Annotated in this window: 48 protein-coding genes and 3 pseudogenes (2 of these 51 only partly in view); 24 read left to right on the forward strand and 27 right to left on the reverse strand. The window is 64.0% G+C overall.

What is annotated here, in order from left to right; all coding sequences use genetic code 11:
- Window positions 1–243, forward strand: the 3' portion of a protein-coding gene (locus tag ARTSIC4J27_RS19690; protein ID WP_050056860.1) for a GYD domain-containing protein. It extends 84 nt beyond the left edge of the window; 243 of the gene's 327 nt are visible here — the last part of the coding sequence; its start codon lies beyond the left edge, outside the window; the stop codon is at window positions 241–243.
- A 204-nt stretch (window positions 244–447) separates the two neighbouring features.
- A complete protein-coding gene (locus ARTSIC4J27_RS19695; protein ID WP_050056861.1) occupies window positions 448–1,665 on the forward strand; it encodes an MFS transporter in 1,218 nt (405 codons plus the stop codon).
- A 64-nt stretch (window positions 1,666–1,729) separates the two neighbouring features.
- Here ARTSIC4J27_RS19695 and ARTSIC4J27_RS19700 read toward each other — a convergent pair whose 3' ends face one another.
- The 5 genes from ARTSIC4J27_RS19700 to ARTSIC4J27_RS19720 form a co-directional block, all read right to left on the reverse strand.
- Window positions 1,730–2,719, reverse strand: a complete 990-nt coding sequence (locus ARTSIC4J27_RS19700) for a ribokinase (protein ID WP_050056862.1) — start codon at window positions 2,717–2,719, stop codon at window positions 1,730–1,732.
- Window positions 2,716–4,143 carry a uridine transporter UriT gene (uriT, locus tag ARTSIC4J27_RS19705; protein ID WP_050056863.1) on the reverse strand — a complete coding sequence of 476 codons (1,428 nt, stop codon included), beginning with the start codon at window positions 4,141–4,143 and terminating at the stop codon, window positions 2,716–2,718. Before uriT ends, ARTSIC4J27_RS19700 begins: the two co-directional genes overlap by 4 nt.
- Complete coding sequence (gene uriH, locus ARTSIC4J27_RS19710) at window positions 4,144–5,235, reverse strand: uridine-preferring nucleoside hydrolase UriH (protein ID WP_050056864.1); 1,092 nt, start codon at window positions 5,233–5,235, stop codon at window positions 4,144–4,146.
- Between the two features lie 206 nt (window positions 5,236–5,441).
- On the reverse strand, window positions 5,442–7,940 hold the full coding sequence (locus ARTSIC4J27_RS19715; protein ID WP_050056865.1) for a beta-glucosidase family protein: 2,499 nt from the start codon (window positions 7,938–7,940) through the stop codon (window positions 5,442–5,444).
- On the reverse strand, window positions 7,941–9,251 hold the full coding sequence (locus ARTSIC4J27_RS19720) for an MFS transporter (protein WP_235436773.1): 1,311 nt from the start codon (window positions 9,249–9,251) through the stop codon (window positions 7,941–7,943).
- A 109-nt stretch (window positions 9,252–9,360) separates the two neighbouring features.
- Here ARTSIC4J27_RS19720 and ARTSIC4J27_RS19725 point away from each other — a divergent pair, with 109 nt between their 5' ends.
- Entirely contained in the window at window positions 9,361–9,978 is a 618-nt protein-coding gene (locus ARTSIC4J27_RS19725) for a TetR/AcrR family transcriptional regulator (protein WP_050056866.1), read from the forward strand.
- On the opposite strand, the gene ARTSIC4J27_RS19730 is transcribed toward ARTSIC4J27_RS19725, so the two are convergent.
- Entirely contained in the window at window positions 9,975–10,190 is a 216-nt protein-coding gene (locus tag ARTSIC4J27_RS19730; RefSeq protein ID WP_050056867.1) for a hypothetical protein, read from the reverse strand. The genes ARTSIC4J27_RS19725 and ARTSIC4J27_RS19730 overlap by 4 nt on opposite strands.
- 108 nt (window positions 10,191–10,298) lie before the next feature.
- Between ARTSIC4J27_RS19730 and ARTSIC4J27_RS19735 the strand changes: the two genes are divergently transcribed.
- The 5 genes from ARTSIC4J27_RS19735 to ARTSIC4J27_RS19755 are packed head-to-tail and all read left to right on the forward strand — an operon-like array spanning window position 10,299 to window position 14,775.
- Window positions 10,299–10,904 carry a helix-turn-helix domain-containing protein gene (locus ARTSIC4J27_RS19735; RefSeq protein WP_050056968.1) on the forward strand — a complete coding sequence of 202 codons (606 nt, stop codon included), beginning with the start codon at window positions 10,299–10,301 and terminating at the stop codon, window positions 10,902–10,904.
- Window positions 10,897–11,637: a B3/B4 domain-containing protein gene (locus ARTSIC4J27_RS19740; RefSeq protein WP_050056868.1), complete on the forward strand. Its 741-nt coding sequence runs from the start codon at window positions 10,897–10,899 to the stop codon at window positions 11,635–11,637. Before ARTSIC4J27_RS19735 ends, ARTSIC4J27_RS19740 begins: the two co-directional genes overlap by 8 nt.
- 1 nt (window position 11,638) lies before the next feature.
- Window positions 11,639–12,541 carry an EamA family transporter gene (locus ARTSIC4J27_RS19745; RefSeq protein WP_050056869.1) on the forward strand — a complete coding sequence of 301 codons (903 nt, stop codon included), beginning with the start codon at window positions 11,639–11,641 and terminating at the stop codon, window positions 12,539–12,541.
- 31 nt (window positions 12,542–12,572) lie between these two features.
- Entirely contained in the window at window positions 12,573–13,619 is a 1,047-nt protein-coding gene (locus ARTSIC4J27_RS19750) for a LacI family DNA-binding transcriptional regulator (RefSeq protein ID WP_050056870.1), read from the forward strand.
- A gap of 49 nt (window positions 13,620–13,668) precedes the next feature.
- Window positions 13,669–14,775: a GTP pyrophosphokinase gene (locus ARTSIC4J27_RS19755; RefSeq protein ID WP_050056871.1), complete on the forward strand. Its 1,107-nt coding sequence runs from the start codon at window positions 13,669–13,671 to the stop codon at window positions 14,773–14,775.
- 12 nt (window positions 14,776–14,787) lie between these two features.
- On the opposite strand, the gene ARTSIC4J27_RS19760 is transcribed toward ARTSIC4J27_RS19755, so the two are convergent.
- Window positions 14,788–14,991 (reverse strand): hypothetical protein, encoded by a 204-nt coding sequence (locus ARTSIC4J27_RS19760; RefSeq protein WP_050056872.1) that lies wholly within the window; start codon window positions 14,989–14,991, stop codon window positions 14,788–14,790.
- A 35-nt stretch (window positions 14,992–15,026) separates the two neighbouring features.
- Window positions 15,027–16,574, reverse strand: coding sequence for a carboxylesterase/lipase family protein (locus ARTSIC4J27_RS19765; protein WP_050056873.1), 1,548 nt, complete (start codon window positions 16,572–16,574; stop codon window positions 15,027–15,029).
- A 167-nt stretch (window positions 16,575–16,741) separates the two neighbouring features.
- Here ARTSIC4J27_RS19765 and ARTSIC4J27_RS19770 point away from each other — a divergent pair, with 167 nt between their 5' ends.
- Window positions 16,742–17,812, forward strand: a complete 1,071-nt coding sequence (locus tag ARTSIC4J27_RS19770) for a quercetin 2,3-dioxygenase (protein WP_050056874.1) — start codon at window positions 16,742–16,744, stop codon at window positions 17,810–17,812.
- A gap of 82 nt (window positions 17,813–17,894) precedes the next feature.
- Here ARTSIC4J27_RS19770 and ARTSIC4J27_RS19775 read toward each other — a convergent pair whose 3' ends face one another.
- The 7 genes from ARTSIC4J27_RS19775 to ARTSIC4J27_RS19805 form a co-directional block, all read right to left on the reverse strand.
- Window positions 17,895–19,136: a DUF3500 domain-containing protein gene (locus ARTSIC4J27_RS19775; RefSeq protein WP_050056875.1), complete on the reverse strand. Its 1,242-nt coding sequence runs from the start codon at window positions 19,134–19,136 to the stop codon at window positions 17,895–17,897.
- Window positions 19,114–20,862, reverse strand: a complete 1,749-nt coding sequence (locus ARTSIC4J27_RS19780; protein WP_050056876.1) for an FAD-dependent monooxygenase — start codon at window positions 20,860–20,862, stop codon at window positions 19,114–19,116. Before ARTSIC4J27_RS19780 ends, ARTSIC4J27_RS19775 begins: the two co-directional genes overlap by 23 nt.
- Complete coding sequence (locus ARTSIC4J27_RS19785) at window positions 20,862–21,719, reverse strand: fumarylacetoacetate hydrolase family protein (RefSeq protein ID WP_050056877.1); 858 nt, start codon at window positions 21,717–21,719, stop codon at window positions 20,862–20,864. Before ARTSIC4J27_RS19785 ends, ARTSIC4J27_RS19780 begins: the two co-directional genes overlap by 1 nt.
- Before the next feature lie 51 nt (window positions 21,720–21,770).
- Window positions 21,771–22,640, reverse strand: a complete 870-nt coding sequence (locus ARTSIC4J27_RS19790) for an alpha/beta hydrolase (protein ID WP_050056878.1) — start codon at window positions 22,638–22,640, stop codon at window positions 21,771–21,773.
- Between the two features lie 264 nt (window positions 22,641–22,904).
- The gene (locus ARTSIC4J27_RS19795) at window positions 22,905–23,849 is read right to left on the reverse strand and encodes an alpha/beta hydrolase (RefSeq protein ID WP_050056879.1); all 945 of its coding nucleotides are present in this window, start codon (window positions 23,847–23,849) and stop codon (window positions 22,905–22,907) included.
- Window positions 23,846–24,829 (reverse strand): alpha/beta hydrolase, encoded by a 984-nt coding sequence (locus ARTSIC4J27_RS19800; RefSeq protein ID WP_050056880.1) that lies wholly within the window; start codon window positions 24,827–24,829, stop codon window positions 23,846–23,848. The genes ARTSIC4J27_RS19795 and ARTSIC4J27_RS19800 overlap by 4 nt, the downstream gene beginning before the upstream one ends.
- Window positions 24,826–27,579, reverse strand: a complete 2,754-nt coding sequence (locus ARTSIC4J27_RS19805) for an alpha-L-rhamnosidase (protein ID WP_050056881.1) — start codon at window positions 27,577–27,579, stop codon at window positions 24,826–24,828. Before ARTSIC4J27_RS19805 ends, ARTSIC4J27_RS19800 begins: the two co-directional genes overlap by 4 nt.
- 144 nt (window positions 27,580–27,723) lie before the next feature.
- On the opposite strand from ARTSIC4J27_RS19805, the gene ARTSIC4J27_RS19810 reads away from it, so the two are divergent.
- From ARTSIC4J27_RS19810 to ARTSIC4J27_RS19820, 3 genes and pseudogenes are all read left to right on the forward strand, one after another.
- Window positions 27,724–28,554 (forward strand): IclR family transcriptional regulator, encoded by an 831-nt coding sequence (locus tag ARTSIC4J27_RS19810; RefSeq protein ID WP_050056882.1) that lies wholly within the window; start codon window positions 27,724–27,726, stop codon window positions 28,552–28,554.
- Window positions 28,551–29,291, forward strand: a pseudogene (locus ARTSIC4J27_RS19815) (aldehyde dehydrogenase family protein). The gene ARTSIC4J27_RS19810 and the pseudogene ARTSIC4J27_RS19815 overlap by 4 nt, the downstream one beginning before the upstream one ends.
- Before the next feature lie 221 nt (window positions 29,292–29,512).
- Window positions 29,513–30,724, forward strand: a complete 1,212-nt coding sequence (locus ARTSIC4J27_RS19820) for an NAD-dependent epimerase/dehydratase family protein (protein ID WP_152683920.1) — start codon at window positions 29,513–29,515, stop codon at window positions 30,722–30,724.
- Window positions 30,725–30,789: 65 nt separating this feature from the next.
- Here ARTSIC4J27_RS19820 and ARTSIC4J27_RS19825 read toward each other — a convergent pair whose 3' ends face one another.
- Entirely contained in the window at window positions 30,790–31,965 is a 1,176-nt protein-coding gene (locus ARTSIC4J27_RS19825) for an aminotransferase class V-fold PLP-dependent enzyme (RefSeq protein ID WP_050056884.1), read from the reverse strand.
- Between the two features lie 420 nt (window positions 31,966–32,385).
- Between ARTSIC4J27_RS19825 and ARTSIC4J27_RS19830 the strand changes: the two genes are divergently transcribed.
- A complete protein-coding gene (locus ARTSIC4J27_RS19830) occupies window positions 32,386–33,744 on the forward strand; it encodes an MmgE/PrpD family protein (RefSeq protein ID WP_083435539.1) in 1,359 nt (452 codons plus the stop codon).
- 1,377 nt (window positions 33,745–35,121) lie between these two features.
- On the opposite strand, the gene ARTSIC4J27_RS19835 is transcribed toward ARTSIC4J27_RS19830, so the two are convergent.
- Entirely contained in the window at window positions 35,122–36,060 is a 939-nt protein-coding gene (locus ARTSIC4J27_RS19835; protein ID WP_050056886.1) for an aspartate/glutamate racemase family protein, read from the reverse strand.
- A 299-nt stretch (window positions 36,061–36,359) separates the two neighbouring features.
- On the opposite strand from ARTSIC4J27_RS19835, the gene ARTSIC4J27_RS22610 reads away from it, so the two are divergent.
- Window positions 36,360–36,548 (forward strand): hypothetical protein, encoded by a 189-nt coding sequence (locus tag ARTSIC4J27_RS22610; protein ID WP_152683921.1) that lies wholly within the window; start codon window positions 36,360–36,362, stop codon window positions 36,546–36,548.
- A 1,565-nt stretch (window positions 36,549–38,113) separates the two neighbouring features.
- On the opposite strand, the gene ARTSIC4J27_RS19840 is transcribed toward ARTSIC4J27_RS22610, so the two are convergent.
- Window positions 38,114–39,295, reverse strand: coding sequence for an LLM class flavin-dependent oxidoreductase (locus ARTSIC4J27_RS19840; protein WP_083435540.1), 1,182 nt, complete (start codon window positions 39,293–39,295; stop codon window positions 38,114–38,116).
- Window positions 39,295–41,163, reverse strand: coding sequence for a flavin-containing monooxygenase (locus tag ARTSIC4J27_RS19845; RefSeq protein WP_050056888.1), 1,869 nt, complete (start codon window positions 41,161–41,163; stop codon window positions 39,295–39,297). Before ARTSIC4J27_RS19845 ends, ARTSIC4J27_RS19840 begins: the two co-directional genes overlap by 1 nt.
- Window positions 41,164–41,421: 258 nt before the next feature.
- Between ARTSIC4J27_RS19845 and ARTSIC4J27_RS19850 the strand changes: the two genes are divergently transcribed.
- From ARTSIC4J27_RS19850 to ARTSIC4J27_RS19860, 3 genes are all read left to right on the forward strand, one after another.
- Entirely contained in the window at window positions 41,422–42,009 is a 588-nt protein-coding gene (locus ARTSIC4J27_RS19850) for a QsdR family transcriptional regulator (protein WP_050056889.1), read from the forward strand.
- Between the two features lie 232 nt (window positions 42,010–42,241).
- On the forward strand, window positions 42,242–43,444 hold the full coding sequence (locus tag ARTSIC4J27_RS19855; RefSeq protein ID WP_050056890.1) for an acetyl-CoA C-acyltransferase: 1,203 nt from the start codon (window positions 42,242–42,244) through the stop codon (window positions 43,442–43,444).
- Window positions 43,441–43,908, forward strand: a complete 468-nt coding sequence (locus ARTSIC4J27_RS19860) for a MaoC family dehydratase (RefSeq protein WP_050056891.1) — start codon at window positions 43,441–43,443, stop codon at window positions 43,906–43,908. The genes ARTSIC4J27_RS19855 and ARTSIC4J27_RS19860 overlap by 4 nt, the downstream gene beginning before the upstream one ends.
- 52 nt (window positions 43,909–43,960) lie before the next feature.
- Here ARTSIC4J27_RS19860 and ARTSIC4J27_RS19865 read toward each other — a convergent pair whose 3' ends face one another.
- Complete coding sequence (locus ARTSIC4J27_RS19865) at window positions 43,961–44,155, reverse strand: hypothetical protein (RefSeq protein WP_050056892.1); 195 nt, start codon at window positions 44,153–44,155, stop codon at window positions 43,961–43,963.
- A 157-nt stretch (window positions 44,156–44,312) separates the two neighbouring features.
- On the opposite strand from ARTSIC4J27_RS19865, the gene ARTSIC4J27_RS19870 reads away from it, so the two are divergent.
- Complete coding sequence (locus tag ARTSIC4J27_RS19870; RefSeq protein ID WP_050056893.1) at window positions 44,313–45,044, forward strand: SDR family oxidoreductase; 732 nt, start codon at window positions 44,313–44,315, stop codon at window positions 45,042–45,044.
- Window positions 45,045–45,241: 197 nt separating this feature from the next.
- Here ARTSIC4J27_RS19870 and ARTSIC4J27_RS22615 read toward each other — a convergent pair whose 3' ends face one another.
- Window positions 45,242–45,430 (reverse strand): hypothetical protein, encoded by a 189-nt coding sequence (locus ARTSIC4J27_RS22615; RefSeq protein WP_152683922.1) that lies wholly within the window; start codon window positions 45,428–45,430, stop codon window positions 45,242–45,244.
- Between the two features lie 911 nt (window positions 45,431–46,341).
- On the opposite strand from ARTSIC4J27_RS22615, the gene ARTSIC4J27_RS19880 reads away from it, so the two are divergent.
- The 3 genes and pseudogenes from ARTSIC4J27_RS19880 to ARTSIC4J27_RS22300 all read left to right on the forward strand — a co-directional run.
- Window positions 46,342–47,898, forward strand: coding sequence for a Re/Si-specific NAD(P)(+) transhydrogenase subunit alpha (locus ARTSIC4J27_RS19880; RefSeq protein ID WP_050056895.1), 1,557 nt, complete (start codon window positions 46,342–46,344; stop codon window positions 47,896–47,898).
- Between the two features lie 44 nt (window positions 47,899–47,942).
- The gene (gene pntB, locus ARTSIC4J27_RS19885) at window positions 47,943–49,370 is read left to right on the forward strand and encodes a Re/Si-specific NAD(P)(+) transhydrogenase subunit beta (protein WP_050056896.1); all 1,428 of its coding nucleotides are present in this window, start codon (window positions 47,943–47,945) and stop codon (window positions 49,368–49,370) included.
- A gap of 42 nt (window positions 49,371–49,412) precedes the next feature.
- A pseudogene (locus ARTSIC4J27_RS22300) lies at window positions 49,413–50,075 on the forward strand (IS3 family transposase); the annotation flags it as partial.
- 116 nt (window positions 50,076–50,191) lie between these two features.
- Here the strand turns inward: ARTSIC4J27_RS22300 and ARTSIC4J27_RS19895 are convergent.
- Entirely contained in the window at window positions 50,192–50,404 is a 213-nt protein-coding gene (locus tag ARTSIC4J27_RS19895; protein ID WP_050056897.1) for a dodecin, read from the reverse strand.
- Between the two features lie 340 nt (window positions 50,405–50,744).
- On the opposite strand from ARTSIC4J27_RS19895, the gene ARTSIC4J27_RS19900 reads away from it, so the two are divergent.
- The 3 genes and pseudogenes from ARTSIC4J27_RS19900 (at window position 50,745) to ARTSIC4J27_RS19910 (ending at window position 52,071) form a co-directional block, all read left to right on the forward strand.
- Window positions 50,745–51,149 (forward strand): YidH family protein, encoded by a 405-nt coding sequence (locus ARTSIC4J27_RS19900; RefSeq protein WP_050056898.1) that lies wholly within the window; start codon window positions 50,745–50,747, stop codon window positions 51,147–51,149.
- A 3-nt stretch (window positions 51,150–51,152) separates the two neighbouring features.
- Window positions 51,153–51,483 (forward strand): annotated as a pseudogene (locus ARTSIC4J27_RS22305) (DUF202 domain-containing protein); the annotation flags it as partial.
- 408 nt (window positions 51,484–51,891) lie between these two features.
- Window positions 51,892–52,071, forward strand: a complete 180-nt coding sequence (locus ARTSIC4J27_RS19910; RefSeq protein WP_083435541.1) for a hypothetical protein — start codon at window positions 51,892–51,894, stop codon at window positions 52,069–52,071.
- On the opposite strand, the gene ARTSIC4J27_RS23290 is transcribed toward ARTSIC4J27_RS19910, so the two are convergent.
- The 5 genes from ARTSIC4J27_RS23290 to ARTSIC4J27_RS19930 form a co-directional block, all read right to left on the reverse strand.
- Window positions 52,061–52,258, reverse strand: a complete 198-nt coding sequence (locus ARTSIC4J27_RS23290; protein ID WP_235436775.1) for a hypothetical protein — start codon at window positions 52,256–52,258, stop codon at window positions 52,061–52,063. The two genes, ARTSIC4J27_RS19910 and ARTSIC4J27_RS23290, sit on opposite strands and share 11 nt — an antisense overlap.
- 103 nt (window positions 52,259–52,361) lie before the next feature.
- On the reverse strand, window positions 52,362–52,862 hold the full coding sequence (locus tag ARTSIC4J27_RS19920; RefSeq protein WP_161799588.1) for a riboflavin kinase: 501 nt from the start codon (window positions 52,860–52,862) through the stop codon (window positions 52,362–52,364).
- A gap of 53 nt (window positions 52,863–52,915) precedes the next feature.
- A complete protein-coding gene (locus ARTSIC4J27_RS19925) occupies window positions 52,916–53,410 on the reverse strand; it encodes an NUDIX domain-containing protein (RefSeq protein WP_050056903.1) in 495 nt (164 codons plus the stop codon).
- A gap of 1,347 nt (window positions 53,411–54,757) precedes the next feature.
- Window positions 54,758–55,255: a MarR family winged helix-turn-helix transcriptional regulator gene (locus ARTSIC4J27_RS23610; RefSeq protein ID WP_083435543.1), complete on the reverse strand. Its 498-nt coding sequence runs from the start codon at window positions 55,253–55,255 to the stop codon at window positions 54,758–54,760.
- Window positions 55,256–55,976: 721 nt separating this feature from the next.
- A protein-coding gene (locus ARTSIC4J27_RS19930; RefSeq protein ID WP_050056904.1) for a cytochrome b/b6 domain-containing protein crosses the window boundary here: on the reverse strand, window positions 55,977–56,761 show its 3' portion. Its footprint extends 148 nt past the window's final position; the window shows 785 of its 933 coding nt (coding positions 149–933); its start codon lies off the right edge, out of view; it ends in the stop codon at window positions 55,977–55,979.

Raw genomic sequence — 56,761 nt, forward strand, 5'->3', positions numbered from 1 at the left:
GCGCAGGCGTACATCGAATCAGTGGGCGGAAAGCTCCACGGGTTCTGGTATGCCTTCGGCAACCACGACGGCTACAACCTCTGGGAAGCGCCGGACAACGTGTCCATGGCTGCCGTGGCATTAGCCATCAGCGGGGGCGGCGCACTGAGCTCGTTCGAAACCACTGTGCTGCTGAGCGTCGAAGAGACCATCGAAGCGCTCCAGAAGGCCGCCGAGATCAAATACCAGCCGCCAGGCAGCTGACCGTACCCGTTCGTCCAGAGAACCACCGGCATTGGAGGGTGGGCGCAAGCTGCTGCCCTGTTCGACTAGCGAACTTTTGTGCACTGAACGAACCAGCCTGTACCCTTGACGACGGAAGAAAAGCATGCCGTGGGTCACGTATGGATGTGGCGGCGCTCTCGATCGGCTGCGCTTCCCTCCTTTTACTAAATCAATGAGGATTCCATGACAATTTCCCCCTCCGCCCGCCCGTCGCGCTGGCCAGTCTGGCTCTGCTGGCTGGCCATGGTCCTGGACGGTTTTGACCTCGTAGTGCTCGGCACCGTCATCCCCACGTTGATCAAGACCGGCGAGCTTGGCTTTGATGCTGTCGGCGCCACTTTCGTGGCCACCATCTCGCTCGTGGGCGTGGGCCTGGGAGCGCTCTTTATCGCCCCGCTCTCGGACCGCTTCGGACGCCGGAACCTGCTGGTAGCGTGTGTGCTCTGGTTCTCGCTGCTCACCCTCGCGGTGGTGTGGGCCCCGAATGTCGCCGTCTTCGGCGCGCTCCGGCTGTTGGCCGGGGCCGGGCTGGGGGCATGCCTGCCGGCCGCCCTTGCCTACATGAACGACTATGCCCCGGCCAGTTCCGCCGGCAAGTCAACCACCCGCACCATGACGGGCTACCACGTCGGGGCGGTGGCCACCGCCTTCCTGGCGATGACCGTCATCCCCGATTGGCGCATCATGTTTGTGGTGGGAGGCGTTGCCGGCCTGATCCTTGCGCCGTTCCTCTGGTTCAAGCTGCCGGAGACCCTGCCGGCGGCGCGGGCTGCCGGGACCGAGGAACAGACCGGGTTCCGGAGCCTGGCGAAGAAGCCTTATCCCCTGCTCGCCGCGGCCATCGGCGCCGCATCGTTCATGGGCCTGCTGCTGGTGTACGGCCTGAATACCTGGCTTCCGCAGCTGATGGCGTCCGCCGGATACCCTGTCAGCGCCGGGCTTTCCCTGCTCCTGGTCCTGAATATGGGCGCAGTGGCCGGCCTGATTATCGCCGGGATCCTGGCCGACAAGCACGGGACCAAGCCCATCGTGCTGCTGTGGTTCGGACTTTCGGCAGTATGCCTCGCCCTCCTGAGCGTCAAGGTCGACAACGCGGTCCTGCTGAACGTGATCGTCTTCGTCACGGGCGTGTTTGTTTTCAGTTCCCAGGTACTTGTTTACGCCTGGGTCAGCCAGTTGTTCCCGGCCCGCCTGCGCGCCACCGCTCTCGGCTTCGCTGCCGGCGTGGGCCGCGTCGGCGCCATTGTGGGGCCTGCCGTGACGGGCGGCCTGGTTGCCGCCGGCATCGCCTATCCCTGGGGTTTCTACGTCTTCGCGGCCGCGGGCGCCCTGGCCGTGGCAGCCCTGCTGGCGGTCCCCCGCGCTGTTGCGCCGGACCGCACCGAAGCCCCGGTCAGCTAGGGGTTTCCCAGGCGCTTGGTTTGTCCGGGCGGGACCTCATCCGAGGCCCCGCCCGGATAGCTGTTTAGCTCCGCAGTGTGCGCTGCACGTCGGCCATCTCCGGGTACGCCGCCTGCGTCCCCTTCCGGGTGGTGGCCAGGGCAGCAGCCACGGAAGCAAAAGCGGCGGCATCGGCGAGCGCATCGCCGGCGGCGAGGCGCTCGGCGACGGCCCCGGTGAAGGCGTCACCCGCGCCGGTGGTGTCCACGGCAGCCACTTTGGTCGGCTCCACAAACGTGACAAGGCGGCCTGGCGAGGCCAGCGAGTCCAGCACTACCGAGCCGTTCGACCCCAGGGTCACCAGCACCTGCCGGATCCCGCGTTCGGCGAATCTTTCCCGGACGGCATCCCACTGGGCGGCACGGGCATCGGCACCCGGGACAGATGCCCCCGGGCCGAGGAACAGCGAGGCTTCATGGGCATTCACCAGCAGGACGTCCGTCAACCCGGCCAGGGCGGCCGGGATGTGCGCATACGGCGAGAGGTTCAGCAGGACTGTTGCGCCGGCGTCGTGCCCGGCCTGGGCAGCAGCCAGCACCGTTTCGATGCCCACCTCCAGGCAAAGGCACACCACGGCGGCCTCCGCCAGGACGTCCGAGGCTTCCGCCACGTCCGCCGGCGACAGGGTGCCGTTGGCCCCGGCGGAGATGATGATGTTGTTCTCGCCGTTGGAATCCACGGCGATTACCGCGACGCCCGTTGGCTCGTACGACGTCCGGACGTGCCCCACGTCCACCCCGGCACGCGCCGCGGAGGAGAGCAGCATGGCGCCGTTGGGGTCATCCCCCACCGCGCCCACCAGGCTGACGTTTCCGCCCAGCAGGCTGGCGGCCACTGCCTGGTTGGCGCTCTTGCCGCCCGGGTTCACGGCGAACCCGTTGCCGTGCACCGTCTCGCCGGGCAGCGGGAGGCGGTCGCAGTAGATGGTCAGGTCCGCGTTCAGGGAGCCGACGACGACGATCCGGCCCGGCTGCCGGGCGTCACCTTCAGCGGGGGCCGGCTCAGCGGGACTCATTCGGCCACCTCAGCTTCGACCGGCTTGGGGATCAGCAGTGAGGCGGCGAACGCCGCCACCGTCAGCACCAGGCCCACCACAATCACGGTGAGGTAGGACGCCTTCGCATCACCGAGGGCGGACGTTGCCACCAGCACGGCGGGCAGCACCAGGAAGCTGAGGCCCGCGCCGAGGTTGAAGGCACCGGCGTTCATGCCGGGCAGGAAGCCGGGATTGCCGGCGGGCGAGAGGACAACACCGAGTCCGTTGAGCATGATGTTGACCGTACCGGCGTACATGATGCCCAGCAAGACCGTGCCGGCAATCATCAGGGGCAGGCTGCTGAGGCCGAAGAACGCCATGACAGCCAGCGCGGCGATACTGCCGAGGAGCCCGATGCGCAGCACCTTGGTGTAGCCCAGCACGGGAGCGAGCTTGCCGCTGAGCGGCCCCACGATCCAGCCCAACAGCGCGTACGGGGTGAGGATGATCAGCGACATCTCGGTGGGCCCGATGCCAAAACCGGGATTGGCGGCCTGGACGTAGGCGGGGACGATGCCGTTGATGACAGCGAAGATGCCGGTCATGGTCAGGGTGGTGGTCAGCAGCGGCGCCCAGGTGGAGCGCTGGCGCAGGTGCACGGTTTCCACCATGGGCTGGCCGGCCCGCTTCTCCACGGTCCAGAAGGCGTAGAACGCCGCGGCGGACACCAGGACCAGCCCAATGCTGAGTATCAGGGTGCCGGAGGAGAAGGCGCCCACGAGCTTCGATCCCTCGTTCAGGGCAGTCAGCAGGGCGCCCACGGCCACCACGATGAAGAACACGCCCAGCCAGTCCATCCGGGTGCCGGCGGCGGGCTTGCTTTCGCCGGCCAGGAAGGCGATCAGTGCGGTGGCAACCAGCGCCAGCACCACCATGAGCCAGAAAATGCTGCGGAACCCGAAGTGCTCGGCGAAGTAGCCGCCCACAAAGGAGTCAACGCCGGCAACGCCGCCGTTGACAGCCGTGATCAGGCCCATGAGGGTCCCGTACTTGCGCGGGTTGGTGACGGCGGAGCGCAGCATGATCAGGCACAGCGGCACGGTGGGCCCGCTGATGCCCTGGATGATGCGGCCCACGAAGAGCCAGGTCACGTCCGGGGCGAGGGCGGCAATGACCGAACCCACGGCCATCAGCAGCATCATGCCCACCAGGACCTTCTTGCGGCCGATGATGTCGCTCAGGCGGGGCAGGAACAGGGAGAACAGGGCGGCCGCGGTGAAGAACCACGTCTGCGAGAGACCGATCACGGCCTGGTCCGTGTTGAGCTCCTCGCCCATGGTCACCAGGGCCGGGCTGAGCATCGAGGCGTTGAGCTGGAAGGCCACGCAGGCTGCCAGCAGGGCCACCATCAGGGCCGTGACGTTGCCCCGGCCGGTCTTCGCTTCAGTAAGGGTGGCAGTCATTTACTTGACCCCTCCCACGGTGACGTGGGCGCTGTCCTGGTGTTCGACGTCGGCCGCGCGGCCTTCGCTGTTGCTGTCGCCGCTGACTGGCTCGCCGCTGCCGGGTTCGCCGATGCGTTCCAGCGCGTCGGTGACCAGGTTCCAGAACCGTTCGTGGTCCAGGTCCACGGCGACGCTGGTGTGGCAGTCGGCGGGTGCGGGGGCACGGAAGTCGGCAACCGTCATGCCAAGGGTCAGGGTGCCCTGCAGTTCAATGTTGACCGGAACCTGCCGGGTGCTGACGATGCTGGGATCGATCACGTAGGCCACGGCGCAGGGATCGTGGACGGGCGGGAAGTCGAAGCCCTGGGCGTCCTTGTAAGTGTGGGCGAAGAAGTCCATGAGTTCGGTGACGAACTTGGCCGGTTTGGTGCCGATGGCCGCGATCTTTTCCACCACGTCCGGGGTGGCGAGCGCCTGGTGGGTCAGATCCAGGCCCACCATCACCACGGGCCACTTCTCGTTGAAGACGATGTGGGCGGCCTCGGGGTCGATGATGATGTTGAACTCGGCCACGGCGCTCCAGTTGCCCACGTGGTAGCCGCCGCCCATCAGGACCACTTCCTTCACGCGTTCCACGATGCGGGGTTCCTTGCGGGCGGCCAAGGCGATGTTGGTCAGGCCTGCGGTGGGGACCAGGGTGACAGTGCCTGATTCGTGGGCCATCACGGTGTCGATGATGAGGTCGACGGCGTGCCGCGGGTCCAGTCCGATGGTGGACTCCGGGAGGGCGGGGCCGTCCATGCCGGATTCGCCGTGGATGTCCGGGGCGGTTTCGATGCTGCGGACCAGGGGACGGCCGCAGCCGGCGGCGAAGGGAACACCGGTGATGCCGGCGATGGTTCCGACGGCCAGGGCATTGCGGGTGACCTTCTCCAGGGTTTGGTTGCCCACCACGGTGGTGACGGCCAGCAGGTCAATGTCCGGGTTGCCGTGGGCGAGCAGCAACGCTACAGCGTCGTCATGCCCGGGGTCGCAGTCAAGAATGATCTTCTTGCGTTCCACGGATGGCCGTATAAGGGACTGGGTGTTCGGGTCCACGATGTTCTCCACGTCTTTGGGGCCCGCACGAGGTGCATCAACAGCTGTGCGGGGAGCTGAAGCGTTCAGAAGTGATCATGGCACCGTTAGCAACGTCACGTCAAACGCTTGACGTTGGTGCAGGTCAAGCGCTTGATGCCAAGGGGCAAAGGAAAAGAAGAAAGCCGGGCGGGACCCGATGACAATCAGGTCCCGCCCGGCTTGGTGAGCGGCGCTGTTTAGCGCAGTTCGATGTCCAACACCTGGAAGTCGTCCCCTGCGTGGCGGCCCACCAGCAGGCGGAACGTGCCCTGCTCGAAGTTCCAGCCGCCGTCGTAATGGCCGAATGCCTTGGCAGGAATACGCACCTCCACGGAACCTGCGCCGCCGGGCGCAAGGTGCGCGTCGGCAAAGCCGGCGAGCCAGCGGACCGGGCGCTCCACTGCTGAGTCCGGCCGGTCCAGGTAAACCTGGACTACTTCGCGGCCGGTGCGCTTGCCGGTGTTCCGGACGGGGACGTGGACCACCACGTCCTGCCCGGCGCTGACGTACTGCGGCGCGTGGGCTGTTCCCAGTTCGAAGGTGGTGTAGCCCAGGCCGAAGCCGAACGGCAGGGCAGGAGCGGCGCCCCCGGCGGCTTCCTGCTTCAGCCAGGCGCGGTAGCCGATGTGGATCCCTTCGGAGTAGACCACTTTGCCGTCAACCGGCGTGGTGTTCAGGACGGGAACGTCTTCCAGCCTGGCGGGCCAGGTGGTGGGAAGGCGCCCGCCAGGCTCTTCTACACCCAGCAGGATGTCGGCAATGGCTGAACCGAATTCCTGCCCGCCGAACCAGCCCAGCAGCACGGCGCCAACCTTGTCCAGCCAGGGCATGAGGACCGGCGAGCCGGAGTTGACCACCACGATGGTGCGGGGGTTGACGGCGGCGACCGCCTCGACGAGCTGGTTCTGGAAACCGGGGAGGTCCAGGTCCTTGCGGTCGAAGCCCTCGGATTCGATGGCGGCGCTGGTGCCAACCACCACCACGGCAACGTCTGATTCCCGTGCTGCGGCCACGGCGGCGTCGATTTCCGCCTGCGGATCCGCAACTACCGTTTCTTCACCCAGCAGGATCGCCGTGAACGGGATGACCTGCTCGCGGGGCAGCTGGTACTCAGCTTCGATCCGGACGCTCTGGCCGGCTCCGGTTTCGATGGGGTGGACCGTCTTGGGCGGGTCGAAGAGGGCGGCGCCCAGGACGTCGGTGTCGTCCTCGATCGCGCCGTTAAAGACTTCCGATCCGTCCAGTGCAAGGCGGATCTGCCCCACGGTGCCGACGCCGACGTGGTGGAGGGCGGCCGTCTCCGCGGTCCATTCGGCTTCCATCCGGATAGCGGCGGCCCCCTCGGGGATGCCCACCCCGAACCAGATCAAATGCGAGGCAAGCCGGTCCTCCCCGGAAATCACAGAGCCGTCATCGGCGAGGAAGGAAACGCGCATCCCGGGCACGCCGGAAACATGGTTCCACAGGGACGTGCGGGGGAAGGGCTGGAGTCCTTCGGCCACCTTTGCGCCGCGGACGTAGCTGACGTCCACGTTGGCCGGAAGGGCGGCGCGCAGCCCGTCCAGCGGCGAGACGGTGTACTTGGGCATCACGGTGGCGCTGCCGCCGCCCTGGGTGCGGGCTTCCTGGGCGTTGTGGCCGGAAACAGCAATGCTGCCCAGCTGCGAGGCGTCCAGCGGGAGGAGCCCGTCCCGGTTCCGGACCAGCACGGCGCCGCGGACAGCGACTTCCCGGGCCACGGCCGCACCGTTGAGTGGGGCGGGCAGGTCCGTGACGGCAGGAGCGAACCCTTCGAGCGAGCCCACGCGGGCAGCAAGGCGCAGGATGCGGACCACCTTTTCCAGGATGGCAGCCCGGCTCACCCGCCCGTCCTCGACGGCGGCGAGCAGCTTGGGGCCCCAGTGGCCCACCGGACCCGGCATCTCGAGGTCCTGGTGGGCGTTGGCGGCCTCCACCGAGCGGACGCCGGTCCAGTCCGAGACCACAACGCCGTCGAACCCCCACTCGGTGGACAGCGGCGTCTCGAGGAGTTTGTTTTCGCTGGCGGTGGTGCCGTTGATGGAGTTGTAGGAACTCATCACCAGCCACGCGCGCGCCTCGGTGATGGCGTCCTCGAACGCGGCCAGGTACAGCTCGCGCAGCGGACGCTCGTCCACCACGGAGTCTGCGGTGAAGCGCTCGGTTTCAGCTTCGTTGGCCAGGTAGTGCTTGGGGGTGGCCCCCACGCCCATGGCCTGCACGCCGGCCACATAACCGGCGGCCATCACGGCGGTGAGGCGGGGGTCTTCGCTCATGCACTCGAAGTGGCGGCCGCCCAGCGGGGAGCGGTGCAGGTTGATGGTGGGGCCGAGGACGGCGTGGACACCCTTGCGGCGGGCTTCCTGGCCCAGCACCTGGCCGTACTTGCGGGCCGTATCGATGCTCCACGTGGCGGACAGGGCGGACGACGACGGCAAGGAGATGGAATCGTGCCGCTCGTCAAAGTCTTCCCCGCGGACGCCGGACGGGCCGTCGGAGAGGACAACGCGGGAGAGGCCAATGGCGGGGAGGGCGCGCGTTGCCCAGACGTCGGCGCCGGTGAGCAGCTGGATCTGCTGTTCGAGGGGGAGGCTTTCGGCCAGTTCCCGGATGCGCGTCTCAGCGTCCGGCGAGCCTGCCGGCGGAGTGGTTACGGCCGGGGACAGGGTGGGGTTCATTTATTTGACTCCTTTGATGCGGGTGACGAGGACTGCGCCGATGATGCCGACGACCGCCCCGCCGATGAAGAGGGCCGGGTAGCCGCCAAGGGTGATGACGGGGAACGCGATGGCGGGCACGAGGGACTGGGGCAGGGCCTGGGCGATGTTGAAGACGCCGAAGGTTTTGGCGTTCTCGCTTCGGTTGGCGGGCAGGAGGTCGGCGATGAGGGCGACGTCCACTGCGCCGAAGCAGCCGAGGCCGAGGCCGGCGATGCCTTGGCCAACAAGGACCTGGCTGGTGGTGGTGCTGGCGGCGATGACGATCAGGCCGAGCATGATGATGATTGCCGAGGCGATGACCAGGGCCTTGCGCTTGCCGATCCGGTCGCTGATCCACCCGCCGGCAAGGCTGGTGAGGACCGTGCCTGCGGAACTGACCAGGGTGGCCTGGAATACCAGGGCAGTGACATCCGCTTCGGCCACCTTGAGGTGGTCGATGAAGAAGTACGGCAGATAAAGCAGGCTCGCGCAGTAGCCGATGTAGACCAGGAACTTGGTGAACCATGCCCAGCCCAGCCCCGGGTAGGTACGGGGGTTGAAGTAGAAGGAGCCCAGGATCTCCTTCAGGTTCAGGGGCGCGGGCTTGTCCGTGAGGACGCGGTCCTTAAAGGTGAAGGCGAAAGCGATGGCCAGTACGGTGCCGACAATGCCCGGCACCACGGCCATCTGCAGTGCGTTGTCGAAGAGCTGCGCCAGGAAGGCGGCGGCAACCAGGCCAACGGGAAGGGTCATGCCGATCAGGCCGGACAGGCGTCCGCGCTCAGCGGGGGCAGCCTGGTCAGGAAGTGTGGCCACCAACGCGGCGAGGGCGGCGTTGAAGCTGAGCTGCGTCAGCACCCAGGCAAGCAGCACGCCGTTGACGTCCGTGGCAGATCCCAGCAGGAACAGCGATGCCAGCCCGATAAGCGAGCCCCCAACGATCCAGGGTTTGCGCATGCCGAAGCGCGAGGTGGTGCGGTCGCTGAGCCTGCCGAAGAACGGGTTGGCCAGCAGTGCCACCAGGGCTCCGACGCCGGCCACCAGGCTCAGCGCACCGGCCCGCGTGTCCGGCGTGGTGATTTCAGCAACCTTGATGGCGAGCACCACCAGCGCGGGTGCCAGCACGGCCATCCACAGACCCGCGCTTGCGATGGGCATGCCAATGACATAGGCGCGGGGTGCTTTTGCCGGCGATGGCGATGCGCTGACGGCGGTGTCTGCGTTGCTGCTGCCTGGGGCACCGCCGGCCGCAAAAGCGGCGGGATCCCGGGACATGGTCTTTTCGGCCACATTGCCTCCTGATGAAAGCGGCCCTCCGTTGGGCCGTGAAAAGGATCTTATACACAAAAACCGAGTAAGACTAGGTTTTTACGGGAGGCTACTGAAATAAACTGGCGGAATGCCAACATCCAAGCCGCGGGGCCAGTACGCCAAGGGAGCGGAGCGCCGGGAACAGATCATCAGGACGGCCACGGATGTCTTTGCCACCGAGGGGTTCGAAGGCGCGGCCCTGAAGCATGTGGCCGAGCTGGTTGGGGTCAAGGAAGCGACACTCTTCCACTATTTCCGGGGGAAGCAGGAACTGCTGACGGCCGTCCTCGCGGAACGGGACCGGCGGGGCATGGAGGCTGCAGGAGGCGAGGCCGGACTGCGGCTCCTCGCGCCGGTGGCTGAACGGAACCGGAAGGAACCGGGCCTCACCACGCTGTACGCCGTGGCTTCAGCCACCGCGAACGATCCCGGGCACGATTCCCACGCCTACTTCCAGGAGCGCTACGCCCTGCTGGTGTCAGAGCTGGGAGCGGACATCCACCGCCGGCAGGAGGCGGGCGAAGTGCGCAGCGACGTCCCGGCCGAGATGCTGGCGCGGCTCGTCATTGCAGCTTTTGACGGGCTGCAACTGCAGTGGCTCTATGACAAAAACGTGGACATGGCCCACGGCCTGACCCAGCTCACCGATGTCCTGATGGCCCCGGCCGCAGGGGCCAGCCAGTCCCGCTTCAAGACGGCGGATTAGGGCTCGCCGGCGCCGGAGCCGCCGGCTTCCTTTTCATCCCCGGCCTCATGGTGTTCGGCTTTGTGGCGGGCTTCCTGGAGGTGGTGCTCCAGCTTCTCCTCGGCGTCACGGCGGCGCTGGCCGACCGTCCGCATCTGCTGGGTGGTGGGTGCTGCGTGCGCATGCTGGTGCGGACCAAGGTCCCGCGGGTTCCCTCGGCTGGTGTCGCTCATAAGGGCATCGTCCCACCGCGGAGGCCGTTCAGGAAGACCTGCACCACTCCTCTTTCACCATTGCAGCTCCACTCGCTTAATGCACTCAAAGTGCAGTATTCTGCACTTATGGACAAAAGCACATCTGCCCTTGCTCTCGCCATCGGCAGCCGCGTACGCCAGGAACGGCAGGCACGGGGATGGACCCTCGACCAGCTCGCCGATGCCGCCGGGGTAAGCCGCCGCATGGTGGTCAACGTCGAGCAGGGCGCCGCCAATCCCAGCGTGGGCACCCTGCTGCGGATCAGCGACGCGCTGGGCATCGGGCTGCCGGCGCTGGTGGACGCCCCGCGCCCCAGGCCCGTGACCGTCACCCGGAGCGGTGACGGGGCCGCCCTGTGGACTTCTGCCGCCGGCGGCCGCGGCGTGCTGGTGGCCGGAACGGAGTCACCGGATGTGGTTGAGCTGTGGGACTGGACCCTGGGCCCGGGCGACAAGCACGAGAGCGAAGCCCACGCCCCGGGAACCAAGGAACTGCTTCAGGTCCGCCAGGGTTCCCTCACGGTGGTGGTGGCCGGAGAGACCTATGTCCTCGGCGCCTGCGACGCACTGTCCTTCCCCGGCGACGTGGAACACTCGTACGCCAATGCCACCCCGGAGCCGGTGAACTTCTCCCTGGCAGTCTTCGAGCCCGGTGTGGGCTCGGCGCATCACAAGGAGGCACCTGATGCGTGATGCCAAGGTGCTGCAGGAATTTCTGGCTGGAGCACACGTCGATGGCGCCGTCTTCTCGCTCCGGCCCGACTACCGGGCCGTCCTGCTGGCGGTGGACGGGCTGGTCCCTGGCGCCAGTGATGAGGCCGGCGAAAAGCTGCTGCAGGAGGCGGAGGCCGCAGCCCGCGCAGCACTCGAGGGCAGGACGGTGGAGGACCTTCCGCACGTGGCCGCCTGGCGTGAGGCCTACAAGGCCTTTGGCGCCAAACCGCAGCGCACGCGCAACAGCCTGGAGGCACTGCTCCGCCGGGCAGCTTCCGGCCTGCCGCGGGTGAACCGGCTGACCGACCTTTACAACGCGGTCTCCGTGCTGCACCAGGTTCCGCTGGGCGGTGAGGACCTGGCCGGCTACGCCGGAGCGCCGCGGTTGTTCCGCGCCGCCGGAACGGAATCCTTTGACACTGTGGCCGGCGGAGATGAGGTGCTTGAGCATCCGGAGCCGGGCGAGGTGGTGTGGGGCGATGACGACGGCGTGACGTGCCGGCGCTGGAACTGGCGCCAGGGCCGGCGCACGCAGCTCCAAGACGGCACCACCGCAGCATTGTTCATCCTGGACGCCCTCGAACCCATGACGGACGACGCGCTTCACGCCGCGGCGGACTACCTCGCCGCCCGGCTGGAACGGCTCGGCCCGGACGTTGCCATCGCCAGCCGTCGCCTGGCCGCACCCCATGACTCCAATGAAGGAAACTGAGATGACCCAGCGAAGCGACTCATTTAGCATTCCGGTCCCGCCGTGGGGGCTGGCCGTCACTGCGATCCTGTCGGTCCAGCTGGGCTCGGCCCTGTCCGTGAACATGATTGAAACTGTGGGACCCGGCGGCACTGCCTGGTTGCGCCTGAGCATGGGCGCGATCATCCTCCTGGCAATCGGACGCCCGCCGCTGCGCTCCATCCGCCGCCCGGATGTGCTGCCGCTGCTGGGCCTCGGGGTCACCACCGGTGTGATGACGGTAGGGTTCCTCGCCGCGGTGGAGCACATCCATCTGGGCACCGCCGTCGCGATCGAATTCCTCGGTCCATTGACGGTGGCTGCCCTCCGCAGCCATAACCGCAAAGCCCTCGCGTGGCCGGCTTTGGCGCTGGTGGGCGTAGTGCTGCTGACCCAGCCGTGGCAGGGGGACTTCAACCTGGTGGGGGTTGCCTGGGCCTCGCTGGCCGCCGTCGGCTGGGGCTTCTACATCCTGCTGACGCAACGGATCGGCGACCGGTTCACCGGCATCGGCGCGCTCACCCTCACCGTGCCCATCGCCGCAGTGGCGGCCGCCGTCGTCGGAATTCCCCAGGCCGCCGGGCACCTCAGCCTGGACATCCTGGCCGCTGCAGCAGGGCTGGCCCTCCTGCTGCCGGTGCTGCCGTTTGCCCTGGAAATGCTCGCCCTTCGCAGGATGACGCCCACCGCGTTCGGGACGCTGATGGCCCTCGAACCCGCCGTCGGGGTCCTCCTGGGGCTGCTCATCCTGCACCAGCAGCCCTCTGCTGTCCAGGTGGCGGGGATCCTGCTGGTGGTCTTTGCCGGCGCAGCCGCCCAGCGCGGCGGCCGACGGCTGCGTAAAGAGAGGGAAGCCAGCCCGGCCGACCTCGACTTCGTAGGCTGAACCGCCACGGTCCAGCTACTACCATCGAGGTATGGAATCCGCGGAACAGGTGCAGCAGCCGGCGCGTTCGCGGCGGATCACCGCGGCGATGGTCGCCGCCCGGGCAGGCGTGTCCACGGCCACCGTCTCGCTCGTGGCCAACGGCAAGACGGCGGGCCGCGTCTCCGAGGATAACATCTCCAGGGTGCGGGACGCCATCAGCGAGCTTGGCTATGTGGTGGACGGCATCGGCAGTTCGCTGGCCAAGGGCGTGAGCTCCATTGTGATCCTGGTGGCCCCGGATATCTCCAACCCGTTCTTCGCCAAGGTGATTGCCGGAGTCCGTGAATCCCTGGGTTCCCAATACCAGCTGCTGCTCTCGGTCACCGAGGCGGGCGAGTTCCCCGAGGCCGACGACGTCCGGCGGCTGATGTCCCTCCGCCCGGCCGGGCTTCTGGTGGACGCCCCCAACGCAGGCTTCCTCGAGGACCTCGCCTCGCCGTCGCCCCTTGTCCTGCTGGACGCCCCCGGGCTGGCGGGATACGCGCCATCGGTCAACCTGGACGTGGCCAGCGGGGCGCGGGAACTCGCCGCGCACCTGGCCTCGGCCGGGCACCGGGAGGTGGCGTATGTGGACAGCGTCACCGGCACAGAGACCTTCGCCCTCCGGCGCGAGGCCTTCCTGGATGAGGCCACGGCCAGGGGCATCAGCGTGGGTACGGGGCGGATCATCAGCACCACCATCGACGTCGGCGCGGCGGCTTCCGCGTTCGCCGACGCCTGGCCGGGGTGGCAGCGCGAGGGGGTGACCGCCGTCGTCTGCGGTACCGATACACATGCCTACGGGGTGCTGCAGGAGGCGCGGGTGGCCGGGGTCCGGATTCCGGAGGAGCTGGCGGTGGCGGGTTTCGATGACCTCCCCTATTCGGCCACGAGCAATCCCGGCCTCACCAGCGTCCATCTGCCTGCCACTCCCCTGGGCCTGAGGGCCGGGGAGCAGCTGCGCCGCCTGATGGAGGGGAAGCCGCTGGAGCAGAACGAGGTCACGCTGGAGAGCTCGCTGGTGGTGCGCGGCTCCACAGCTGCCGCGGAACGCTGAAGGTTACCGCCGCCGTCGTTCTGTCAGTGCCCGGCCGTAAGCTGGGATTATGCCAAGTAACTGGGAGAGCCTGGACGCGGACCTGCGCGAGTCCGTACAGCGGAACGTGGAGATCTACGAGCGCGTCCGGCCTGCCCTGAAGCTGGTCACGCGGGATGTCCTGCTGCTGATGCGGGACATGCTCAAGGACAGCGAGGTCACCCCGCTGTTCGTCACCGGGCGCACCAAAACGGTGGAATCGTTCAAGGAGAAGATCTCCCGGATTGAGGAGCCGCTGGAACCGGGCGGCCCGCCGGTCCTGAAGTTCCCGGACCCTTTCCGGACCCTGAACGACATGGTGGGCATCCGGGTCATCACCAAGCTGCCGGCCGAGAACGCCGCGGTGGCCAACATCATCAAGCGCCAGCGCCAGCTGTTCGACTGCCGCGGGGACCGGGAGAAGGACATCGGCTCCATTGAGTCGGGAACGTACGGGTATTCGAGCCGGCACCTGATCTTGCGGACCATCCAGAACGAGGCCGTCAAGGAGTACCAGCAGGTCTTCAACCCGGACGCCCAGCCCAACGGCAGCTACTTTTTCGAGTGCCAGATCCGCACCATTTTCGCGCACGCGTGGAGCGAGATCGAGCACGATATCCGGTTCAAGGCCGAGGACCCCCGTGCCTGGACCCCACACTTCGACCGGCAGTTCACCGCCACCGCCGCGATGCTCGAGACGGTGGAAACGGCTTTTGCTGACCTGCATGAACGCTACGAGGAAGTGCGGAGCTTCTGGGACATGGACGGCGAGGGTGCCGCGCCGCTGACGCCCAACCGGATCCGGGATGTGTGGCGTACCCTGCTCCCGCACGTGGACCGGAAGGTGGACGACGATTGGGGCTGGGCCGCTGAGCTGCTCGCCGCGCACGGCCTCAACCAGACCATGCAGCTGGCCGGTCTACTGAGCGCCAACCGCATCACCGAGGTCCGCAAGGCCCTGGACCACCGCTACTCCCCCGGGCCGGACCGGCTGCTCGATGACCTGCTGCTGTGGCAGTACGGCACCAAGCACATCGACCTCACCGCCGAAGCGGTCGACGCCGTCCCGCACCCCCGGCGCGACAGCCTCCTGCGGCGGCTCAAACAGATCGAAAGGTACCGGCTGACCAAGAAGTAGGGGCTTGGCGGCTCAGCGTTTGTCGCGGTCGGCGAACTCCTCGTCCAGTTCGTAGTGGCGGAACTCCGTTTCAGGGTTCGGTTCGCCGTCAACCACTACTTCGTGGTCAAGCTGGCGTTGGACCTGGCTATCGAGCACCTGCAGTTCCTGGTCCGGGACCTGTTCCAGGTCCTCTGGGAACGAGTCTGCCGGGGTAAGGTGCAGCTTGTTATTCATGTGAGCCCGCCGATTTCATGCTGGGAGTGGTTGGTTCAGTGTAGCGGTGCTGGGGCTGGCTTACGCTCAAACACCTCGCGCAATTCGCCGCGCGGATCAACCTCCACCCGCGGCTGTTCGTCCAGGACCATCGTGCCGCGCCCGGGCCAATAAGCCGGCCATACCGGAAGCCCCGGAGCCGCAGGCTGGCCAGTCCGGGCGAGGCCGGCCCAAGCCGTGCTCATCATGTCGCTGAGGCCCTGCGGAGCCGTGCCCCGGGTAAGGAAGTCCGACTCGGCCGAGGCCAGCTGGCGGAACACAAACGGGATGTCCAAGGCGTGGCAGGCGCCGAGCTTGCCGCCCATGGCCGGGCTGCGCCAGGTGAAAAGGTATGAAAACGTCCTCCCCGTGGAGCCGTGCCGGGCCTCCAGCAGCCGGTTGCTGGGCTGCCGGTAGACGGCGTCGGAAATGGCGGCTTCCAGCAGCTGCTTTCCGCTGGGCTCCGCGCCTAAAGCCGACGCGAGCGCCCGGGCATACTCCGCCTCGCGGCCGGGAACACCAGCGTCCGCCAGCAATGTTGCGGCGCGTTCCGCATGCGAGGGGTCGAACGGGTTCTTCGGCCGCATCTCCACGGCAAAGGACCCCTCGTTCAGGTTCGTCCCGATCAGCAGGTCAACCTCGGAATTCAACCCGCTCCGCACCGCCTCCAGCGGCGGCACCGGCAATGACGGCGTCCCCACCGTCGGCTGGAACGGCAGCGGGACGGCGAACGTTTGCGCGCCAAAGCGCTGCACCAGCTTCTCCTGGGCCTCCAGCAGCCGCTCCACCGGGAGCGTCAGCAGGTCCCGCGCGTCGTCCAGCCCGCACAGCGACAGGAACTCGCGGCTGATCCGGGAAGAATCCTCGGGCCTCCGGTACCTCTCAGCCGTGCCGCTTTGCATGATCGCCCGCCGGAACAGCCCTTGCGAAGCAGGCATTCCCAGCAGCGTCCCCACCGCCGCAGCACCGGCCGACTCACCAAAAAGGGCCACGTTGTCCGGGTCGCCCCCGAATGCGGCAATGTTCCGCTGGACCCACCGCAGCGCCTCCAGCACATCCAGCAGAGCAACGTTCGAGGAATCGGCGTACTCGGCACCCAGCAGGTCAGCCAGGTGCAGGAAGCCCAGCGCACCCAACCGGTAATTGATGGTCACCACAACTGTCCCCGTGGCACCCGCCAGATTACCGCCGTCGTACATTGCGTCACTGCCCGAGCCCGACACATACGCGCCGCCGTGGACCCATACCATCACCGGCAGGCCCGAACCGTCCGCCTCAGGGGTCCAGACGTTCAGGTTCAGGCAATCACTTTCCCTCCAGGTGCGGGGCTTGCGCCCGGGAGGAGCCGGAAGCTCCGGGTTCTGCGGCGCCGCAGGTCCCGGCACCGTGGCATCACGGACCCCGGTCCAGCCAACAGGAGGCACCGGCGGCAGGAACCGTCGCGCACCGGACGAAGAACCGGCATAGGGAATCCCGAGGAAACGGCTGACCTCCCGCCCTTCCAGGACGGAAGCAGCACCGCGGACGGTTCCTTCGGCGACGGTGACAGTGGGAGAAAGGCTCATGCCTGCAAAGCTCCTGATGGCGTAGGGGTAACTGCCAGCATCGCAGCAACACACGGAGGAGCACACCGGCCTTTCAACCATTGAAATCCCGCCTCCTGCCCCGGGCAAGCAGACGCAATGATGGAGGTCACATTCCGGCGCAGCCGGACGACTGGAAAGAAGGAACCATGTCCCTCAGCGTGGAGGAAATGAACCAGCAGCTGCCCGTGGCCAACACCCTGCCCGGCGAAGCTGTCCCCTACTACATGGCGTCGGGCGAAGGCGCACGCTACGAGATTAACGGCCAGCTGGTCACCGTCATCGCCCGCGCCGCGGACACCGGCGGCATCTTCAGCGCCGCCTACATCTCCGGCGGCATGGGTGCCGAATCACCGTTCGTCAGCCACAAAGTGGAACACAAGACCCTCTACGTCTTCGACGGCATCCTGCACGTCTGGCTCCCCGGCGAAAGCCGCATCCTCACCCCGGGCGACTCCGTGGTGATCCCGCCCAACACGCCCCACGCCTACCGCATGGCCAGCCACTACACGCGCTTCCTCAACTGGATGACGCCGGGCGGCGCCGAGGCCTACTACGAGCGCGTCGGGACCCCCATCGACTCCCACGTCCCGCCCGTCCGCGCCGGCCGCACGGCCAACCTCCAGGAACAGGCCGAGGTGGGCGCCGAGTTCGGGATCAGCTTCCCCGAGGTTGAGCGCGTGGAGCCTTCCTTCAAGCACGACGCCGGCCTGCCGCCCACGCTGAGCCCCTACTTCCTCAGTGCGCACGAGGGTGAGCGGCTGGTCAGCTACCAGACCATGTTCACCTACCTGTCCCGGCCCGCCAACACCGGCTCGAACTACTTCGCGGTGCACACCAAGGGCGCAAAGACCCCGTACATCCCGCTGCACTTCCACGAGCAGCACACGGAGAACTTCCTGGTCACCGAGGGCCGCATGTGGCTCTACGCCAACGGCCGGGAAATGCTGCTGACCAAGGGCGACTTCGTCCACGCCCCGGCCGGCACCATCCACTCGTTCGCCCTCGACTCGCACAACACCCAGATGCTGGGCTTCCTCACACCGTCGGTCTTCAACGGCTTCTTCGAGTACTTCAACAAGCCCACGGAGGATTACATGTACACCGAGGGCGGCGAGCCGTACATGGACATGGAAGGCTTCGGCCGCGCCCAGGCCGAGATGGACCTCACCGTGGTGGGCCCGCCGCCGCAACGCCGCACCGCCCTGGACATCTCCTAGCGATTCCAGGAAAACCAACGGCCCGGACTTCCGAAAGGAAGTCCGGGCCATTTTTTGTAGCGTCCAGTCGCCAGCGTCGAGCTTAGCTGCCCGCGAGTGCCTGCTTCACCAGTGCGCGGCCGTAGTCGTTGCCGTTGGGGGTGCGCACCACGGTGTGCATGTGGAACGGGGCGGGCTCGTCGTTGCTGAGGAACACCCCGGTGTGGTGGTCGAGTTCCAGGACCACCACCGGGCTCTGCAGCCGGAAGTAGAACGCGTCTTCCCCTTCCCAGCCGCCAATCCAGCTGAAGAACGTCTCGTTGTACCGCTCCTGGATCTCCCGGCGCCGGGCAGCGCGCGGCCCGTCCGGCAGGTACCCGATGAAGTCCTCCACCACGGCATCCAGGATGGCCCTGGCATGGGCCGGCATGGCCAGCACCGGGATGCCCTCATACGGGATCACCCGGTTGTCCTGGAAGCAGCCGCCCAGGTGCCGCTCATCTCCAGGATGGAGCCGGCCCTCCGGCATCGCGGGATCCACCATGGACTCATATGCGGTGGCAGCGGAACGCAGTTCAGGAGGCAGCGCCGCCATCAGTTCCCGGGCCAGGGCGATGCGCTCCTTGAACACCGCCACCCCCTGGTACGGCCCGGCGTCGATGACATCCGGCTCGGCGCCCATAAACACCGGCGAGATCACCAGCTGCGTTCCGGCCACCAGGCAGTTCAGTGCGGCGTGATGGCCGAACAGCTGCCACCCCCACGGTTCCGTCTCGGACGGTTCACCGTACAGGGCGAAGTTGTAGCTGAACTCGTTCATCAGCAGCGGCAGTTCCACCAATTCGCCGAGGAAGCCGTTGATCCGCATGAGGTTACGGGCCAGCTCAAAACCGGCCGGGCTCAACGATGCCTCCACCACGGCGAACACAGCATCGCGCAGCGGAGCGTCCAGCTCGTCGAGGCGGAGGCCGGTGTCGTGCTGCATAAACTCCGGGTTCGCCCAGCTCTGCCATTCGGGCGCGTCCAAGGCGTAGCTCAGCCGGGACGCCTGCTCCGGGGTCAGGGCGTCCAACAGCTTGCGGGCCGCGGCCGCCATCTCAGGGGTGGGTGCCTCCTCCCCCGCCCGCGCGGGAGCGAGCGGAAACAGTCCGGGGCGGAGGACTCCGTCGTTCGTGATGCCTGTGAACGGCTGCGGATACAGCTTCTTCCAGCCCTCGATCATGGGCCCGGCGAACGAATCCCTGGTGGCCGCCTCAGCATACTCGCGCGCGTCCAGGCCGCGGATCTCCGCCACGCGCGGGTGGTCGGGGGCAAAGAGGTAATCACGGAACGACGACGCGGACACGGGCCTCCCCTTCCTGTTCGGTGTGCTGGTTCTGGTCCAGGCCTTCTGCCGGATGCCGGCCGGCCGCCACGGCGAGGGCCGCCGCTGCCGCCTCTGCCGAGCTCCCCCGCCAGGCCACGTGCTGGTCCGGGCGGACCAGGACGGCGTCGGCTCCCCATGCCTCGGAGGGTGGGGTCGCGTCGTCGAAAGGCCCGACGGCGGTAATCGCCACCGGGATGCCCGTGCGTTTCCCGGCGTCCACCATGGCGGCAAAGACGTCGTCGGCCGGCCTGCCGGCGAGCGCATCGGTATCCACGAGCAGGGTGAAGTCCCGGCCCAGCAGGTTGTACACGGAGGTGGAGTCGTCCAGCCAGGCGTGCGGCAGCAGGGCTCCCGGGCTGGCTGAGGGAACGTACACAATGGGGTCCTCCACTGGGGCCGGCGACCCGTCCGGGACCACCACCGGTGAGTCGCCGTAGGCGTAGCCGAGGACCAGGCCCAGGGAGTCGAACTCGCTCTGTTTGACGGCCAGGGCTTCGTGCGCCGCTTCCCGGGCTGCCGCGCCGGCCGGACCGTCGGCCAGGAGCGCTGGATGGGCAAAGTGGTAGGCGAGCGCCTTGCCGTTGGCGGCGGCGTCGTTGATGGTGCGGGCTGCCACGGGGCGGCGTTCCGCCTCGTAACTGTCCAGCAGGTCTTGGTCCCCCCAGCCCGTGACCACCGCCGCCAGCTTCCACGCCAGGTTGGCGGCATCGCCCACGCAGGTGTTGAAGCCGTGCCCGCCCCAGGGCGGGTTAAGGTGTGCGGCGTCGCCCATCAGGAATACTCCCCCGCGGCGGTACTCCGGGGCCAGCAGCATGCGGGCCGTCCAGGGATCCGTGGCCAGGACCTCGATGTCGACGTCGGCGCCCACCAGTGAGCGGACCATCCCGCCGGCCTTGGCGGTATCCACCGTCTCCTCCGGGTTGACGCCTTGGATGATGGCCCACCAGGTTCCGGCCAGGTCCATGGGCCCCACCATGCCCGAGGTGTCCGCGCCGACCACCCAGTACTGCACGGCCGGGTCCAGGTTCACTGCTGAGGCCAGCCCTTCGGACCGGAAGAGGATGCTGATGTTGGATAGGGCCGCGGAACCGCCTTCAAGCCGGATCCCCAGGCTCCGGCGCACTGCGGAGGTGGCGCCGTCGGCACCGATGACGTACTCAGCAGTGACGGTGCGCTGGGTACCGGAAGCATCAGAGACCACGGCTGCGTAGCCGGCATCGGAATCATCGACCGACTGAACGCTCCAGCCGGTCACCATCGTCACCAGCGGCGAGGCGGCAACTGCCGCGCGCAGCACTTCTTCCAGGACAGGCTGCGGGACCTGCTGGCCGCACTCGGGCTGCGGGCCGTAACGGCCGGGCACCAGCTGGAAAGCGTTCCGGAACCGGCGCAGTTCGTGTGCGCCGGGACCGGTGAGCCCGGTGCAGAAGCTGACGTCCTGGGAGTAGTCCACGGGAAGCGGGGAAGCCGCCCTGAGGGCGTCCGCAAGGCCCAGCCTGCGCAGGTGCGTCATGGTGCGGGCGTTGGTGGTCTTAGCGCGCGGGCGGGCGTGGTCCACGGCGTCCCGCGGCTCCACTACCAGGCTCGGGATACCGCGGGAGGCCAGGTCCAGCGCCAGGAACAGGCCGCTGGGACCGCCGCCGGAGATCAGGATCTGCGCCTCCGCGGGGATGTGCGCCGGGGAGGCGAAACGGTGGGTGACCATCAGGCACGGCTCCGCAGGGAGGCTTCGCCCACCGGCGTGATCAGCGTGCCCAGCTTCGCAATTTCCACCTCAACGGTGTCGCCGGGCTGCAGCAGCCACTGCGGGGTCCGGGCGTAGCCCACTCCTTCGGGCGTGCCGGTGGCGATGACGTCTCCGGGGTGCAGCGTCATGGTCTGGCTGATCAGCGAGATAATGGCCGGGACGGAGAAGATCATGTCCCGGGTGTTGCCGTTCTGCACTTCGATGCCGTTGACGCGGGTGCGGACCTGCAAGCCGTCCCGGAGGTCACCCACCTGGTCCCGGCTGACCAGGGGGCCGAGCGGGCCGGTGAAGTCGCCGTTCTTGCCAAGTGTCCACTGCGTGGTGAGCTTCTGGGCGCGGCGGGCGGTGAGGTCGTTGAAGGTGGAGTAGCCGAAGACTGATTCCGCTGCCTCGGCCTCGTCCGCGGATTCCACGCGCCGGCCGATGTAGGCGGCCACTTCGCCTTCCCAGTCCAGCCCGTCCTCCCCGGTCGGCACGGGAACGGGGACGTTGCCCACGGAAAGCGACGCGGTCCAGCGCCCGAACAGCGTGGGATAGGGCGGCAGGTCCTGGTCCTTGTAGCTGCCCTCCGCGGCGTGGGCCTTGTAGTTCAGCCCCACGCAGATCACGCGGGCGGAGGCGGGGACGAGCGGCACTTCGGTGACGCTGCCGCGCTCAAGCGAGGTGCCGGCGTCGGCCGTTAACGTGGCCGCCTTGTCCTGCCAGCCGGCGGGGTCCGCCCAGAATTCGGTGACGGGCGCGAGCGGGACGAGGTGCGGGTCCACGAGGGCCGCGGCCCAGGATTCGCCTTGGTGAGTGATGCCAACAAACTGCATGGGAGGGCCTTTCAGGTCTTGTCCGGGGCTGGGTGCCCGGGATGTCTTAGGTCAGGGCTTGGATGCCTGGCGGCGGAAAAAATCGAGGGTGGCGTCGGCGGCTTTTGCCGCGGCGGCAGGGTCCTGCCCCGGCAGCTGCCACATGTGGTCGGCGCCTTCAATCAGCAAAAGTTCGACGTCGGCGCCCGCGGCTTCCAGTGCCGCGGCCAGGGTGGCGGACTGGGCCGGCGGGACGAAGCGGTCCGCGGTGCCGTGCGCCAGGAAGAAGGGCGGGGCGTGGTTGCCCGCGTAGGTGAGGGGGCTGGCGGCGGCTGCCTTGTCCGGCGCCTGAGCCGGCTGGGCACCCAGGAGCAGGGCCTCGCGCGAGCCCGGATCGTCGGCGCTGGCGATGGCGTTGGGGAGGCGTTGTGCGCCCATGTGGAGGAGGTCGGTGGGCGGGTACCAGGCGGCGACGGCGGCAACAGTGTCGCTGATGCCGGCCTCATTACCCGCGTATTCCATAGACCCTGCGGTCAGCCCCACCAGGCTGGCCAGGTGCCCGCCGGCAGAATCACCCCACGCGTAGATCCTGTCCGGGTCCACGATGTAGTCCGCGGCGTTCGTACGGAGCCAGCGCACCGCCGCTTTGGCGTCCAGCAGCTGGGCCGGGAAATGGGCTACGGAACTCAGCCGGTAATCGGCCGAGGCCACCACAAAACCGGCGTCCACCAGGCGTTCGATGGGGCTCAGGTCCAGCATGTCCACCTGCAGACCGAGGGAGGAGCGGCCACCAACCCGCCAGCCGCCGCCATGGAAGTGGACGATTGCCGGCAAGGGGCCGGACTGCTGCCCGCCTGCGGGGAGGTAGAGGTCAAGCAGCAGCGGCGCTGAGCCCTCAGGGTGGGCGAATTCAACGCCCTTCAGAACCCGCCCTGCCGTCATCGTTGACTCCATGTCTTACCGCGCCGTTTCGTTCATGCGCCGGGCCACCAGTGTGGACCGCGTCACTATTCAACTTTCGCGTACAGGGAGTCTGCTCCGCGTGGCTGCTTTCACTGAATGAAACAGCTTCGGGAGCGTTTGCTAGTCAGCCCTTGGTGTCCCCCCGCGGGACCGGAGTTTTTGTCCAGTTACGCAGGGTTCCGGGGCGGCGAAGTCTGCATATCTGGACAAAAACTCCGGGGGTGGGGGAAGTGGGGCCCGGCGCTAGTCAGCTTTCACCGAGGCCAGCTCCTGGGCCAGGAAATCCAGGACGGGCTGCGCCTCCGGGCTGCCTGCAGCGTGGTTGAGGTGCCCGTGGACGGCGCCGCGGGCAAGGTAATAGGACACCGCAACTCCGGCCTGCTCCAGGTTGGCCGCGAACAGCTCGGAGGAACCGCGGACGTCGTCGTACTCGCACGCAACAATGGCCGTCGGCGGCAGCCCGGACGGATCCGCGTAGCCGGGCATCGCATACGAGGACGCCATACTCACGGGCCCGCCCACGTAGTTCTCGGCATTCCGCACGCAGTCCTCGAGCGTGAAGCGCAGGTGCCGAGGCAGCGTCTCCATGACCCCCTCGTCCAGTCCGCCCGCTGGCGGCGGCAATTCGGCGTGGAGGAAGGGGTAGGCCAGCAGGAGCTTCGCGGGGAGCGGCTTGCCGGCGTCGGTCAGGTAGAGCGCGGCGCCCACGCCGAGGTTGCCGCCGGCGCCCGCTCCGCCCAGACACAGGAGTTTCGGGGCCAGTCCGAGTTCGGCGGCGTTCCGGCGGATCCAGAACCAGGCGGCCAGCGCGTCCTCATGGGGCACGGGAAAGTGCACCCCGTCGCGGGCCAGCCGGTAGTCGACGGACAGGACGGGGATTCCGGCGGCGGCGAGCACGCGCCCCAGATAGTCGGATTCAGGCATGTCCAGGCTGCCGCTGACGAAACCGCCGCCGTGCAGCCACACGAGCGCCGGCCCGCCCGGGGAGGACGGTTCGCCGTAGATCCGGATATTTACCGGCCCTCGCCGGCCTTCCGCGGCGACAGTGCGGATGGGCACGTCGGGACCCACCTGGCTGGGCAGGGTTTCCGGTCCTTCGGGTGCCGCCATATACAAGGCGAAACCAGCGTCAGGCGCGAGCATCCCGCCATCGGACGGCACGGACGCCTCCCCCTGCCGGACTGTCATGGCCGGCCCAGCTTCCCGGCGAAGAAGCCGACGGCGGCAGCAAGGATGGTGTCCAGCTGGTCCTCGGCCCCGAAAAAGCAGTGGTCGCCGCCCTTGATGGTGACCACTTCATGTTCCACGCCTGCTTTGGCGAGCGCCGCGGCCAGGAGGTCGGTCTGCGAGTGCGGCACCAGACCGTCACTGTCGCCGTGGATCAGCAGGAAGGGCGCCGCGTCGGCGGTGACGTAACTGACCGGGCTTGCGGCAGCCAACAGCGCGGGATCGTCCGAGCCGCCCACCAGCATGTACTCGGGCTGCAGCGACATTCCGGCCGGAACAGCAGCGGTCAACGCCGGCGGAAAGAGCCCTTCCGGCGTGTTCATCGGCGGGATGTCCACGAGCGAGGAGACACCGTAGAAGTCGACGACGGCGCTGACGCCGCTGGGGTGCCCCTGCGCGCCGAGCCCGCCGTGCAGGTCGTCCCTGCCGCCCGTCAGTCCCAGCAGTGCTACCAGGTGCCCGCCGGCGGATTCACCCCAGGCGCCGAACCGTTCCGGATCCACGCCGAGGTCCGCCGCATACTCGCGCAGGAATCGGACGGCCGCCTTCAGGTCGTGCAGCTGCGCCGGGAACGGCGCCTCCAGGCAATGCCGGTAGTCCACGGTGGCGCAGGCGATTCCAGCCTCGTTGAGCAGCCGGAATACCGAATCCGGCGCAAAGGTGGGCGGCAGTTCGCGGCGGTCGCCCAGCTGGAAGGCTCCGCCGTGGACCCACACCACCAGCGGCACGGGCGCCGTGGCACGGCGCGGCAGCCAGATGTCCATCTTGAGCGGCCGGAACCCGATGGCCCGCGCATAGGTGACTTCGCGGTGCACTGCGGAAACGTCCGAGACGTTTTCGGGCACGCCCGGCGCGTCGAAGACCGGGAACGGGGGAACGTCCACACCTCCGGGCCGGGCAGTATCAGTTTCGTAGACCTCAGTGGTTTCGTTGACACTCATGGCGCGTTCCTTACAAGTTGGGGGCTTTCGGCAAGCTGGGGTGTTTCGGCAGTTCCGCCGCTGGCGACGTCAAAGTGGTGCTTCCCGGGGCCGACGACGGCGGGAGGCCGGCCGGGCAGGCGGACTTCGGCGGTGGTCCCGGCCGGGACGGTGGCACTCACCCGCAGGCCGCCGTCGTCCGCTGTCCATTCCACCTCAATCAGGCCGTGAGGTCCCTGATGCGAGGTGGCCGCGGAGGTGAGTCCGGCGCCGGGGCGCGGTTCGATGATGATCCGTTCGTAGCCCGCGCTGCCCGGGGCCTGTCGCAGGCCGGCGGTGAAGCGGTGGAGGAAGGACACCACGGCGCCCTTGCTGTAGTGGTTCAGGGACTGGTGCGGGGCTCCGTCGGCGTCGATGCCGTTCCAGAGCTCCCACATAGTGGTGGCGCCGCGGTCCACCATCACCAGCCAGGAAGGTTCCGAGTCCTGCATCAGCAGCTCGTAGGCGAGGTCCAGTTCACCGTTGTCGGCGAGGACGGGCAGCAAATAGGGCGTGGCCAGGAAGCCGGTACCCACGTGCGTATCCGCCGCCCTGACCAGTTCGACGAGCTGGGCCGTCACCCCGGCGCGCTTTTCCTCGCCGACGAGGTCAAACGCGAGGGCACGCACGCAGTTGGCCTGGCTGGGCTGGGTGACCTGCCCGGCAGCGTCGAGGTATTCCGTTTCCCAGGCCTGCCTTACGTGCTCTGAAAGTTCAGCGAGCACGGCGGCTTCCTCCCCGCGGCCGAGGACAACGGCGATCCTGGCGAGCAGCACGGTGGTGTTCCGGTAGTAGGCGGTGGCCACAATGCCGTGGTCGGCGGAGCGGGCGGCGAAGAGATCCGGTTCCGGGCCGTCCGGTTCCATCCATTCACCCCAGTGGAAGCCGGTGTCCCAAAGGTACTTCTCGTGTGGAGCCGGGGTGGGGCTGGGCGCCTCGCGGTCCGGGTGCCGGCCGGATTCTGCGGTGGTCCGGACGAAGTCCATCCAGCGGTTCATCCCGTCCCAGTTTTCGGCGAGGATTCCGGTGTCCCCAGTGGCCAGGTATAGCTCCCATGGCACCATCACCATGGCGTCGCCCCAGCCGGCAGAACCGTTGACGAAGGCCAGAAAGTCCGTCGAGGTGATGCCGGGGCCGGGCGACGGGGAAATGTTGGCAATAACGCCGTTCTCCCACTGATCGGCACGGACATCGTTCAGCCACTTCCGCGAGAAGCCGGCGACATCGAAGAGATATGCAGCTGTGGGTATAAAAAGCTGCCAGTCCCCCGTCCAGCCTGCCTTTTCGCGCTGGGGGCAGTCCGTGGGGACCTCGCAGGCGTTGTCCCGGAAGCTCCACTCAACCATCTCGTGAAGCCTGTTGAGCCGCTCATCGCTGCAGGTGAAGGTGCCGAGGGGCTCAAGATCGGTCTGGACGAGGCAGGCGGTGATGTCCTCGGGTGCAAGGTCCGCGGTGAGGCCGCGGACGGAGACGTATTGGAATCCGTGGGTAGTATGCCGCGGTTCGAATACTTCGCCCGGAGCGCCCGACGCCGTCACCTCATCAACCTGCCCGGCGGACAGGAACTGGCCCGGGTGGCTGAAGTCGAGCGGGCGCAGGTGGTCCTGGGTCACGTCGCCGTCGGCGGCGAGCGCCTCGCCGTACACCAGAGTGACCTTCTCGCCCGCCGCGCCGAGCCTGCTGAGGCGCACCCAGCCGTGGAGGTTCTGGCCGAAATCCACCACCTGGCGCCCTCCCGCAAGCCGGGTGATGGCTACCGGTGCGAGCTCTTCCACGATTCGCGTGGGCGGTGCTACCGGGCCGGTCAAGGTTTCGTAATCGCCGTTCCGGACGACGGCGTCACCTGCCGGGGCTGCGGCCGTTCCGTTTGCTGCCATCTTCCGGAAGTCCACCCGCTGGCCGGCCATCAGGTCGGCGCTGAGGATCTCCGTTGGCGAGACCCGCCAGGACTCATCGGTGCCGATGACCGTTCTGCTGTCCCCCAACTGAATCTCCAACTGCGCAAGGAGGGCAGTGTGCGTGCCGTACATGTCGGCGTCGCGCGTGAAGCCGAAGGTTCCGCGGTACCAGCCGTCCGTGAGAACGGCGCGGAGGGTGTTGGCGCCGGGACGCAGCAGTGCGGTGACGTCGTAGGCCTGGACCTGCAGGGTGGTGTTGTAGCTGGTGGAGCCGGGGGTGAGCTGCTGGTCGCCCACGCGCTGTCCATTGAGGAACAGCTCGTAAATACCGTGGGCAGTGGCGTAGACGCGAGCCCATGCCGGCACGGTGTCCAGCGTAAACGTCTTTTCGAGGGCATAGCCGGGCCGTTCGCCGGGCGCGGGGACGTCCGGCTCCTCCGGCCCGATCCATTGCGCCCGCCAGTCGGAAGGGCGCAGGAGTCCGAGTTCCACCGGCATGGCGTCGGACCAGGGGCTGAGCGTTTCGGTGCCGCTGGCATCTGTAGTCCAGGTCCGCACCCGCCATTCGAACCGGCTGCGGGACTGCAATGCCGGGCCGGCGTACGGCACCAGCAGGTGCTGCGCGGACTGCACGCGGCCGGTGTCCCAGCCGTTGCTGGCGGTAATTTGGTACGCGGTTTGAGCTGTAGTTTCAGCCGGCGACTTCCAGCTGAGGCGGGGCCGGGTAATGGTGATGCCCATTGCCTCGCGCAGGTGCTCCGCACGAAGCCGGGTGGGCGCGGCGGGAGCCAGCAGGGTTTCCTCGACGCCGGCGTCGAGACTGGTGGAGGTCATACAGGAGGCTCCTGAACGTGGGACAGCTGGAGTTCCAGCTTCGTTTCCGGCAGGCGGCCGGCCACAGGCTTCTTTCATTGGTTGGAATAGTATTGGTAACCCGCGGACTCCGGTCCGAACTTCCAACGGCGCAAGGACTCCAGCATGACTGTCCCCCCGGACCCCGACACCACTCCCGCCCGCGGGAAGCGGCCCAAACAGGGCGAACCGGTGATTGACCGGGCGCTGAGCCTGCTCGCGGTCTTTTCCGACCGCCGTCGTGCCTTGACCCTCTCTGAACTGGCCCGCCATGCCGGGATGCCTGCGCCCACGGCGCTGCGCCTGATCGCCCGGCTGGTGGCGTGGGGTGCGCTGGAACGGCTCGACGACGGCAGGTACGTTGTGGGGGTCCGGCTGTGGGAGGTTGCATCCCTGTCGCCGCGCGGCCATGGCGTGCGCGAGATTGCGCTGCCTTACCTCGAGGATCTGTTTGAGGTGACCCGGCACCACGTCCTGCTGGCCGTCCGCGACAACGAGGAGGCGGTGCTGATCGAGCGGCTGTCGTCCAAGGATGCGACGGAAGTGGCGTACCGGGTGGGCGGGCGCGCGCCGCTGCGGAGTACCGCCGTCGGGCTGGTGCTGCTGGCCGGCGCGGACCAGCAGTTCCAGGAAGCCACGCTCCGGAAGCCGCCGGAGAACGAGCCCGGGGTGGAGCACATGCCGGAGGGCCAGCTGCGCCGGACCCTGTCCGATGTGCGGCGCACCGGCGTAGCCATGATCCGCCGCTCCGCCCCGTCCCGGACGGTGTCCGTGGCGTCGCCGATTTTTGACGCGCAGGGTGCGGTGGTGGCGGCGCTGTCCATCGTGGTGCCGGACGGCTCAACGCCGCCCAACGTGCTGGCCCCGGCTGTCCGGGCCACCGCGCGTGCGGTGTCCAGGAACCTGGGCCACCTTGCCGAAGTCAGCCCTGACGTGCGGACGCACTCGGAGGGGTGACCGCTCACGGTACGGGTGGTTGGTGCCGTCGCGGTCACCCCGCATCAGCCGCGGCAGACATCTTAAGGGCCGCCCGGGATGGCTTCCGAAGGGCCCAGGACCTCTCACGCCATGCGCGGGGAAAGATCCTGGACTCTGCAGCGGCGGACATCGAGGCGCGGACCGAGGAGTTCGCGCAGACCATCACCGCCGAAAGCGGCAAAACCATCCGGCAGGCGCGCAAGGAAGTGCTCCGGGCAGTCAACACACTGCGCCTGTCGGCGACGGAAGCGCGCAGAAACGCCGGGGAGGTCATCCCCTTTGACTCCTACGAAGGCTCAGAGGACCGGACCGGGTGGTACTCCCGCGAGCCGCTGGGCATTGTAGCGGCCGTTACGCCGTTCACTGATCCGCTGAACCTGGTGGCGCACAAGATCGGCCCGGCCATCGCCGCGGGCAACGCCGTCATCCTCAAGCCTTCCGCACTGTCTCCCTTGTCCGCGTAACTGCTCGCCGACGCACTTGCCAAGAGCGGACTTCCCGAGGGGATCCTCACGGTGGTCCACGGAGGACGTGATCTGGCTGAAGCCATCATCCGGACCCGTGACGTCCGGATGGTGTCCTTTACGGGGGGCTTCTCCACCGGAGAGAGCATCGCACACACCGCAGGACTGAAAAAGCTTTCCATGGACCTTGGCGGGAATGCCCCTGTCATCGTGATGGCGGACGCGGACCTCGAAACCGTGAGCGCCCTTTAAGCTGCGTGCTGATCGACATGGACGGAACCCTGCTGGACTTTTTGTTCAGAAGCTGCATTTTTTTGGGGCCCGAGCGCTTTAAATTCTCGATGCGAAAAGCTAGTTTTCACTATCGATCTCGTGAGGCTCATTGACTTTCAGAAGCACTTGTTCTAGATTCGCAGATCACAAACCTGCTAGACCCCTTCGCAAATTCGAAAATTCTCACATGGGATTGAACTGTGAATGCGTTGAACGACGATACCGTCATGATTCTTGGCGGCGACGGATATCTGGGCTGGACGCTGGGGCTGGCCATGGCCAGCCGGACAAACCGGCAGGTCGTCTTGGTGGATAACCTCATCAAGCGCCGATGGGAAAAAGAGGCAGGGGCCAAGGTCCTGGTGCCGCTCCAAAGCCCCAAAATCCGGGTCGCGCACTACACCCGGATCTTCGGCAAAGCGAACCTGTCCTTTGAGAAGGTCGAACTTCTGGACTCTCAAGCTGTTGAGGATGTGGTGGCCAAGTACCGGCCGGCCGTGATCATTAACGCGGCCCAGCAGCCCTCCGCACCGTTCTCCATGAGCAGCGCCAAGAATGCCGCCGCTACATTCTCGAACAACATTGTCGGCCACCTCAACGTGCTGTGGGCCATCGCCGAGCGCAGTAAAGCCACCAGATACATCAAGCTCGGCTCCGGCGGTTGCTATATGGCCACCGACACCGACTATGTACCGCTTGGCAGGCACGACTTTACCTTCGAACATCAAGGCAAGCAGCACAAGATTCTGCAAAGCATCATCCCCATGCAGGCCACCGACTTCTACCATCAGTCAAAGATTGCCGACGTGCTGATCGATGACCTCTGCACCAAGATGTGGGGCTTGAAGGTCATTACCGTCCAGCAGGCCACCATCTTTGGCGCGACCATTCCGGAAAACCATTCAAAGGAATGCGGCAGCCTGGCGGCCCGGTTTAATTACGACGCCGTCTTCGGCACCGTTTTCAACCGATTTGTCTGCCAGATGGTCATCGGCCACCCCCTCACAGTCTATGGAGACGGTACCCAGAAGACCGGCTTGATCAGCCTCACGGATACGGCCGACAACTTCCTCAAGCTGGCGGACCTCGAGGTTGAACCGGGCGAACACATGGTGATGCACAATTACGCCCACCGGTTGAGCATTGGCGAAATCGCACAGAAGCTGGCAGAGATCGATCCCTCGGCGGAGATCCATTACCTTGAGAACCCCCGCCAGGAACCCGCCGGCAAGCTGGACCCGGAAGTGGAATTGCATGAGGCCATCCAGGACACACACACGAACAAGGAAGAGCGGCTTCAGGCCGAAATGGCCAACATGCTTGAATTCACGCACCGCTATAAGGACAACATCGACCCGTCTATTATCCTGCCCAAGGTCACCTGGTCGGTGGGAGAGGTAAACGCTGGCTAAGCCCTTGCGCCATGATCTGGCGGTGTTTCCTGCTCAGGCTTCCCGGGCGCGGATCTGCGATGAATTTATCGGCCCGCTGCCAGGAATTCACGAATATGCCCCGCGAGGACTTCAATATCTTCCAACTTGGATTTGTGGATAAAGGAAACGCGGGTCACATCCTCAATGGCCTTGATGTAAACATTGCGGTCCATTAAAAAGTTGACCAGCGCTGCGGGATCAGGAGTGCGCATTGACACGATGTTGCTCTGATTTGTGCCGTGATCAACAAAGTCCACTTCGTTTTCGCGCAGGACCGCCTTGATTCCCGCCAGGACTTCAAGGTTCTTCCGTTCGATGACATCCATGCCAACAGTATTGATTTCCCGGAGCGCTGCGCGGAGTGCCACCAGCCCGGTGATGTTCTGGGTTCCATCCTGGAAACGGGCGGCAGTACTTTTCAGCACGTAGGAATCCTCATCGAAATGCTTCACGCTGCGGATGCCCACCCTGCTGTCACGCAGAGCGGGCATAACGCTCTGGCTGACATACATAAAGCCGATGCCCATGCCGGCACGCAGATACTTCTGGCCACCGCAGACCAGTATGTCCACCGGCGTCCTGGCCAGATCAATCGTACGTACGGCGATGTGCTGGACAGCGTCGATCACCAGGAAGATCCCACGGCTTCGGCAAATGCCCGAGAGTAAGGCCAAGTCCGGCATGAACCCGTCGTAGCGCTGGGCTGAGGACATACTTATCGCCTTGGTGCGCGGGCCGATGCTATCGAGCAAACGCCCGAACGCGGCTTCATTGTCCAGGCCCGTCATCACCTTCACTTGCACGCCGTCTTGACGCTTCCGCAACCAGGGCAGCAGGTTGGCCGGATATTCATTCCCGAGTACCAGCACCTCGTCGCCGCACCCCAGCGGCAGCGCTTCGCTCGCCATGATGATGCCCTCGGTCGTATTTTTCAGATAAGTGATTTCCTCGGCTTGGCAGTTGATGAGCCGTGCAGCTTCGGCGGCCATATCGTCTGCCACGACGTCGTAACAGTGGAGCACTTCCGGTGGCCCGTAATGATAAAAATCGTCAATGAAGGTGCGGGTCGCTTCATAAGCGGCCCGGCTCATTGGAGCGACGGAAGCGTAATTAAAGAACAGCTTTCCGGACGAGGGCTGCACGCTGCTGCGGATCCCGACGCTGAACGCGTCCGCTTCGAATGCCGGCGCCAGGACGGCGGGGGTTGTACTCTCCGGCATGTTTGCCTCCCGGGTTGGCACCTTCGCTTAAATCCAGATAAGTGAAGCCGAGACTAATAGGTAGTCAATCCCCCGTCACGAGTAGTCAGTACTCGAAAAAACCTCTCGCCTTACGAAGGCGAATGCAAAGTGCTCATTCGAAACGACACATGTGAGACTGATTCTGGTGGCAGCCGCTCATGCCACCGGCCTGCAGAGTAATCGTCGCTTCGCAGCTTGGCGATGTTATGTCGTGGCGGTCAGGTTACGGGCAGCGCGGACGACGGCGTGCCTCACCTCGTCGACGCCCGGTGAGTCCAGCATCGACGCCTGCCAGTAGAGCTTCAGTTCCGCGCTCCAGGCGTTGCCACACTTAGCGCGGTCATGAATACGATGCCATCGGCGCTTGACTATGTCACCTATGTTTGATCGAATTCCGTTATGCGAACCGATGAGACAGCCGCTGAGGGCTTCACCACACAGGTGGCGAATGAAGTTGCCGCAATCCGGTACGCAGACCTGCCACCGCATGCTCTGACGAGAGCGCGCCTTGTATTACTCGATTGGTTCGGAGCAGTGGTAGCAGGCTCCGTTGAACCGGCCGGACGTATAGCGCAAGCGATTGCGTCTGAAACCGAGTCGCGCCCGGTCGCGAGCCTTATAGGAACGAACCTGCGCAGTTCACCACGCGAGGCGGCGATGGCGAATGCAATCGCTGCGCATGCGCTGGACTTTGACGATTCGAGCCTTTGGACTGACGGCCACCCGTCAGCGGCAGTGGTCTCGGCAGCGGTCGCACTGGGCGAAACACTGAGATCTTCGACCGGACAGGTCGTGGCAGCAATCGTCGCGGGCTTGCAAGGACAGGCCCGCATCGCTCTCGCAACCGGCCCATCCGCTTACGAGAGCGGCTTTCACGGCACCGGAATCTACGGCACTTTCGGCGCTGCGGGTGCCTGCTCTCATCTCCTCGATATCGGTGTTCAGGGTCTTGAGCAGGCCTATACTCTCGCGGCCACTCAGGCAGCCGGCCTCAGGCGCCCCTTTGGGACCATGGGGAAACATCTGAATGCAGCCAAAGCGGCATCGAACGGCATGCTCGCCGCTCAGTTGGCCGCGAAGGGATTCACCGCACCAACGGACGGAATTGAGGGACGTCAAGGGTTCGCGTGGACCCACAGCACCACCTTCGACCCCTCTCGCCCACAGCAGATTATGGGAAATCGTTTGGCCATCGAGTCAATCCTCTTCAAGCGGCACGCCAGTTGTCACGGTACTCACTCGTCCATCGATGGAGTTGCTCAACTGCGCGCACAATATGCATTCGCTGAGGAAGATATTGCCAGCGTTCGGCTGTTTGTACCGGAGAAGGTGACTGACATCTGCTGCATTAGCGACCCTGTCTCGGGATTAGAGGGAAAGTTTAGTGTGCGGCATGCAGCCAGTGTTGCACTCGCAGGTCTGGACACCGGTCCAGCGGGGTTTTCAGACGAAAGTGTGCAGGATGCCCGACTGGTCGCCCTTCGCGAGCTGGTCACCGTCTGCCCGGAGGCTGACAGACCGTTGACCGCCCCCACGCGAGTCCAAGTCACCCTTTTGAAGGGTGATGTTCTGGAAGCCGAAGTTGATGTTTTTGAGCCTACATCCAGTGCGGGGTTGCCTGCTGAGTGGAAGGCCCTGGAGAGCAAATTCATCTCGCTCTCAAGTCCAGTAATTGGCATGCGGGCGGCACGTGATGTAGTGGATCGCATTGAACGCCTCGATCCGGACTGCACGATCGATCAATTGTTCAACCTTTAGTAGAGGTCGAGTTCTGGACCGGGTCTTCACGGACATGGTCTCGGGTCGGGACACAACCGGACGGCGCAACTCTCGGAGCTGCTGCGGTTCGCCAGGGATGGGGAGCTGAGTTCGAACACTCCCCCATCCGGAGGCGGCAGCAGGAAGGCATCGCCCCTGCTAAGCAGCGCTGCGCCTACAAAGGTCGGAAGAAGACCTTGACGCCAGAGCGGGCGGCCGAGCTCATCCAGCATGCCCGCAACGGTGTGGCGAAAGCCGCTCTTACTCTTGATGACGGGACCAGTGCGGAGACGGTTTGCCAGTACCTGCGACACACCGACCTAAAGTGAACCGCTACCCTGCCGGCGCCGCCGTCATGCCGCGGCCGATGTGGCCTTGACGGACGGTGAGTTACCGGCCGTGGAAATCACCGGGAGAGTGCACCCAATAGGATGCTTCCCAGAACCATCCAGCACGACAATCCATAACTCCTCCATTAGTGCGATAAGTGATTGTAAATACATATGCGTGGTCGGCGCTGAGCTATCAGCGCGTGTATCCTCAGACCCGCTATTAGGAGGCCTAGCTGGAACCACCAATCGCGCCCGAACGGAGCAGCTTCCCCACCCGGGCCTCATCGGGCAGACACCCTTCCGATTGATCACCCCACGAGGTTCCGTCCTTGACCGTTCGCCAATTGTGCGCAGTGCTCATGGAGTTTGGGATAGATCCCGCTCCTTCGCTCCGCGCTGCCGACACCTGCCCCTTGATGTTCTCGAGGTTCCGGACGGCAAATTCGCTGGAACCAGGAGTTGGTGTTCCAGGAACACTTCGCCTCACGAACATCTGAACAGCCCCAGATATGGCTGGAGGCCCCAGGCGGTACCTATCAGGGTTTTGGAGAATTCGGGTTGGCTCTGATCGCCGCACCGACCCTGCGGCATTTCCGCGATTTAGGTACCCCGTTTAGGTAAGGAGTCGGGCGTTACGTCGCGTTTGACCTCGGTACACTCTGGACCGGATGCGAATTCAGGCTACCGCAGACGAAAATCGCGTCAATATGGAGACCTCTCCTACGCTTCGGGTGAAGAGGCGTTCGAGGACATGTGAGACAGCAAGAGCAAAGCCGAGACGATCTTCTGCATCATCAATCTCGTTGCCTACGCGTTGTCGGCGCAGCTCCAAGAAGAGCATTCGGTGTTCCCGAGGATTTTTGGATAGTTGCTACAACGATCCGATCTCCGTGGGCTTCCTACGGCCAAATGCGGTGCATCGACCGGTCGCAGCAACGGCCGGACTCAGCCTCGAGCTCTTACTTCAGCGAATCGACTGTACACAAGCGCCTTCGCCCGAACGTCGAGGAGTCGAGGGGAAGCTCTTTCGTTCGAGGCTCAGTCGCTAGACAGTCATGGCGCGCCGGGAACCGGCTGGCGTGTACGCATTGGCGACTGACTGGCCTGACTGCCGAACCTGCGGTATTCCGATTCCCCGCACGGCTAAATCCTCGAGTACCTCATCCGGAGTGCTCCGATAAGGACTGACGACTGCTTCCGACTTCGCCATTCCCACACTGCGTTGTAGGTCGACCAACGATTCTGCCATCTTAATCATTGCAGGCAACGGCGTTATTACCGGCACCCCGGTACCAGCCACCTCGTTGTACCCAGCTTTGGACAAAGCTGTTCCATAGGGCATGCAACCGCAAATCACGACGTCTGCACCATCGCGTACGCACTGCAGAGCTTTCGCCTCGAACACCTCGATCAACCGCTCTGGTCGGCCTTTGTACGCCTCGATAAGGAGGGGTCCCAGGGGAGCCGTGAGCGGACGCACTGGCCTGCTAATTGCGCGATGTTCCCAGCCGAGAAGTCGCAGGTTTTGCTCCACCGCGTTATGACCATAAACGGGTCCCTGAGCAAATATGTCTTCAGTAGCTAGAGTCACGACGCCGAACCTGGCGCCGACGAGTTGTGCCATTATCATCGCTGATTCCGCTGGCCCGACGACCGGTATCTTAACCGCTTGACGCGCCTCTTGCAGGTAGAACTCGCCGTAGCAGACACCCGGAAACGCAGCGTCAAAACCATCCTGCTCGGCCTGCTTGACTCGTTCCAAGATCTCAACGGTCATCAGCGCCCTGTTGTAGCGCATGTACCCAGGAAAGTGTTTCCCGACTGCCTCAGTCGGGAAATCCATCACAATCTTCGTTGTCGGCCGCGCGATGCTGTGAGCAAATTCGAGCATGTTGTCCAAGATGAGCTCTTTATCCTCGCCCGAGCTCCCACCGCCGGTCTGCTCGAAGGTCGAGTCGTACTGCCAGAGGATTTTTGTTTCCATGTATTGAATCTCCAATGAGAACTAATGGGCGGCTATCTGCCTTGAGGTTAGGATACGAAACCAAAGTCTGTCTAGACCCGGGATTAGATTCGAGACCAATATTGCCGAATCTGTGCCACATATCCGCCACAAGCTTCACCGCGTAGAATAGGAATCACCCCTTCAGGGTCATTGGATGACGCAGATCGTCTGCACTTTGACAGTTCGATCCCGGCGGACGGCTCGGTGTTGTTCGAACTGGACGAGGACCAGGCGCGTGGCCGAAAATCACCGTCCTAGCGAATTGCAAGGTTGAAGGCGTGGCCATCACACAAATGAACTCCTACGTGAACGACACGCATGAGGTGCGGCGATGTGAGCTTGTGCGCGAAGAGGTGGGCGACGGCCCTTTGTCTATATCGAGTGAGGTCTCCCCCATCGTGCATGAGCATGCGCGCGCTTCGACGACCGAAAGCGAACGTGCGGGCAATGGCCAATGGCGCGTTTAGCGAGCCTAACGGGCTAGCCCTGGACATGACAGTCAGTCCGCCGTCCTACTCCCATGCGGGACCAAAGTAGGACGACGGTTCGCCGAAGACGTTACGCCAGGCGTGCCGAGTCCCCCGCTGCACAAGTCAACAGCCAAGGTTCAACACCGCACGCCGGCCCTCGTCGAGTTCGAGCACAACTTCACCCTCGGGCGACAAAATGTGATCAATGGATGGGGTCGCGTGGAAGTATGTATCCACACAGTCTGCTCATGCGTATCCGCGATCCCGAGCTGATCTCCAGGCGTGTCGCCCTCCTCGCTGGTCCATTCGCTGAGTGACGAATCAGGCGGAAGCTTAAATACCGCAAGGTGCGTGGTTCCCTGGGAAGTAAGGCTCGAATACCCTACTCGACTGGCTCGGAGCGGTAATCGCAGGCTCTGCCGGGCCCGTTGAGCAGATACCACCGCCAGCGATTCTGTCGGAAATCCAGCGCCCGCCCGGTATCGAGTGTCAACGCGACTTTCCTGCAACACGCCACCCCCCCCCCAGCGGGCAGGGCCCCTAAAGCATCGTTTGGCTCGCTCGATGGCTTCAGCGTCGTTACCCAGTTTGGATGGACGATCAGACTCGTTGTTCGGTACGGCCTTGTGCGGCTTGGTACGACGGCAGTTCCTCCGGCATTTCCGCATCACGCGGTCCCACCCCGGAACACGCACTCGCTGACGCCCAGCAAGACTCCGGGCCAACTTCATCCTGTGAGGTGTAGTAGTCGTATCGTGCAATACTCGTCGTCGTAGCGGCACTCGGCGAGCATGCGTTGCCCGTCGATCGCAACTTCACCATGCCCCATCTGGATTCCGAGCGCGGTGGCTCGCACCGGGCATCAGGTCCACAAGATGCTGATGAACACTGTGAGCGGTCAGAGAGTACGTGTTCATTATTTGTCCGAAAACGCGCGCAACGCTCTACGACCTGACTACACAGCTCCAGCTCGCAGAAAACGACGTCATCCGCAAAAAAGACTCACGCCGTCCCGGCTTGATTAGGATCTCCCTTGTGCCTGAGCACCGATGTACGTGGCCTGGTTGCCGGGAACGTGGCGCCACTTGTGACCCTGGTCCTGCAGCTTCCAGTTGAACCTCGATCGATTCGGGCAGCTGACGTGGGTGAACGAATTCTTCGATCAGCACCCGGGGCCGCCCTTCGCTTGCCACAAAGCTTCGCGCCTTCGCACGGATCTTATCGGCGCGATCGTTTCCGGTGCTCTGGATGCCCATGATGGCTTCTCGAAGCCATCATGGGCATCCAGAGTAGCCCTGTGCTGGTCTCCTACGCTCTCCTACGCCTGAGTAGCCCCGCCGCTACTCTCACCCTGGATGGGGTTGCCGTGGGAGGCCATCATACGAGTGACGGTGGGCTTCGGTGAGATTCCGTGTTCCATGACGGGAACCGTAATGGTCTCGAGAACCTGGGCCTGGCCTGTGGTCGGTCGGCGATGAGGCAGGCGAGCTCACCTGGGCAGTATCGGTTCGCCGGTCATCGGTTCTCGATGCGATCGGCGCGTACCACTGTGGAAATCAGGTTCAGACTGCCGTTGACTCGGAGATGATTTCCGGGACAGAGGGCCGGCGGTATGTTTTGCCGTGCTTGGCAAGCTCTGCTTCGAAGGCGGGGATCGTGTCAGTGCGGAAAAGCTCAAGGTCGGTAACGTAATCGAACAAGTTCAGGCAGACCCCATCAATCTTGTTCGTCGCCGCCCAGTTCGCCAACTGTGTTCCGGCATCCTCAGCGCTGGCAATGATCGCGTCACCGAGGAGGAACTCATACACGTCTTCACGGGTCGCCATGCGGTTCTCGGCAGTCTCGGCAGACTCAGCGCCGCTGGCCACCAGCATGTTACGCAGCGTCCCACGGTCTGCCTGATCGATGATCTGCCGTGCGCGCTCCTGGGCCTCGGCCGTCGTCTGACCGACAATCACGGCCTTGGCCCCGATGAAGCCGCAGTCACTGCCGACCTCCGCCCGGATCTTGCGGAACTTCTCGGCGTTATCCCCGTAGCTGAAGATATAGTTTGCACGCTCGGCGGAGAACCGCATCCCGGTATAGGACTGGCCTGCGTTCACAATCAAAGGCGAAACCTGCATCGGTCGCGGACGGCCGGAGGCCTTATTGATCTTGAAGTACTCGCCATCCAGCGTTGCCTCACCGTCACGCCACAGCGCCTCGACAACGTCCAGCCATTCCCGGGTGTAGGCGTAACGATGCTTGCGGTCCAGCAGCTCAACCCCCATCGAAGCGAACTCCTGCACACCCCAGCCACTGACCACGTTGACACCCCAACGGCCGCGTCCGATATGGTCCAGCCCCACACCGAACTTGGCAGCCACCACCGGATTGAGCAGGTTGGTGTGCATCGTGGTGAGAAGCGTGATCTTCGTTGTTGCCGCCAACAGTGCAGCTGACAAGGTGATCGCGTCCAGGCTGGCACCCCGCCACACAATCTCATCACCAGGCAGCCCCGCCCAACGCGACGGAGGCAACGCGAAGCTCATGCCCATCTCCTCGGCCGCCAACACGGTCGCCAGATTCTGCTGGTACGTCCACTCGGTCGCATTCGGCGCCAACGTGGGCCACTCGCTAAAGGACTGATTCGGCAGGAAGATCCCCAGCATCACCGAGCCCTCATCGGCCGGTAATGCCCGCTCGAAACAATGTTCAAGATCGGAGCGGTTAGCCGGATCTGCACTGTCAGGGTAATACCGCATTAGATGCCTCTCTGTGGTTGAACGGACGCGAGGACGCTGCCGCGCGAATCAGACGAAGACGTGGTCAAGATCAGGTCCTCACGGAACTTCTCCCCGGCGCGCCACGCATCGATCTGTTTGCGGAACCCAAGCGTGCCGCCCGGGTATCCGGCCGCGATCGCCGGAACAATGTTGCCGCTGGTATTGCCCTCGTTGTTGTAATAGCTGGGCGTGCACTCCTGCACGGATTTCGCGATCGGCGCACCACTCAGACGTAACTCCGCCATGTGGGCGTCCCACGCCAGTTCCGCCTCGCGCTTGACTTCCATCGACGTGACACCCGAATCAACCAACGTCGTGATCAGCTCCACCACATGGCTGGCCTGAATATGCATCCGGAACGGAATGTTGAACGTCGGCGCTGACTGGCGGCTGTTACCGACCATGAACATGTTCGGGAAGCCATGGGTATACAAACCATGGAGCGAGTAGTACTCGTTACGACCCAATTTCTCATCCAGAGTGATCCCGCCCCGCCCGATCACGTTGTAGCGACCCGACTGCGACGGCGACGTCGCGAACGACTCAAAACCAGTCGCATAGACGATGCAATCCACCTCATACGCGACACCATCAAAATGAATGGCATTCTCAGAGATCCGGTCAGGCCCGCGGCCATCGGTATCGACCAGGGTGACATTGGGCTGGTTGAACGCCTGCAGATACTCATCACTGAAACAAGGCCGCTTACAGAACCGCCCGTAATACGGCATGAGACCAGCAGCGGTCTCGGGATCCTCCACGATCTCCGCGATGCGATGGCGAATGCGTTCCATCTGCTGGAAGTCCAATGCTTCCATCGCCTCGACAACCTCGTCCGGGGACATGGACGAAGCATCCGGGCGCCCCCAAACCTCTTTCCACTGGTCATCAATCAGGTTACGGTCCGGACTCTTGCCCTCCAACACCAGGTCAAAGTTCATCTGGCGGTCCTCCTGCCACCCCTTGGGCAAACTCGACCACCACTGCGGATCCGTCGGACGATTCCCCCGCGCATCAAGAATCGACGGGGTCCGCTGGACCAACACCATTTCCTTAGCATCAGCCGCAACCCGGGGCACCACCTGAATCGCAGTAGCCCCGGTGCCAATCACCGCAACCCGCTTATCAGCCAGCCCCGTCATACCCCCGAGATTACTGCCGCCCGTGTACTCATAATCCCAACGACTGGTATGGAACGAATGCCCCTTGAAAGTCTCAATCCCCGGAATACCCGGCAGCTTAGGACGGCTGAACATCACCCCGGAAGCCAACACCACAAACCGCGCACTGATCTGATCCCCACGATCAGTGGCCACCTGCCACAGCGCACTGTCCTCATCCCAGCGCATCTCCGTCATCCGGGTCTGGAACAACGCATCCTTATACAAATCAAAGTGGTGCCCCATCTTGCGGGCATACCCGAAAATCTCATCAGTACGCGCGTACCGCTCCGTAGGCATATAACCAAGATCTTCAAGAAGCGGAAAGTAAATCGAGGACTCAATGTCACACCGGGCACCTGGATAACGGTTCCAGTACCACACACCACCAAAGTCACCCGCGTCCTCAATGATCGCAAGTTCCATATCACCCGCCTTGCGCAGCAACGCACCCGTGGTCAAACCACCAAAGCCGCCACCCAAGATCAACACATCCACCTCACGCCGAACCGCTTCCCGCTCCACACGAGGAGTGAACGGATCACGCAAATACTCCGAAGCAGTGTCAAGCTTCACATACTGCGCAGTGCCTTCCGCACGAAGCCGCTTGTCCCGCTCTTCCCGATACTTCTCGCGAAGCGAATCACGCTCTTCCTCCGGCACAAAGCCCTCATTCTCCGAATTCATACAGAACCTCCGGTCCCTGTCGATTTTCCGTAGGGCAAACCCAACACCCTCGCCACGAATGCGACACGAACTCCAACGTCCGCACCGCCAAGCTTCGTGGAATCTTATTCATAGACTAATGGTATCGTATCCAAGCCTCAAGGAACATGTATCGGAAACACTTCATGAGCACGAGCTGTACCGCGATTGATACTACTCACACGGCTGTAGCGCCATTGCCTCGCCGACGAAAGGCCGCGCGATAGATAGGATGGCCGTATGGCGTCCGAAGCAATTAAAGAGCGAAGGCGCTCGTCTTCCGCGGAGCAGGCCTTTCGTCTGGCGCGAAAAAGCTTCATCGCAGGCGAGCGCATCGACATGCGACACCTGGCGGCTCAGCTTGAGGTCGACCGTACAACATTGTTCCGCTGGGTCGGCAACCGGGATCAGCTGCTGACGGACATCCTCACCTCACTTGCGTCGTCCACGTTCCGTGACATTCAGGAGGCTGTTGACGAGGTGGGGGCCGAACGTATTGTCCGGGCTGCAGAGTTGTACGCAGAGATTCTTATCTCGTCGGAGTATTACCGTACGTTTCTCAACCGCGACCCGGAGCGCGCCCTCAGGCTCATCAGCACAAAAGTCAGCCCTCTTCAGCGCCAGATAGTGACTTTCTTCGAGCAGATTCTGAATGAAGAAGAAGCCGCCGATCGGTTTACGCACTCACTTCCGACGCCCGACCTCGCGTATGTGATCGTGCGGGTGATGGAGTCCTTCCTGTACTCCGATCTCATTATCGGAGAGCAGCCCGATGCGGGAAAGGTCCGCTCAGCTGTCTCGGCGGTGCTGGGCTGCCTTCAGGATTAATCGCCCGCGCTTCGGTGGTGCCCGCTCCGCACCGGCCTCGCGGGCCCAAAATCCCCCTGATGGCTATGTCCGAGCAAGGCTGATGCCAGCGTCCATGCTCTATGCTTCCGGTCACAATCACGGTCAAAATCCTTGGGGCCATGTAATAATTTCGGTGCAACGTATCATCATTCGTTGCAAATGCATCCTCTAATCCCCCGTCGTCTCCAGCCGAACAGAAGGAAGGCGCAGCATGAGACAAGCAGTAATCGTCAGCACAGCACGAACACCGATAGGCAAAGCTTACCGAGGCGCGTTCAACGACACATCAGCACAGGAGCTGGCCGGACATGCCATCCGCGAAGCCGTGGCACGCGCACAGATTGACGGTGCTGAGGTCGAAGATGTCGTCCTGGGAAGCGCCATGCAAGAGGGCACAACCTCGATGAACATTGGAAGGCAAGCAGCACTCCGCGCCGGCCTTCCCGTGACGGTCGCCGGCATGAGCATCGATCGACAGTGTGCCTCAGGGCTTATGGCGATCGCCACAGCAGCGAAGCAGATCGTTGTAGACGGCATGCAAATCGCCGTCGGCGGTGGCGTCGAGTCGATTTCACTGGTGCAGAACGACAAGCAGAACTTCTACCGAGCACACGATGAGTGGCTGAGCGAGCACGTACCCGGCATCTACTTGCCAATGCTGCACACCGCCGAAATAGTCGCAGAACGCTATGGCGTCAGCCGGGAGGCCCAGGATGCCTTCGCGCTGATGTCACAAGAACGCACAGCAGCAGCTCAGGCAGCCGGTCGATTCGACGAGGAGATCGTCCCCTTCACCACAACGAAAATTGTGGTGGACAAAGCGACGGGTGCTGAGCAACGCGTCTCAGTACTTCTGGAAAAGGATGAGGGAAACCGTCCCGGCACAACCGTGGAGGCGCTCTCCAACCTCACGCCCGTGCTATCGGATGGAACGGCATCGGCCGTTTCAAGCGTGACCGCCGGAAATTCCAGTCAGCTTTCTGATGGGGCATCTGCTGCCGTGCTGATGGAGGCGGCCGAAGCCGAGCGCCGGGGGCTCACACCACTGGGCCTTTATAGGGGAATGGCAGTCGCCGGATGCGGTCCCGAGGAGATGGGTATCGGGCCCGTGCCGGCAGTCAAAAGACTCTTGGAACGCCATTCGCTCAAAATCGATGACATCGGCCTTTGGGAGCTGAACGAGGCCTTCGCATCACAGGCCCTTTACTGCCGCGACGAGCTCGGCATTGACCCTGAACTTCTCAACGTCAATGGAGGTGCGATCTCTTTCGGACATCCGTACGGAATGTCAGGTGCGCGGATGGTCGGGCACGCACTCCTGGAGGGACGGCGCCGCGGGGCGCGGCTAGTCGTTATCACAATGTGTGTCGGTGGCGGCATGGGAGCAGCGGGGCTGTTCGAGGTTGTGCCGTGACGGTGGTGGGACGGCGGAGCTTTGCGTCCATTGATTGGATCAGCCGAGCCGTCGGAGAACACCTTGGGTTCTCCCCCTGGACGACCATCACGCAGCAGCGAATTAATGATTTTGCCGAGGCGACCGGAGATCATCAGTGGATCCACGTCGATCCAGACCGCGCGGCTGCCAGTCCTTTCGGGTCTACAATCGCCCACGGATACCTGACGTTGTCACTCGTATCAACGTTCATTGAACAGGTGGTTGATTTTGGTGAATCGACAACCCGGATCAACTACGGGGCAGAGCGAACCCGCTTTCCCGCGCCTGTGCCGGTCGGTTCCCGTCTTCGCGGGGGCGTCGAAATCACTGCCCTGGATCCGACCACTCAGGGGCACCGCCTTCAGGTCCGCGTTACGGTGGAGATCGAAGGGCAAGACAAGCCTGCCTGCGTCACCGATATGGTGATCCTTCTCCTCCCCTAACCCAGGCTGGGATCAACAGCCCCAGCAGAGCGTCAGCCGAAGATTTGTCGTCCTATGGGACCTCGGTTTGCTCCACGCCGACAAGCCGCGCGCAGCCCAGGATAAGAGTGAAAGCGCCTTCAGGGAAAGTGGCCGCAGCCAGCGCCGACTGCGCGAAGACATGTAAGGCCTCGCGGCGTTCCTTCGGTTGGACGCCCGACCTGTCGTGGTGCAGGGGCGGCTCCTGGTCATTGAACAGCCAGTTCACGGCTGGAACACATCCTCGCTGGTAATCCAGACTTCCTATCTCGTGAGTGTTCCAATCGTGCTCGTGAGTATTACAATCGCGCGCGAAGTTGCGCGTCCTTCCAGATTGATGCAACTGTTAGAGAAATGATGCAACCCCATCCAACGAGGAGAGAAACGTGACCCTTTCGTACGATTTTCGAGGTAGAACAGCCGTCGTTACTGGAGCCGCTCGCGGCATCGGGTATGAAATCGCCCGACTTTTCACTGAGGGTGGCGCCACCGTATACATTGCGGACTTCGACCCTGAGGAGACCGTTAGTGCCGCTGAACGCCTCGGCGCGCGTCCCCTCATCGTTGACGTTTCCTCCCCCTCGGTAGGTGAAGTTATCGACCAGGTTGTCGATGAGGCCGGCTCCCTCGACATTTTGGTCAACAACGCTGGGATCCTTCGTGACGGGGTGCTCTGGAAGATGACCGATGCAGACTGGCAGAGTGTGCTGGATGTGCACCTCACGGGCACTTTCCGACTCACACGCGCGGCCGTTACGCCGATGCGCGCACAGGGCTTCGGACGGATAGTGAACGTGACTTCCTATTCTGGCATGCACGGCAACTTTGGGCAGGCCAACTATGCCGCAGCGAAAGCAGGCATTATCGGGTTCACTAAGACGGCTGCGAAGGAGCTCGCCAACTTCGGGATAACAGTCAACGCGATCTCGCCCAACGCGCAGACAAGGATGATTTCATCCATTCCCGATGCGAAGCTCGCGGAACTCACCGCGCTTATCCCAGTCCGCCGCTTCGCGGAGCCACACGAGATCGCCTCCGGAGTGGGTTTCCTCGCTTCAGACGAAGCCGCTTACATTACTGGAGTCGTGCTGCCGATCGACGGTGGCGTATCCATGTAGTTACCTCAGGTGACACTCACTGCCGGCCCCGGCCCCGTCACCAAGTGCGTAAGCGACTGCTCAACCATTCGACCGCCGTGTCGCTAGGGGCGGGGGATGGCGTCAGCGCTTATCGATGGCTCCCTCAAGGTCGCCGCCAGCGGCGTGCTTGATGGTCGGCGCCGTCGTGAGTGTGCCGAAGTTAGCCCAGGCGCTAGTCACTGGCTCAGCCATTGGCGCTGGTCAGTGACGGGGTGGGTGGTGCTGGGTCTGTGGCCTCTTCCGTTGCCGGTGTTGACGATGGAGCAGGTCCTCGTGGTGAAGCGCTGGTGCACCGCTGCCGCTCCAAGGCCCTTGTCGACCTCGTCGGCGCCAAGGACCTTGGCGAGGGTGACGGCGCGTTCCATTTTTGCCGGACCTTTCCCGGTGCCCGCGGCAGCGGCTTCCTTATGCCAGAGGGCTGTCCCGGCGCCGAGGCCAAGAACTCTTCCTCTGCCTTGTTCGTCGGGCGGATCACCCGCTCCAAGGCCCCTGCAGAGGCCGGCGGGAAAATGGGTCTCGATGATCGCGGAGGTGCCGGGGCGGCCTCCACCTCGGGGATGCTGGAGCGGAGCGTGCCTTTGGCGAGGCCGGCGAGGACCTCCGGATCGCCTTCACCGTTAACGAGGGCCTCGAGCATAGCCCGGAAAGAAACGCCGGTGAGATCCGAGACCACCGAGGAGAACTTGATCTCGGAGCCTCCCAGGAATTTCTCCACGCGCTGGATCTCCGTGGTCCGGTGGCAGATAGCAATTGCCCGGGCCCCGGTCAGGTCCCGGGGTTTCCGGATCGGTTCCGGCTGAACGAACGAGGCCCGAAGCAACCCGTGTGCGCCAGCTGGGCAAGCCGGGCCGTGTCAGAGACCCGGTTTTGCGACCCGGTATGTTTATTGCGGCCTTGGCGTTGACCAGCACCACCGGCAGCGCTTCGTCTAGGAGCTAGAAGAAGGGCTCCCCACGATTCCGGGCACATGGTGTCTTGGACGATGACGCGTGCACCGCGTGGACACATCCTGACATCAGAGCTGGGCCGCCTGGTCGCACAACATTCTTCCGCAGCGCCCGAAGCAACCCAGACAACCGCACCGCCAAATGCTTTCTGAATACGATACCATTGCTGGGTGCAATGCGATGATCATCGATAACTTCCCTTCGGCGCGCACTCTAGGTGGGGAATCTGTCCTGGGACACGGGCTTTGATTCCAGGCCAACCCTCCGGGACGTTGACAGCGTCGGCTGAGGCATCAGCATTTCCCGGACATTAATTGGAGAGAGAAATAGTGACACGTATTGGAATTGTGGCCGAGTTGGGCCATGAGACGAGGGTGGCGGCGACGCCCGTCACCGTGAGGCAGTTGCTGGGGTTGGGCTACGAGGTGGTGGTCGAGAAGGGTGCGGGTGAATCGGCATCCTTCCGTGACGAGGGTTACGCCGAAGCGGGCGCCCTGATTGTGGGGGCCGATGAGGCTTGGGGCAGCGACGTGGTGCTGCGGATCAACCCTCCCACGCAGGAGGAGATTGACCGCCTGGCCGAGGGTGCCACGCTGATCGGGTCGTTGAGCCCGGGGTTGCGGCCTGAGCTGGTGGAGGCGCTGGCGGCGCGTCCGATCACGGCGTTGGCGTTGGATGCGGTGCCGCGGATCTCGCGGGCGCAGTCGATGGACGTTCTCAGTTCGATGGCGAACATTGCCGGGTACCGGGCCGTGATCGAGGCCGCTCACGAGTTCGGCCGGTTTTTCACTGGCCAGGTGACCGCCGCGGGCAAGGTCCCGCCCGCCAAGGTCCTCGTCGCGGGCGCCGGTGTTGCCGGGTTGGCCGCGATCGGTGCGGCGTCGAGTCTGGGCGCGATTGTCCGGGCGACGGACCCGCGCCCGGAGGTCGCTGACCAGGTGAAATCCATCGGCGGGACCTACCTCAAGGTTGAGGTCGCCGAGGAGATGAAGTCCACGGACGGATACGCGAAGGCCACATCCGAGGCGTATAACGCCAGGGCTGCGGAAATTTACTCGGAGCAGGCAGCGGATGTGGACATCATCATCACCACTGCCCTGATCCCGGGGCGTCCGGCACCGAAGCTGCTCACCGCCGAGGACGTGGCAAGCATGAAGGCCGGCAGCGTGATCGTGGACATGGCAGCGGGCCAGGGCGGAAACGTCGAGGGCTCCGTCGCCGGCGAGCGGATCGTGACGGACAACGGGGTGGTGATCCTGGGCTACACGGATCTTCCGGCCCGGCTCCCGGCCCAGGCGTCGCAGCTGTACGGGACCAATATGGTGAACCTGCTCAAGCTCCTGACCCCGGACAAGGACGGGGTCCTGCGGATCGATTTCGACGACGTGGTGCAGCGGTCCGTGACCGTGGTGCGGGAGGGTGAGAAGACCTGGCCGCCGCCCCCGGTCCAGGTCTCCGCCGCACCGGCAGTGAAGACCGACGCCGGAACGGCCGCCGAAAGTTCGGCGCCCAAGAAGAAACAGGGCCTCAGCACGGCCGGCAAGGCAGGGCTCTTCGCCGCGGGCATCGCGGCGCTGTTCGGGATCAACGCGGTCGCACCTGCGCCGCTGCCGCAGCACTTCACCGTCCTGATGCTCTCGATTGTGGTCGGGTTCTATGTGATCGGGAAAGTCCACCACGCCCTGCACACGCCCCTGATGTCCGTGACCAACGCGATCTCCGGAATCATCGTCGTCGGGGCCCTGCTGCAGGTCACCTCCGACAACATCGTCATGCAGGTGCTCGCCGCCGTCGCCGTGCTGCTGGCCAGCATCAACATTTTCGGCGGCTTCGCCGTCACCCGGCGCATGCTCGCGATGTTCTCGGCCGGGAAGGCACGTTCATGAGCGCCATCACCGCAACAGCAGCAACACTTACAAGGAGCTCTACCGTGACTGACACCGTCTCCGGTCCGTGGACCGCCGACTCCATCGCGGGGGCGGCCTACATCGTCGCGGCCCTGCTGTTCATCCTGTCCCTCGCCGGGCTCAGCAAGCACGAGAAAGCCCGCGCCGGGGTCATCTATGGCATCACCGGAATGATTGTCGCCCTCTCCGCCACCATCTGGCTGACACTCCAGGACGCCTGGGGCACCGGCCACGCCCTGACCGGCCTGGGCCTGCTCGTCGCCGCGGTCGCCATCGGCGGGGCCATCGGACTCTGGCGCGCGCGGGTCGTGGAAATGACCGGCATGCCCGAGCTCATCGCCCTGCTGCACAGCTTCGTAGGCCTCGCCGCCGTGCTCGTTGGATGGAACGGGCACCTCGAAGCCCCGGACCTGTCCCCGGACCTGACAGCGATCCACCACGCCGAGGTCTTCATCGGCGTGTTCATCGGCGCAGTGACCTTCACCGGCTCGATCGTGGCGTTCCTGAAACTCTCTGCCCGGATGAAATCCTCACCCCTGATGCTGCCGGGCAAAAACGCAATCAACCTCGGGGCGCTGGCCGCGTTCATCGCCCTGACCGTCTGGTACGTCAACGACTCCCAGCTCTGGCTCCTCATCGTCGTCACCCTCCTGGCCCTGGGGCTGGGCTGGCACCTGGTCGCCTCCATCGGCGGCGGCGACATGCCCGTGGTCGTGTCAATGCTCAACAGCTACTCCGGCTGGGCCGCCGCCGCGGCGGGCTTCCTGCTCAACAACGACCTGCTCATCATCACCGGCGCCCTGGTCGGCTCCTCCGGCGCGTACCTGTCCTACATCATGTGCAAGGCCATGAACAGGTCCTTCATCTCCGTGATCGCCGGCGGGTTCGGCATCGCCGCCCCCGCCAGCAAAGGGGACACGGACCAGGGCGAACACCGCGAAATCACCGCCGAGGCGACAGCGGAAATGCTCACCAACGCCTCCAGCGTTGTTATCACCCCCGGCTACGGCATGGCCGTTGCCCAAGCCCAGTACCCCGTCGCTGAACTGGCGCACCAACTCCGCGAACGCGGCGTGAACGTCCGGTTCGGCATCCACCCAGTCGCCGGACGCCTCCCAGGGCACATGAACGTCCTCCTTGCCGAAGCCAAGGTCCCGTACGACATCGTCCTGGAAATGGACGAAATCAACGACGACCTCGGAGACACCTCCGTAGTCCTGGTCATCGGCGCGAACGACACCGTCAACCCCGCCGCCGCCGAAGACCCCGGCAGCCCCATCGCCGGCATGCCAGTCCTCAAAGTCTGGGAAGCCGAAAACGTCATCGTCTTCAAACGATCCATGGCCGCCGGCTACGCAGGCGTCCAAAACCCGCTCTTCTACCGCGACAACTCCCAAATGCTCTTCGGCGACGCCAAAACCCGCGTCGAAGAGATCCTCCGTGCCTTTTAGCGGACATGAGGACCTTAGGCCCCAGACGGACAAACGACTTTGATGTTCAGTTGGTTTGTCCACTTCATTGATGGGGCGGAGTTCCGCCAGGATGTTATAGATGTGGCCCGCAAGGGCGAGGCGCCGTTGGCGCAGATTGCGAAGGGATTTCGGGCTTTCGGTCACGAGGTTGAAGCGCTGGATTGCGATCGCTGATCGTAAGGAATCCGGTGCCGGCCCGGCGGCCGCGAGTCGCCGAGATGCGGGAGCTGAAGAAGCGGAACCGGTAGTTGGAGCAGGAGAATGACAATCTGCGCCGGGCGGCTGCCTATCCTGGCCAGGGACATCAACCCAAAATGACGTACCCACTGGTCACGGGTCTTGCCGCCGTTGGTGTCCCCGTGGCGGTGACCTGCAGGGTGTAGGGCTTCAGCAAGCAAGGCTACTACCGGTGGAAGGCGAACCCAGCGACGGAACGGGACTGGATCGATGAGCACCTGGTCACCGCCGCCTTGGACATCCATTCCGAGGACCTGGCATTCGGGTACCGCTTCATCCCCGACGGGCCTCCGGAGAGGGCATCACAGGGGGTGGAAGCCGGTCGGGAAGCTCTACCTCTGGGCGGCGAAGGACGCCTGTTCCGCAAGGATTGTCGGCTACTCGATGGACTCGCGAATGAAGTCCTCGCTTGCCGTCGCCGCACTGGAAGATTCTGTGCGGGCACGCGTCCTGGGCTGGCATTGACGCCTAAAAGCCCACACCATCGATCTCGGCTGGCGAACCGGCCCACAGCCATCATGCAACGTACCCGAGGCCGGTCGCTGCGGGCCAGTTCGTTTAGATCAGTTTTCTTCCAAGCGGAAACCTAGTTTGATCGTTACTTGCCAGTCAGCAACTTTTCCCTCTTCCAAGTGGCCCCTTATCTCCTCGACCTTGAACCAGTCGAGGTTGCGGAGGGTCTGCGAGGCCGTGGCGATGCCTTGGCGGACGGCATCATCCACCCCTTGCGTTGAGGTACCGACAATTTCAGAAATGCTGTACGTGTGATTGGACAACTTCGCTCCTCGTGATCATCATTGCTCCCGGTGGCGGGCCATTTTCTACACTAGCGGTAGTCCAAATATGTTTTTGAACCGCTACCAAGCATGCTTAGTTAACGACGTCACAAAACCAAAATCACGAGGCCCTGACATAAAAGGAGCACGTCTCCTGTATTTGCCTTTGACCAGCGCGGGCCTGACCCGTCGGCTCGGTCCGCGAACGCGCTGCTTATGTGGCAGATGCCGCCAGGCTGAGGCTACCCCCATGCATTGCCCGCCCTACGACCGGCACCACCGGTGGGAAACTTTATGACTTTACCGGCACCGTGCCGTCGCAAGCCGATCGGCTCGGCTCATGTCTAGCAACCCGCCTCCGTCGACCAGCCCGGTCCCTCCGCCTCGCGGGAAGGCCGCCGAATGGCTCCTCCCCGGCGGAACCGAACCTGATCCCCGCTTCACTCTTGCCAATGAGCGCACTTTCCTGGCCTGGATCCGCACTTCCCTTGCACTCCTGGCCGGCGGGATCGCCATTGAGGCGTTCACGTCGGACATGTTCCTGCAGCCAGTCCGCAGAGGGCTGGCCGCGGTCCTGCTGCTGCTCGGGATGCTGCTCAGCGCCGGCGCAATGGTGCGGTGGCTCCGTGTGGAAAGCAGCATGCGCAATCGGCTGCCGTTGCCGCTGCCGCTCATTGTGCCTCTGCTCGCCGTGGCAGGCGCGCTGGCCGCCGCCGTCGACCTGGTCTTTATCCTTCGACGCTGACGCATGAGACCATCCTCCCGTCCTGCCGGCCCGCATGGTGATCCCGGCCTGCAACCGGAGCGGACCAGCCTCGCCTGGGGCCGGACCATAATGGCACTTGTGACCGTCAGCGCCATCTTCCTGCGCTGGCTCCCGGCGCACGGGCTTCCCATCCTGCTGCTCTTCGCCATTTCCTCGGGCGCTGCTCTGGCCATCTACGTCACCCCAACGCCGGCGCTACAACGCAAGCTCCAGTGGAGTCGCCCGGGAAAACGTCGACGCCGACATGATCGCAGTACTGTGGACCGCTTTCGCCGGGGTGGCTCTCGGTGGCCTGGGCATCGTCGTCGTCCTCACGGTGCCCCAAGAACTGGCAGGCGCGGTATTGGATCCCAAAGTACTGGCGCCTTTCGTTGTTAGAACCCGGCCTCGTGAGTTCCGCTCAAAGGACACATACGCACGCCAAGACGGCAGTGCCCCGCTGCCGGTGTGGTCTCCAAACAGGCCGGCGCCGATTCTCCCGTATCGGGCCTGCTGGGTCGCCGACACCACGTACGTCCGCACGTTCGGTAGCTGGTTTTATGCGGCGTTCGTTCTGGATGCCTTGGAAATGAATCCGGAGGAAGGACGGTGCTGACCACACGGGTCTGGTCCCCCACAGCGACAGGGGGTTCAGTATCGGGCCATCCGCGGTGCCGAGCGCCTCGCCGCGGAGGAAGCCGTAGCTTCGGCGGGCTCCAAGGGCGATAGTTACGACAATGCCATGGCGGAGACTCTGAACTCGCTGTTCAACGCCGAACTGGTCCGGAACAAGGGGCCACGGCGCGACGTCACCCACCTTGAGGTCGCCGTCGCCGAATGCGCCGATTGGTACAACCATCGAACGCTCCACGGCGAGTCAGGCCACGTCCCGACAGCCGAGTACGAGCAGCTCAGGGCATGACCCATACCTCAAGTCCCTCGGATGCTTCAAACATTTGACGCGGGTCATTGGCATTCGCGGCAATCCAAATTGCGGAGGAGTCGGGCATCGCATCATCGACAAAGCCCGTTCTTATGACGCGGCCGTAGAATCGGATTTCCACCCACATATTGATCAGCAGATTCCATCCGACGTGTTTGCGGACCATTACTTGACTAAGTTTCATGCTTCTTCCGGCTACCAGAGCAGCAGCGACCGACTCGCGTTGAGCCGTCACCGCCGCTGTTGCGAAGTACTCAGTGGGCTGGTGATCATTGACTCGATGTGGCTGCGATTTCCCTCTTGATTCCTCGCGGCCTAAATTCCTGGCCTACGGCGTTGGCCCAGGAACGCACTCGGGCCACGTCGTCGCGGATCTGTGCTGCGAGTTCATCGGTTCCACGGAATCGTCGTTGGGGGCGGATGTATTCGTGCAGAATCACCTGAACGATGCGCCCGTACAGGTCCCCGTTGTAGTCCAGAAGGTGAGCTTCCAGCAGCCGTGTTCCACTACGGTAGTAGGTCGGGCGCTGACCTAGAGAGACAGCGGCAGCGTAGATTTCATCATTCTCTCCCTGCCCAATGCGGACGGTGCCTGCCCAGACGCCGTCCTGCATGTCCCCATCCGGCACGGAGATGTTGGCGGTGGGATAACCGAGCTCTCGCCCCCGGGCGTCACCATACCCAACCACTCCTTCAAGCCGGATGCAGCCGTAGACGCGGGCACCAGGCTGTATTCGACTGGTACCGGAAGGTGCGGCGGCTTGGGTCATGGCTTTCATTGACTCACTCGCTGGTAGTGCTGGTTTGGGATCATAGCCTGGTCCTATGTTTGGGGTGTCGGGACGGCATTGGGGTAGTGACCGGTTGCGGCGAGAACGTTGTCGAGCCAGCCGACTCGATTAGCGAAGCGCTTGGCCTTATGCGGGGCCGTCCACCGGTAGGAATCATGTTCCCAGTCGATTGTCAATCGACGCTGGGATGTAAGGGCAGTGAAGGTGTGGACAAGCCACGGGGTTCCCGAACCATCAGGGATCACCACGTCCGGCCCCCGCCGAAGATCGAGGAGGTCTTTGGCCTGCAAGCCCGTCTCTTCAAACAGCTCTTCCAGGGCCTGCTGTTCAGGTGTTGCCCCAGCTTCCAAAAATCCCGTTATGCAGTGCCAACGGCCTCCGTCATGGCCCAGGTTGCGACTCCTTCTGAACATGGCAATCCTGCCCCGCCACTCGACTACGGCAGCGATGATAATACGGTCGGCCGGGATGGCGGGTGTAGCCTCAGAGGACAACCTGACGCCAAGGGATAGGTTGATCGTGCTCATTTTTCTCCTCAAAACACCCCTCTTTTTCCGTTGTGCACCACACGGTGTTCGCCGCTTCGGAGGCCCCGCAGATCGAGTAGTCGAGCCACAGCACTTCCCATCAATGAAGACCGCCCCGTCGTCGCTACCGGTCGAACGGAGCGGCTCGGTCCTTGCTGGCAGCAGCCGCTCCTCAACGTTTATGAATACGATACCATCCCATTGGATTCGATACCATACGCATCGTTGACACTGCTTGTGCTTACCCGCGATGGTGTGAACTTGTGGGTGCGGAAGGCGATATTTACTCACGCGTTCCGCGGCGCGGTGATCCTCCCGATACAACCGCTGGCGTAAACCGGTATACCGTGAAGCTGCTGCCGGCGGTATTCGAAGGCGCCTCGGCGGCCGGACGGGATCTGGCCGGGACAGAAGAATGATTGAGATCAAGCTCAACTTCCATGGACTACGCCCTGGCACTGGAAAACATCCGGTTCTGGGCGCCGCTGTGACTGATCGTGGAGCAGCAACGGTTACTGTCCCAGTTTGCCGAACACCCCTGCCGCGATTGCGGGCTATCGACGCTGGCAACGGCCCATTGGCCGCAGCCGGAGAGCGGGGGACGCTATGAGCGGCGCGCAGCTGGATCTGCGGTGCTGGCCTGTGCCGGTGGTCCGGTGTCTGAAACGCGGGACCCGGGCCGCGACAGTTTTGACGGTCCGTCGTGTCTAAGCCATCCGTTCTGAGTCCTGCTCCCATCACTGATGCTCTCGCTTGCCTCGAAGACAAGGGTGAGGCGGACCTCGCCGGGGCCATTGCGCTGTTCGGAGCTTGAGGCGACAACCTGGACCGTTGCTGACTGTTTAGCGAGTCCGTGACGAGGTCCTGGCTCGCGCTGCCCGCGAGGGCATCATCTCGTATTCGAAGAAGGGCTCATCGCATGCGGCGTCCTGGACGCCGCTCGAAGGAAGGGGATTCGGATGCCTGAAGAGTTGTGGGTCATCGGGTACAACGGGATAACGGTGCGGCTGGGTTGCTCATGATCCGGCCACAGTGCAGCAGCCAATAGAACGCATGGCAGAAATCAGCGTCGATCTTCTCGTGAAGAGGATAGACGGTGCGCCCACTTCTTCGCCGCAGCGGCGAAGGCTGGAGGGCGACTCATCGTTCGAGGATCAACTGCGTACGCACCCGCATTGCCATAGGCTACGTTCCGACCAATTGCGCAAACGCCGGTCAGGGGGCCAGATTTCCCTGAGGCATCCGAATGAGAAATGCTGTCGACTGCCGCCGTGCGGGACCGGCGAACTGGAAGTACTCCTCATTTCACGCGTGCCCGGCCAAAACGCTGCCATCCCAAACGACGGCTTATGGCTCGGAACCCGCGGAGGTGGACAAATTATTGATTGCGCGCACCAATATCGGAAGTGCATTGGAGACTTGGTCCACTTCTGACGAGCTCATTTGGCGAGTCAATTCCATCATGATGCGGGTCCTGGCCCGACGTACCGCCCGGTACGCTGCCTTACCTTCATCCGTCATCGACACAAGATATGCACGAGAATCCGATTCATCGGTTGTTCTACTGACGTAACCAGCTGCCACCGCTGCCGCTACTTGCCGGCTGAGGGTGGATCTGTCGAGCCCAAGACGATCTGCTAGGTCAGAGATCCGGAGCGTCCCAGCGGCTGACAATCGAGTGAGTATCGAGATTATGGAGCGATCTATCGAGACGCCCGACCTCTCAACTAACCGTACGTGGAACTCATAGAGGGACCAGCGAATGATAGATCCCAAGGCCTCATCAATCACGCGCTGATTTGGATTAAGCTCAACGGTATCGCCGACCGATGCTGTCGTTCCCATAAGTGCCCTTCCTCGTTTCCAAACTTGTCATGGCCTAAGTCGCGGCGGACGCTGTTATCCCTCGCGGTCACAACGCTCAACCCGAAAATGCGCACGCAGGAGGTCCCCAGCCTTTAGGGGTCGAACCAAGCAGTTGGATGCACAATGTATGAATAGAATATCTAGCCCTCATCGCTACACATCGATCCATCCGTCAGATTGAGTTGGCATCCCTGCCATGAAAACGCCAACAACCTCGTGCAGCGGGAGTTGACGCTCAGTCAATTGCCCTGACGCTGTATCTCAGGAGGCAGGCTTGGCAGCCTTTGGAGCTCCTCGCAATCCGGCAGAGTCATTCAATGCTGGCGAACGCTGATGGTCCGTCGGCTCAACTTGGACAGCCGACACACTCCACGGCGATGGCGCCCCGAGTACTTGGTTGGCGGTTTGTCGACGACGCGATGCCCGACTCCTCTGTACTCTGGATTGCGGCAGACGGCAAGAGCCCTCGCCCAGGAGATTACTGGTCTTGTATGTCGGGCGGCGTCCCTTCAAGCTGGGCAGTGCAACTGATTCCCTCTCGGGCGCCAGAAAGGGAGCTCACTTCGATCAAATCCTTATTTGGGTCACTAGCGTAACGGTTGGGGATAGACGGAGGGCATTCTGTGGGCAATCTGTAATCCAGCCTTCATTGAGCCTCCCGTCGACGGTTTTTTCGTTCTGACGTGCTGTATCGCCTTGGTCATTTTTTGGTTACAGATCCTGTCAGCGATGCGATTGGCCGCAGCACGATGGGTTGGGCGGATACCCACAGCACCGCCATGAGCACGAGGGCTCCAGCGAAGAACCAGAAGCCGACCCAACTCTCGTCGTTCCGTCCGGCGAATATGTGATTGAGATTGCGCAATGCGCCGGTCGCGAACACGAGGGTCACGTGGCCGATGATGAACAGCACGAAGTAGAGCATCACCGGGAAGTGGATCGCCCGAGCTGTCTCGACGCGGTATACCTTGTTGATTTTGGCGTCGTTAGGCCACGCGCCTGACATGCGGATGCCAGTGATGATTGAAAGCGGGGCGGCGATAAAAACAGTCACGAAGTACGTGATCATTTGTAGGCTGTTGTACGACACCCAGGCATTTTCAAGCGGCCAGTCGAGAGATGCATACTGCAGCGCGGCCGACAGTGCGTTGGGAATATGCTCCCATGAGGTTGGCACCAACCGCTGCCACTGGCCTGTCGAGAACAGTAGGACGTAGAAAGCGATCCCGGTAACGACCCACAGCACATTAAGGGTCAGATGCAGCCACAGGTCGAGACTCACCTTGTTCGGCTTGCCTTTGGTGCGGATGAGCCCCTGATTGTTTCGGGTCCAGTAGGCGGGGGGGCGCTGGGTGGTGCGTACGTTCCAACCGCTGCGGATAATCATCAGGATCAGAAGCATGTTGAAGAAGTGGCTCCACCGCAACCACTCGGGGAAACCCTCGGGTGTGCCGACGGGCGGTTGGACGTGGCCGGGATAGTTGG

It is taken from the genome of Pseudarthrobacter siccitolerans (assembly GCF_001046895.1).
Classification (GTDB): domain Bacteria; phylum Actinomycetota; class Actinomycetes; order Actinomycetales; family Micrococcaceae; genus Arthrobacter; species Arthrobacter siccitolerans.

Excerpts from the sequence above, each read along its gene's own strand:
- ARTSIC4J27_RS19835 (WP_050056886.1), bottom strand. The coding sequence starts at position 36,060 with ATGGAAACAAAAATCCTCTGGCAGTACGACTCGACCTTCGAGCAGACC.
- ARTSIC4J27_RS19760 (WP_050056872.1), bottom strand. The coding sequence starts at position 14,991 with ATGAATAACAAGCTGCACCTTACCCCGGCAGACTCGTTCCCAGAGGAC.
- ARTSIC4J27_RS19790 (WP_050056878.1), bottom strand. The coding sequence starts at position 22,640 with ATGACGGCAGGGCGGGTTCTGAAGGGCGTTGAATTCGCCCACCCTGAG.
- ARTSIC4J27_RS19785 (WP_050056877.1), bottom strand. The coding sequence starts at position 21,719 with ATGCAGTTTGTTGGCATCACTCACCAAGGCGAATCCTGGGCCGCGGCC.
- ARTSIC4J27_RS19825 (WP_050056884.1), bottom strand. The coding sequence starts at position 31,965 with ATGCCGGAGAGTACAACCCCCGCCGTCCTGGCGCCGGCATTCGAAGCG.
- ARTSIC4J27_RS19730 (WP_050056867.1), bottom strand. The coding sequence starts at position 10,190 with ATGAGCGACACCAGCCGAGGGAACCCGCGGGACCTTGGTCCGCACCAG.
- ARTSIC4J27_RS23610 (WP_083435543.1), bottom strand. The coding sequence starts at position 55,255 with ATGGGAACGACAGCATCGGTCGGCGATACCGTTGAGCTTAATCCAAAT.
- ARTSIC4J27_RS19740 (WP_050056868.1), top strand. The coding sequence starts at position 10,897 with ATGCGTGATGCCAAGGTGCTGCAGGAATTTCTGGCTGGAGCACACGTC.
- ARTSIC4J27_RS22615 (WP_152683922.1), bottom strand. The coding sequence starts at position 45,430 with ATGGAACGCGCCGTCACCCTCGCCAAGGTCCTTGGCGCCGACGAGGTC.
- ARTSIC4J27_RS19845 (WP_050056888.1), bottom strand. The coding sequence starts at position 41,163 with ATGAATTCGGAGAATGAGGGCTTTGTGCCGGAGGAAGAGCGTGATTCG.
- ARTSIC4J27_RS19830 (WP_083435539.1), top strand. The coding sequence starts at position 32,386 with ATGCGAACCGATGAGACAGCCGCTGAGGGCTTCACCACACAGGTGGCG.
- ARTSIC4J27_RS19900 (WP_050056898.1), top strand. The coding sequence starts at position 50,745 with ATGTCTAGCAACCCGCCTCCGTCGACCAGCCCGGTCCCTCCGCCTCGC.
- ARTSIC4J27_RS19910 (WP_083435541.1), top strand. The coding sequence starts at position 51,892 with ATGGCGGAGACTCTGAACTCGCTGTTCAACGCCGAACTGGTCCGGAAC.
- ARTSIC4J27_RS19725 (WP_050056866.1), top strand. The coding sequence starts at position 9,361 with ATGCCAACATCCAAGCCGCGGGGCCAGTACGCCAAGGGAGCGGAGCGC.
- ARTSIC4J27_RS19925 (WP_050056903.1), bottom strand. The coding sequence starts at position 53,410 with ATGAGCACGATCAACCTATCCCTTGGCGTCAGGTTGTCCTCTGAGGCT.
- ARTSIC4J27_RS19840 (WP_083435540.1), bottom strand. The coding sequence starts at position 39,295 with ATGCGGTATTACCCTGACAGTGCAGATCCGGCTAACCGCTCCGATCTT.
- ARTSIC4J27_RS19695 (WP_050056861.1), top strand. The coding sequence starts at position 448 with ATGACAATTTCCCCCTCCGCCCGCCCGTCGCGCTGGCCAGTCTGGCTC.
- ARTSIC4J27_RS19855 (WP_050056890.1), top strand. The coding sequence starts at position 42,242 with ATGAGACAAGCAGTAATCGTCAGCACAGCACGAACACCGATAGGCAAA.
- ARTSIC4J27_RS19810 (WP_050056882.1), top strand. The coding sequence starts at position 27,724 with ATGACTGTCCCCCCGGACCCCGACACCACTCCCGCCCGCGGGAAGCGG.
- ARTSIC4J27_RS19800 (WP_050056880.1), bottom strand. The coding sequence starts at position 24,829 with ATGAGTGTCAACGAAACCACTGAGGTCTACGAAACTGATACTGCCCGG.
- uriT (WP_050056863.1), bottom strand. The coding sequence starts at position 4,143 with ATGACTGCCACCCTTACTGAAGCGAAGACCGGCCGGGGCAACGTCACG.
- ARTSIC4J27_RS19745 (WP_050056869.1), top strand. The coding sequence starts at position 11,639 with ATGACCCAGCGAAGCGACTCATTTAGCATTCCGGTCCCGCCGTGGGGG.
- ARTSIC4J27_RS19755 (WP_050056871.1), top strand. The coding sequence starts at position 13,669 with ATGCCAAGTAACTGGGAGAGCCTGGACGCGGACCTGCGCGAGTCCGTA.
- ARTSIC4J27_RS19920 (WP_161799588.1), bottom strand. The coding sequence starts at position 52,862 with ATGACCCAAGCCGCCGCACCTTCCGGTACCAGTCGAATACAGCCTGGT.
- ARTSIC4J27_RS19780 (WP_050056876.1), bottom strand. The coding sequence starts at position 20,862 with ATGGTCACCCACCGTTTCGCCTCCCCGGCGCACATCCCCGCGGAGGCG.
- ARTSIC4J27_RS19735 (WP_050056968.1), top strand. The coding sequence starts at position 10,299 with ATGGACAAAAGCACATCTGCCCTTGCTCTCGCCATCGGCAGCCGCGTA.
- ARTSIC4J27_RS19805 (WP_050056881.1), bottom strand. The coding sequence starts at position 27,579 with ATGACCTCCACCAGTCTCGACGCCGGCGTCGAGGAAACCCTGCTGGCT.
- ARTSIC4J27_RS19765 (WP_050056873.1), bottom strand. The coding sequence starts at position 16,574 with ATGAGCCTTTCTCCCACTGTCACCGTCGCCGAAGGAACCGTCCGCGGT.
- ARTSIC4J27_RS23290 (WP_235436775.1), bottom strand. The coding sequence starts at position 52,258 with ATGGTCCGCAAACACGTCGGATGGAATCTGCTGATCAATATGTGGGTG.
- ARTSIC4J27_RS19700 (WP_050056862.1), bottom strand. The coding sequence starts at position 2,719 with ATGAGTCCCGCTGAGCCGGCCCCCGCTGAAGGTGACGCCCGGCAGCCG.
- ARTSIC4J27_RS19850 (WP_050056889.1), top strand. The coding sequence starts at position 41,422 with ATGGCGTCCGAAGCAATTAAAGAGCGAAGGCGCTCGTCTTCCGCGGAG.
- ARTSIC4J27_RS19715 (WP_050056865.1), bottom strand. The coding sequence starts at position 7,940 with ATGAACCCCACCCTGTCCCCGGCCGTAACCACTCCGCCGGCAGGCTCG.
- ARTSIC4J27_RS19795 (WP_050056879.1), bottom strand. The coding sequence starts at position 23,849 with ATGACAGTCCGGCAGGGGGAGGCGTCCGTGCCGTCCGATGGCGGGATG.
- ARTSIC4J27_RS19750 (WP_050056870.1), top strand. The coding sequence starts at position 12,573 with ATGGAATCCGCGGAACAGGTGCAGCAGCCGGCGCGTTCGCGGCGGATC.
- ARTSIC4J27_RS19770 (WP_050056874.1), top strand. The coding sequence starts at position 16,742 with ATGTCCCTCAGCGTGGAGGAAATGAACCAGCAGCTGCCCGTGGCCAAC.